The organism is Adonisia turfae CCMR0081 (genome assembly GCF_011009555.1).
Lineage (GTDB): Bacteria > Cyanobacteriota > Cyanobacteriia > Phormidesmidales > Phormidesmidaceae > Leptothoe > Leptothoe turfae.
Window position 1 is genome coordinate 4,930,854 of record NZ_QXHD01000004.1, and the last position, 57,671, is coordinate 4,988,524.

The 57,671-nt window shown below is 46.2% G+C and carries 51 protein-coding genes (1 of these 51 only partly in view); 27 read left to right on the forward strand and 24 right to left on the reverse strand.

The genetic code is table 11. The features are described 5' to 3' along the window. From DXZ20_RS25140 to DXZ20_RS25155, 4 genes are all read right to left on the reverse strand, one after another. Positions 1–602: carotenoid oxygenase family protein (locus tag DXZ20_RS25140; protein WP_250565921.1), on the reverse strand; the 602-nt coding region annotated here is incomplete at its 3' end. 89 nt (positions 603–691) lie between these two features. Beyond that, positions 692–2,080, reverse strand: coding sequence for a folate/biopterin family MFS transporter (locus DXZ20_RS25145; protein WP_163659918.1), 1,389 nt, complete (start codon positions 2,078–2,080; stop codon positions 692–694). 170 nt (positions 2,081–2,250) lie between these two features. Beyond that, positions 2,251–2,544 (reverse strand): hypothetical protein, encoded by a 294-nt coding sequence (locus DXZ20_RS25150; RefSeq protein WP_163659916.1) that lies wholly within the window; start codon positions 2,542–2,544, stop codon positions 2,251–2,253. A gap of 157 nt (positions 2,545–2,701) precedes the next feature. Continuing rightward, complete coding sequence (locus DXZ20_RS25155) at positions 2,702–3,232, reverse strand: DUF4330 domain-containing protein (RefSeq protein ID WP_163659914.1); 531 nt, start codon at positions 3,230–3,232, stop codon at positions 2,702–2,704. 433 nt (positions 3,233–3,665) lie between these two features. Between DXZ20_RS25155 and DXZ20_RS25160 the strand changes: the two genes are divergently transcribed. Further along, positions 3,666–4,514, forward strand: a complete 849-nt coding sequence (locus DXZ20_RS25160) for a M48 family metallopeptidase (protein ID WP_163659912.1) — start codon at positions 3,666–3,668, stop codon at positions 4,512–4,514. Here the strand turns inward: DXZ20_RS25160 and DXZ20_RS25165 are convergent. After that, positions 4,484–5,269, reverse strand: coding sequence for a pantothenate kinase (locus tag DXZ20_RS25165; protein WP_163659910.1), 786 nt, complete (start codon positions 5,267–5,269; stop codon positions 4,484–4,486). The genes DXZ20_RS25160 and DXZ20_RS25165 overlap by 31 nt on opposite strands. Before the next feature lie 770 nt (positions 5,270–6,039). Further along, positions 6,040–7,317: a glucosylglycerol 3-phosphatase gene (gene stpA / locus DXZ20_RS25170; RefSeq protein WP_163659908.1), complete on the reverse strand. Its 1,278-nt coding sequence runs from the start codon at positions 7,315–7,317 to the stop codon at positions 6,040–6,042. A 98-nt stretch (positions 7,318–7,415) separates the two neighbouring features. On the opposite strand from stpA, the gene DXZ20_RS25175 reads away from it, so the two are divergent. Both DXZ20_RS25175 and DXZ20_RS25180 read left to right on the forward strand, forming a co-directional pair. Continuing rightward, the gene (locus DXZ20_RS25175) at positions 7,416–8,060 is read left to right on the forward strand and encodes an L-threonylcarbamoyladenylate synthase (protein WP_163659906.1); all 645 of its coding nucleotides are present in this window, start codon (positions 7,416–7,418) and stop codon (positions 8,058–8,060) included. Between the two features lie 17 nt (positions 8,061–8,077). Beyond that, positions 8,078–8,332 carry a hypothetical protein gene (locus tag DXZ20_RS25180; RefSeq protein ID WP_163659904.1) on the forward strand — a complete coding sequence of 85 codons (255 nt, stop codon included), beginning with the start codon at positions 8,078–8,080 and terminating at the stop codon, positions 8,330–8,332. 502 nt (positions 8,333–8,834) lie between these two features. Here the strand turns inward: DXZ20_RS25180 and DXZ20_RS25185 are convergent. Further along, positions 8,835–11,252, reverse strand: coding sequence for a tetratricopeptide repeat protein (locus tag DXZ20_RS25185; protein ID WP_163659902.1), 2,418 nt, complete (start codon positions 11,250–11,252; stop codon positions 8,835–8,837). Positions 11,253–11,687: 435 nt separating this feature from the next. Between DXZ20_RS25185 and uppS the strand changes: the two genes are divergently transcribed. After that, positions 11,688–12,464, forward strand: coding sequence for a polyprenyl diphosphate synthase (uppS, locus tag DXZ20_RS25190; RefSeq protein WP_163659900.1), 777 nt, complete (start codon positions 11,688–11,690; stop codon positions 12,462–12,464). Positions 12,465–12,541: 77 nt separating this feature from the next. Here the strand turns inward: uppS and DXZ20_RS25195 are convergent, their stop codons facing one another. Further along, on the reverse strand, positions 12,542–13,393 hold the full coding sequence (locus DXZ20_RS25195) for an NAD(P)-dependent oxidoreductase (protein WP_163659898.1): 852 nt from the start codon (positions 13,391–13,393) through the stop codon (positions 12,542–12,544). Between the two features lie 195 nt (positions 13,394–13,588). On the opposite strand from DXZ20_RS25195, the gene DXZ20_RS25200 reads away from it, so the two are divergent. Then, a complete protein-coding gene (locus DXZ20_RS25200) occupies positions 13,589–14,053 on the forward strand; it encodes a hypothetical protein (protein ID WP_163659896.1) in 465 nt (154 codons plus the stop codon). Between the two features lie 63 nt (positions 14,054–14,116). On the opposite strand, the gene DXZ20_RS25205 is transcribed toward DXZ20_RS25200, so the two are convergent. From DXZ20_RS25205 to DXZ20_RS25215, 3 genes are all read right to left on the reverse strand, one after another. After that, positions 14,117–14,764 carry a DUF3386 domain-containing protein gene (locus DXZ20_RS25205; protein WP_163701813.1) on the reverse strand — a complete coding sequence of 216 codons (648 nt, stop codon included), beginning with the start codon at positions 14,762–14,764 and terminating at the stop codon, positions 14,117–14,119. A gap of 132 nt (positions 14,765–14,896) precedes the next feature. Further along, on the reverse strand, positions 14,897–15,529 hold the full coding sequence (gene msrA, locus DXZ20_RS25210) for a peptide-methionine (S)-S-oxide reductase MsrA (protein ID WP_163703612.1): 633 nt from the start codon (positions 15,527–15,529) through the stop codon (positions 14,897–14,899). Between the two features lie 202 nt (positions 15,530–15,731). Continuing rightward, positions 15,732–18,398, reverse strand: coding sequence for an nSTAND1 domain-containing NTPase (locus DXZ20_RS25215; protein WP_163701814.1), 2,667 nt, complete (start codon positions 18,396–18,398; stop codon positions 15,732–15,734). Positions 18,399–20,031: 1,633 nt separating this feature from the next. On the opposite strand from DXZ20_RS25215, the gene DXZ20_RS25220 reads away from it, so the two are divergent. From DXZ20_RS25220 to DXZ20_RS25275, 12 genes are all read left to right on the forward strand, one after another. Further along, positions 20,032–20,328 (forward strand): hypothetical protein, encoded by a 297-nt coding sequence (locus DXZ20_RS25220; RefSeq protein WP_163659889.1) that lies wholly within the window; start codon positions 20,032–20,034, stop codon positions 20,326–20,328. 162 nt (positions 20,329–20,490) lie between these two features. After that, a complete protein-coding gene (locus DXZ20_RS25225; protein ID WP_163701816.1) occupies positions 20,491–23,253 on the forward strand; it encodes an AAA family ATPase in 2,763 nt (920 codons plus the stop codon). A gap of 643 nt (positions 23,254–23,896) precedes the next feature. Further along, the gene (gene bicA, locus DXZ20_RS25230; protein WP_163659885.1) at positions 23,897–25,588 is read left to right on the forward strand and encodes a bicarbonate transporter BicA; all 1,692 of its coding nucleotides are present in this window, start codon (positions 23,897–23,899) and stop codon (positions 25,586–25,588) included. 20 nt (positions 25,589–25,608) lie between these two features. Next, entirely contained in the window at positions 25,609–25,818 is a 210-nt protein-coding gene (locus DXZ20_RS25235; protein ID WP_163659883.1) for a hypothetical protein, read from the forward strand. 184 nt (positions 25,819–26,002) lie between these two features. Next, positions 26,003–27,415 (forward strand): cation:proton antiporter, encoded by a 1,413-nt coding sequence (locus DXZ20_RS25240; RefSeq protein ID WP_163659881.1) that lies wholly within the window; start codon positions 26,003–26,005, stop codon positions 27,413–27,415. Between the two features lie 129 nt (positions 27,416–27,544). Continuing rightward, entirely contained in the window at positions 27,545–27,910 is a 366-nt protein-coding gene (locus tag DXZ20_RS25245) for a cation:proton antiporter subunit C (RefSeq protein ID WP_163701819.1), read from the forward strand. Further along, a complete protein-coding gene (locus tag DXZ20_RS25250) occupies positions 27,907–29,346 on the forward strand; it encodes a cation:proton antiporter (RefSeq protein WP_163659877.1) in 1,440 nt (479 codons plus the stop codon). Before DXZ20_RS25245 ends, DXZ20_RS25250 begins: the two co-directional genes overlap by 4 nt. Then, the gene (locus tag DXZ20_RS25255; RefSeq protein ID WP_163659875.1) at positions 29,346–29,744 is read left to right on the forward strand and encodes a Na+/H+ antiporter subunit E; all 399 of its coding nucleotides are present in this window, start codon (positions 29,346–29,348) and stop codon (positions 29,742–29,744) included. The genes DXZ20_RS25250 and DXZ20_RS25255 overlap by 1 nt, the downstream gene beginning before the upstream one ends. Further along, entirely contained in the window at positions 29,741–29,992 is a 252-nt protein-coding gene (locus DXZ20_RS25260; RefSeq protein WP_163659873.1) for a hypothetical protein, read from the forward strand. The genes DXZ20_RS25255 and DXZ20_RS25260 overlap by 4 nt, the downstream gene beginning before the upstream one ends. Beyond that, entirely contained in the window at positions 29,989–30,276 is a 288-nt protein-coding gene (locus DXZ20_RS25265; protein ID WP_163659871.1) for a monovalent cation/H(+) antiporter subunit G, read from the forward strand. Before DXZ20_RS25260 ends, DXZ20_RS25265 begins: the two co-directional genes overlap by 4 nt. Further along, positions 30,269–30,847, forward strand: coding sequence for a DUF4040 domain-containing protein (locus tag DXZ20_RS25270; RefSeq protein WP_163659869.1), 579 nt, complete (start codon positions 30,269–30,271; stop codon positions 30,845–30,847). Before DXZ20_RS25265 ends, DXZ20_RS25270 begins: the two co-directional genes overlap by 8 nt. Further along, positions 30,844–31,506 (forward strand): Na(+)/H(+) antiporter subunit B, encoded by a 663-nt coding sequence (locus DXZ20_RS25275; RefSeq protein ID WP_163659867.1) that lies wholly within the window; start codon positions 30,844–30,846, stop codon positions 31,504–31,506. Before DXZ20_RS25270 ends, DXZ20_RS25275 begins: the two co-directional genes overlap by 4 nt. Before the next feature lie 179 nt (positions 31,507–31,685). On the opposite strand, the gene DXZ20_RS25280 is transcribed toward DXZ20_RS25275, so the two are convergent. The 4 genes from DXZ20_RS25280 to DXZ20_RS38585 all read right to left on the reverse strand — a co-directional run bounded on the left by DXZ20_RS25280 (position 31,686) and on the right by DXZ20_RS38585 (position 35,050). Beyond that, complete coding sequence (locus DXZ20_RS25280; RefSeq protein ID WP_163659858.1) at positions 31,686–31,913, reverse strand: photosystem II protein, Psb35-related; 228 nt, start codon at positions 31,911–31,913, stop codon at positions 31,686–31,688. Positions 31,914–32,149: 236 nt separating this feature from the next. Further along, positions 32,150–33,490, reverse strand: coding sequence for a leucyl aminopeptidase family protein (locus DXZ20_RS25285; protein WP_163659856.1), 1,341 nt, complete (start codon positions 33,488–33,490; stop codon positions 32,150–32,152). 121 nt (positions 33,491–33,611) lie between these two features. Then, positions 33,612–33,704: a hypothetical protein gene (locus tag DXZ20_RS38580; RefSeq protein WP_348918725.1), complete on the reverse strand. Its 93-nt coding sequence runs from the start codon at positions 33,702–33,704 to the stop codon at positions 33,612–33,614. Positions 33,705–33,916: 212 nt separating this feature from the next. Next, positions 33,917–35,050, reverse strand: a complete 1,134-nt coding sequence (locus tag DXZ20_RS38585; protein WP_163701821.1) for an S-layer homology domain-containing protein — start codon at positions 35,048–35,050, stop codon at positions 33,917–33,919. A gap of 182 nt (positions 35,051–35,232) precedes the next feature. Between DXZ20_RS38585 and DXZ20_RS25300 the strand changes: the two genes are divergently transcribed. Beyond that, complete coding sequence (locus DXZ20_RS25300; RefSeq protein WP_163701823.1) at positions 35,233–35,949, forward strand: hypothetical protein; 717 nt, start codon at positions 35,233–35,235, stop codon at positions 35,947–35,949. Positions 35,950–36,011: 62 nt separating this feature from the next. Next, positions 36,012–38,072 (forward strand): thioredoxin domain-containing protein, encoded by a 2,061-nt coding sequence (locus tag DXZ20_RS25305; RefSeq protein ID WP_163701825.1) that lies wholly within the window; start codon positions 36,012–36,014, stop codon positions 38,070–38,072. A gap of 34 nt (positions 38,073–38,106) precedes the next feature. Here the strand turns inward: DXZ20_RS25305 and nadB are convergent, their stop codons facing one another. The 4 genes from nadB to DXZ20_RS25325 all read right to left on the reverse strand — a co-directional run bounded on the left by nadB (position 38,107) and on the right by DXZ20_RS25325 (position 42,484). Further along, positions 38,107–39,783: an L-aspartate oxidase gene (nadB, locus tag DXZ20_RS25310; protein WP_163703613.1), complete on the reverse strand. Its 1,677-nt coding sequence runs from the start codon at positions 39,781–39,783 to the stop codon at positions 38,107–38,109. Positions 39,784–39,905: 122 nt separating this feature from the next. Further along, positions 39,906–40,322 carry a photosystem II complex extrinsic protein PsbU gene (gene psbU, locus DXZ20_RS25315; protein ID WP_163701827.1) on the reverse strand — a complete coding sequence of 139 codons (417 nt, stop codon included), beginning with the start codon at positions 40,320–40,322 and terminating at the stop codon, positions 39,906–39,908. A 130-nt stretch (positions 40,323–40,452) separates the two neighbouring features. Next, positions 40,453–41,415: an adenylate/guanylate cyclase domain-containing protein gene (locus DXZ20_RS25320; RefSeq protein WP_250564677.1), complete on the reverse strand. Its 963-nt coding sequence runs from the start codon at positions 41,413–41,415 to the stop codon at positions 40,453–40,455. Between the two features lie 367 nt (positions 41,416–41,782). Continuing rightward, positions 41,783–42,484, reverse strand: coding sequence for a DUF3120 domain-containing protein (locus DXZ20_RS25325; RefSeq protein ID WP_163659844.1), 702 nt, complete (start codon positions 42,482–42,484; stop codon positions 41,783–41,785). Between the two features lie 506 nt (positions 42,485–42,990). Between DXZ20_RS25325 and DXZ20_RS25330 the strand changes: the two genes are divergently transcribed. From DXZ20_RS25330 to DXZ20_RS25340, 3 genes are all read left to right on the forward strand, one after another. Continuing rightward, positions 42,991–43,896, forward strand: a complete 906-nt coding sequence (locus tag DXZ20_RS25330; RefSeq protein ID WP_006516893.1) for an undecaprenyl-diphosphate phosphatase — start codon at positions 42,991–42,993, stop codon at positions 43,894–43,896. A 78-nt stretch (positions 43,897–43,974) separates the two neighbouring features. Beyond that, positions 43,975–45,336, forward strand: a complete 1,362-nt coding sequence (locus DXZ20_RS25335; protein ID WP_163701830.1) for a TIGR03279 family radical SAM protein — start codon at positions 43,975–43,977, stop codon at positions 45,334–45,336. Positions 45,337–45,527: 191 nt separating this feature from the next. Next, complete coding sequence (locus DXZ20_RS25340) at positions 45,528–47,396, forward strand: TolC family protein (protein ID WP_163701832.1); 1,869 nt, start codon at positions 45,528–45,530, stop codon at positions 47,394–47,396. Between the two features lie 144 nt (positions 47,397–47,540). On the opposite strand, the gene DXZ20_RS25345 is transcribed toward DXZ20_RS25340, so the two are convergent. Next, on the reverse strand, positions 47,541–47,879 hold the full coding sequence (locus DXZ20_RS25345; RefSeq protein WP_163701834.1) for a hypothetical protein: 339 nt from the start codon (positions 47,877–47,879) through the stop codon (positions 47,541–47,543). A gap of 1,133 nt (positions 47,880–49,012) precedes the next feature. On the opposite strand from DXZ20_RS25345, the gene DXZ20_RS25350 reads away from it, so the two are divergent. Beyond that, positions 49,013–50,074, forward strand: coding sequence for a D-alanine--D-alanine ligase family protein (locus DXZ20_RS25350; RefSeq protein ID WP_163701836.1), 1,062 nt, complete (start codon positions 49,013–49,015; stop codon positions 50,072–50,074). Between the two features lie 12 nt (positions 50,075–50,086). Here DXZ20_RS25350 and DXZ20_RS25355 read toward each other — a convergent pair whose 3' ends face one another. Then, positions 50,087–50,497: a c-type cytochrome gene (locus DXZ20_RS25355; RefSeq protein ID WP_225920325.1), complete on the reverse strand. Its 411-nt coding sequence runs from the start codon at positions 50,495–50,497 to the stop codon at positions 50,087–50,089. A gap of 291 nt (positions 50,498–50,788) precedes the next feature. On the opposite strand from DXZ20_RS25355, the gene petG reads away from it, so the two are divergent. Continuing rightward, on the forward strand, positions 50,789–50,902 hold the full coding sequence (gene petG / locus DXZ20_RS25360) for a cytochrome b6-f complex subunit V (RefSeq protein ID WP_006516887.1): 114 nt from the start codon (positions 50,789–50,791) through the stop codon (positions 50,900–50,902). Between the two features lie 60 nt (positions 50,903–50,962). On the opposite strand, the gene DXZ20_RS25365 is transcribed toward petG, so the two are convergent. Both DXZ20_RS25365 and apcB read right to left on the reverse strand, forming a co-directional pair. Then, positions 50,963–52,207, reverse strand: coding sequence for an FGGY-family carbohydrate kinase (locus tag DXZ20_RS25365; RefSeq protein WP_163701837.1), 1,245 nt, complete (start codon positions 52,205–52,207; stop codon positions 50,963–50,965). A gap of 65 nt (positions 52,208–52,272) precedes the next feature. Continuing rightward, entirely contained in the window at positions 52,273–52,782 is a 510-nt protein-coding gene (gene apcB, locus DXZ20_RS25370; RefSeq protein WP_163701839.1) for an allophycocyanin subunit beta, read from the reverse strand. A 921-nt stretch (positions 52,783–53,703) separates the two neighbouring features. Here apcB and glnA point away from each other — a divergent pair. The 3 genes from glnA (at position 53,704) to DXZ20_RS25385 (ending at position 56,509) form a co-directional block, all read left to right on the forward strand. Then, complete coding sequence (glnA, locus tag DXZ20_RS25375; RefSeq protein WP_163659835.1) at positions 53,704–55,125, forward strand: type I glutamate--ammonia ligase; 1,422 nt, start codon at positions 53,704–53,706, stop codon at positions 55,123–55,125. Between the two features lie 254 nt (positions 55,126–55,379). Next, positions 55,380–55,580: a glutamine synthetase inactivation factor IF7A gene (gene gifA / locus DXZ20_RS25380; RefSeq protein ID WP_163659834.1), complete on the forward strand. Its 201-nt coding sequence runs from the start codon at positions 55,380–55,382 to the stop codon at positions 55,578–55,580. Positions 55,581–55,810: 230 nt separating this feature from the next. Next, a complete protein-coding gene (locus DXZ20_RS25385; protein ID WP_163701841.1) occupies positions 55,811–56,509 on the forward strand; it encodes a GDSL-type esterase/lipase family protein in 699 nt (232 codons plus the stop codon). A gap of 164 nt (positions 56,510–56,673) precedes the next feature. Here the strand turns inward: DXZ20_RS25385 and DXZ20_RS25390 are convergent, their stop codons facing one another. Beyond that, on the reverse strand, positions 56,674–57,671 hold the 3' portion of the coding sequence (locus tag DXZ20_RS25390; protein WP_250564675.1) for an LCP family protein. 349 nt of this gene lie beyond the right edge of the window; only the last 998 of its 1,347 coding nucleotides appear in the window; the start codon falls outside the window, past its right edge; it ends in the stop codon at positions 56,674–56,676.

Below are 57,671 nucleotides of genomic sequence, written 5' to 3' on the forward strand. Positions count from 1 at the left end.
ACGCCGAAGTTGACCAGGCAGGGTTGGTTGTTGGTGCGATCGCAACTTGGATCAATCCGTGGATGGGCAGAAAAAGCTTCCCCCGGTTTGAGCACACCGTCTAAGTAATCCAGACCCAGGGTGTCTAATGTCTCAGGATTGAGTCGATGGGGTTCCGCTGCTTCCCATAGGGCCAGCAATTTTTCGCCCCAATAAATCACATTGGTATTGGCGATGTTCTTGAGGCGTAAATCAAAGGCATTGGCCATGGGACCACCGGGTTTTTGGGTACCAAATACACCGCGATAGAGAGGTTTTCCAGCAGCTCGTTCTTTGACATAACCCTCGGTACGTACAAAGCGATTGCGAAAATAGGCTTTGCCTTGGGCAATAGAGATGGCCGTAATCATGCCATCGCCATCGAAAGGATGGTGTACAGGATAACCGTTAACATCGAGTAATCCTGGGCCATTCCGAAAGAGTGTTCCTTCTAGTTCAGCGGGAATGGTGCCATCAATGTCTTCAATTGCATAGGCATACTCATTGGGCTGTGAACGATAGCCGCTACGCCAATCGTCCATGTCAAAGCTAGTGGAAGCACTGGGAGATGAGAGAGTCTGCATAGGAAGAGGTAATTGATGTGATTCGGGTATGAATTGTGAATGTGTAAGGCCTGCGTGTGATGTTAATCACCACCTAATTGGCTAGCGCGTTATGACGATGTAAGTACCGGTTCTGGAGCCGCTGAATCTTTGTCAGCAGCGTCTTCCCCATCGGCCTCAGATAATTCCATGTCTGACGATGCAGACGTGCTAGGGAGCAAAAATAGTAGTGGCAGTGGTAATAACGTCGTGAGACTGGTAATGGTTACGAGCAGCCACAAATTCTCAAAATCTGTCTCAGTCACATGCAACCAATGGGTTAAGAGGGCACCTAGCTCATGGGAAACAAGACCGGCCAGATTGACAATCGACATTAGCAGCGCAAAGAGGGTGGCTTCTACACCAGCGGGGCATAGTCTTGCTGACAAGACCAGCACAGGCATAAACGCAATTTGGCCCATGATGGTAAGAATTGCGCTATCGCCAAGACTAAACCAGTGATCGTCAATACCGATGCTGCGATTCGCATGGGTCACCAAAAGCAATGTGGTCATGCCCCCCAACGCTGCTAGAACGGTAGACCAAGCAAAAATTGTCCGAAATGGAACGGCTTTGAGAAAGCGCTGAAAAATAGCGATACCTACCAGGGCTGCCAGACTGGTGACTAGGCGGACTCGTCCTAGAAATTCAGGCTCGAACCCTAAATCGTTAGTGGTGAAAAAGAAAAAAGCTGAATCAGCACTGGGGGTGGACTGCCAGAGAAACAGAAATAAAGCAGGCATCCAAATGACCCGTTGGCTAAAGGCTGCCTTTAGCTGTTTGACCTGACTCCATACCGTTTGAAAGTTTGCTTTTTCTTGGGCCGGTTCCTCTGCAATCAGCCAGGCGACGACGGAGACAATTAGGGGAAATGTGGCGGTTACCGCAAAAACTACGCGGGTACTTGTTTGCTCCAATAATAATCCGCCCAGGTAGGCCGTTAGTACCCCCCCTAGGGCAGACGCCCCCCAGCACAGTGACTGGAGGGTGCCAACTTCGCTCTGGGATTCTTGACGGGCACGCTCGACCACTAAGGAATCCACAATCACGTCTGCGATCGCAACAGACAGCGAACTGAGCAAGATCATCGTGGTCGCTAGCCAAGCGGTATTAGCGAGGGTTGCCAAGGTCAGCCAAGCCGCTGTACCCATCACGCCCGATAAGACTAGATAGGGGCGTCTGCGATAGCCAATGATAGGTAAGCCATCAGATAAGAATCCGAATAGGGGCTTAATGGTCCAAGGTAAGCTAGCGATTCCGGTGAGTGCTGCAACTTCTGCAGGGCTCAGACCTAAATCATCCTTAAGAAAAAAACTAATTGCTAACCGAGCCAGACCTAAGATGCCTTGCACAAAGTACACCAGCAAGATAGCGGTTAACTCAGTAGTCAGGGGCCGACCTAGTAAAATGCGTTTTTCCAAAAATTGCTTAATACCCTGCGAGTCGGCAGCTGCAGTCATGGACGACAAAAACCTTTAAGAAATGTCAATTAATTGTAATCATAACGATTCTCCTGCGATTGCCCCAGCTCATTGGCTAATAATCCAAAAATTAGGCAAAAAAATGGGGGCGATGATTTGCCCCCTAAGCCCTGAAATTAATTGAGAAAAAGCGGATCAAATGCTATTGACTATGACTTATCGCGTGTATCTAGAGCGTCGAGACGATATTGCTGGATAGTCGTGTCAGTTAGTGAGCCGCTGCTTTTTGTGCGTAGATTTAGCTCATCTAGGCGACGCTGCTGAAGCGTAGTATTAACCAAAGAATCACTGCTCTTCGTGCGCTGATCCAACGCATCTAACCGACGCTGCTGAAGAGTGGTGTCTACTAAAGAATCATGAGTAGGACTTTTAGCTTCAACAGCAGGTGTAATAGCAGCAGCAGCTAATAGAACTGATAAACCAGAAAGTACGAAGCGTTTCATAGTGTGTCCTCCAAAGAAAGGAAGTTTTTAATGCTTTCTTATCTGTGATTTTGGACAACACATCTGAATAGCCTCTGATAGAAGTCTGAGAGCTTTTAAAAAAAGAATGATAGTTGGCTGAGCAAAGAATGTGATTTAAATCACATTCTTTGCCGGATCACTCAAGGATACGAACAGCTACCGTACTAGCTTTAAACGTGTAGATTTTGCCTTCTAATTCAATGGGGGTGCCAATTTTAATTCTGCTATTGCCTAAGACAGGACCATCCTTGGTAATCTCGGCGGTTCCTGTCAGAGTGATCAACATATCAGCCGTAAATCCTAGTTCAGGTCTTGGATCAGGAAACGATTTCACTGAGCCATCAGGTTGGGGGACGGCAGTGCTACGGGGCAGAGCTTGCACATCTTTGACGGTAACTTGGCCGTAGGGTTGATTGCGAATAATGATTTTGGTAGTGCCTTCAGCCTTCAGGTCGTCTAGAAACTGTTCAGGATTGAGAACAGTCAAACCTCGAGTCATCACATCGACTTCGACCTCCTGATTAACAGCTCCAACTGGGGCCACCGAACCTGAGGCACCAGGGTAGAAAAATATGGCAACTGCCACCATTAGAATAATCAGTCCTGCTCCAATATCTAGGAGACTGATTTTGCCAAATAAGCGGCCTTTAGAATCCAAAATAGCCATAGTTTCTGGCACTCCGAACAATCCCTACTATTTAGACTTAGTGCGTTTGAAAGCGCTGATTAGCCCAAGCGATAATGTAACAGACATGCAACGTCTCTATACAGAATATGCAAAGCAATCGTTAGTATTTAACCATGGGGCATGTCGATTAAATGGGCGTCAGACTATTAAGCAGTGCCTGGGTTGCAGTGTCAAATCGTAGATTGATGGAGTATCCGCCAGTTGACGAATGCTGCCTCCTCATGTGACTGCTTAAGCTGGGTTTAGTGCCCAAATTTACAGTCAATTAACTGTCACAGCCTCCAGATTAAGCCTCGGCAGCTATCGTTATGGTCAAACCATGGACATCAATTGACTGTTGTCGTTGTCCAACTTCAGAGTTGACCGTACCTGTCTTTTGTTTGATTCATCGTTTCACTACAGTAAGCTGACCATGTCTAATGCATTTCTCCGCTGGGGTAATCGCTGGCAACGCCGTTTAGCCTATGGCTTGATGGCTTTTTTCGTGACGTTAAGTTTTGGCGTCTTTACACCAAGACCTGCTACTGCCGGTTTGCTCGACATCATTTTGCCGACGATTCAGGTGTTTCAGATTACCAATATGTCTGATGAGCAGGAAGTTAGTCTGGGTAAGCAGGTTAATCAACAGCTGCTTTCTAGCTCATTTCGACTACATCGAGATTCCTCCCTCACAGCTTATGTAGATCAAATTGGTCAGAGCCTGATTCCCCATAGCGATCGTCCAGATATCCCCTACGTATTTCAGGTGGTTGAAGACGACAGCATTAATGCGTTTGCCACGATGGGGGGGTATGTATACATTACGACTGGTCTGCTCGCCGCGGCTGACAATGAGGCAGAGGTTGCAGGGGTGCTTGGACACGAAATTGGACACATTGCCGAAAAGCATGCCCTTGATCAGATGCGAGATGTTGCCATTGCCCAGGGTGTGGCCGGGGCCTTTGGGCTGAGCCGCAACCAAATGGTGGGGATTGCTGTGGATGTGGCATTGACTCTGCCCAACAGCCGTAGAGATGAGCTTGTAGCTGACGAACATGGCTTTGTCACCATGGGTGAAGCTGGCTATGATCAGACTGGTATGGCAACGCTGATGCAAAAGCTAGATAGTGGCAACAGCCCACCAGCTATCTTTAGCACGCACCCAAATCCTCGTGATCGAGTAGTGCGTCTACAGCAAATGGATAACGAATCAGCAATTCCTTCAGCGACAGCCGGTACTGATACTACAGCCTATAGTTCTCGAGTTTCCTCCTTGCGGTAAGCAGAGATTCCCCAAAACATAAGGTTTGGATCAAACCAGGTTCTATTTACTAGAGCCTGGTTTTGTTGTATCTGATATTGCGCCAGGTAAAGGCGATGGAGATACTCGCCGTCACCGCCTGTGAATAGAATAGATGTGTCAGGATATTGGCTGATCCAGCTGTGAATAAATTCATGGATGCTAGCCAGGATGGTATGAATTACACCGCCTTGAATGGCACTAGGAGTATCCTGAGCCCACCGTGTTGGTAAGTGTGGCGGCGGGCTGAGATGGGGGAGTGCTGCGGTGTAGTGATGTAAGGCAGCTAGATGCGATCTCACGCCCAATAAAATGGCTCCTCCCACAAACGTACCAGCGTCTCCCGCTGTAAATGTCAGTGCGGTACCTCCATCGATGACCAAAGTAGGCCAACTATAGTGCTGACCCGCGCCCCAAAGCGTAACAATGCGATCCAGCCCCATGGTGGGATAAACCTTCTCTAAAGGAAAATGACGGAGCCATCGAATCGTAGATATATGTTCCACCCCCCGTGTTTGGCTGGGCACCACTGAAACAGCCCAAATATTGAGAGATTCAATTGGTAAGAGCCGTATCTGAGAGGGGGCATGGGCTGCCAAAATTGAGGATAAGTCTGGGGTGGGTGTTTGGCTATTGACTAGATGTTCATGGTGCCAAACGTGTTGTAAGTGATCATCCTGAAACCAGGCCCAGTGCCATCGCGTATTCCCAATGACGAGGGCTAGCCAATCAATCATTATTGCTTTAACTATTGGCTTAGTACAGATTTATGCGGTCTAAAATTATTCATTAAAATAGGGACCAGTTATTTCTAACTGGTCCCTTTTAACTTGGCAAAACTCAAAAACAATCGCTAGTCTACTGTTAATTTGGTTGGAGAAATAGATAAGATTAAGTTGCTAGGGTTTACGATTCAAATTTGCTACTTGCCTTATATCGATTGAGATTTGGTTGCTTTTTTCAATTACTTGAAATGATGCTAACCCTACTTAGACACATAGCTAAACCTGAAGAAGATTTGGATTTCAAATGTCAGGAACAATTGGATTTGCCTGACAGCTATTCAGTTGTTTCTATAGGATTAATGTAGCACTAGCGACATGGTCTGATCGATGGCCTTTACTCAAGTTTACAACGGTTTATATAAGTCTTCGATTGATTATCTTTATCAATTTAGAAAATTGGTTAGAGTCAGTTTTGTAACGTTTTAGTCCTACTTTAAGGGTTTCATTTTTTGTTGGCTGACTAATATGATCCTTTGTTCATTTAGCTTCGCCAATCATGCCTGCACCATTGCGCAGCGCGGCTGTTATGAGCATGAGATGCCACCGTATCGAGACTATCTGCTTTCCGATTGCACCTTAGGTAGATAGAGCATTGCGATGACAGTTGCCATCGCAATGCTCTAGTATCGGTCCCGGATATTGTGGTTGAGGCGTCGGTGTCGCGAGCCTGCCCAGCTTGATGGCTATACCGCCCAATGAATTCCGAAGCTGACCCTCTCAGGTTACAATTGTCGCCGCCCGTGGGCACCTGTTTCGAATATCTGGCAATATTGCTGATGACCACCAGGAAAAACCACATTTAGCTTTAGCGGGTCGCTATTATCCCGTGGATCACCAGGGCCTTGGGTTACTTTTGAGATACCATTTTGGGTCTCCACTTGGACGGGACGACGGTTTTTAAGTTCTCCACCACTGCTGTCGACATAGGCGACGAGATTGCCATTATTAAAGACGTGGCCGATATTTTGGATCAGCTGGAGGAAGTTGCGATCGCTCCCACCACGCTGAAACACCAATCCATCTTCTGTCTCCACAGCCTGGCTGGTAACCGTATCACCAACACCAATGATCAGCGGCATGTGCGCCGGGTCAAAGTCTTGCTTGACCAGAGCCAACATATCATCCATCGTTCTAGGGGCTTGCCGCGCATTAAATCCAATCCCTAAGGGGTGTACCCCTATTTTCTTGAAGTAATAGCGATTAAGTAAAGCCAGTACTCCAGCTTCCTTAATGGCTCCGCGCAGCATAAATTGAAAATCTGTGGTGCCTGAAGTGGTCTCATTGGCCCACCATACAGCTTCGTCACCATTGTTGTTGCGCCCTAAGTTAGGGGCATAGTGCACAAAAAATGAGTCCCCCAAGCCTTTTTCTACAGCCTCTGTCAAAAGCTGATCCATTAGCACTTTCATGTGTTCTTGAATTTGTTGATAAAGCGCTGGATTGGCAAGCTTTTCGTAAAACGTGTTGAGGTTGGCTGTAGGGGATGCCACATTGTCTAGTACTGATGCATTGATGCAGTGGTTTAGAACTTCTGAGGATAAACCGTGGTTAAGGTTGTTCAAAAACTCACGCAGGGCTGTTGTAATCCGATTGGGGACAGATTGAAGAAAAATGAGCTCATCATCACTGACGCCAGGGTGGTTTAACTGGCCGTAGCGGTCCTGCCACTGCACACCTCCGGCTGCTAGCCCTGGTAAGTGACAATCGCTCACGTCTTTCCCTAATGCCTTTTCAATAATGCCGTTAATTCCTCGTTTGCCAATGTGTTCACCATTGGTCAGAACAAAAAAATGACCATCATAGGCTGTGACAGCTTCTACATATGATGGATGGATTTCACGGTTGAGGGGATCTTTAACCAGTCCCATGCACACTCCATCCAAATCTTGAATGATCAGTAGGTTTTCGGTGTGGGTAAGTAACTTAGTGAACGCCGCGTGATCTAAGGAAAACGTTTGCTGATGTAGTGGTACACGTGTTTCAAAGCTGGAGGTGACCATAGGACTTTTGTTAAGAGAATTAGCCGTTTTCGTAAAAATACGGTAGCACTCGTTACGATACAGTTTGCAGTAGCGAGTCACGAGTGAGGGCTCGACCCATGGCTACAATTTATACTCTCCATCCAGAGTCGCCTCAATTGTTTAAAGTCGAGAAAATTCGTAAGCAGTTGCAAAGTGGTGCGGTGATGCTCTACGCCACTGATACTGTTTATGCTATTGGCTGTGATTTGCTGTCTAAGAATGCCATTAAGCGGGTACGGCAGCTCAAGAAACTGTCAAATGATAAACCCCTGACATTTCTGTGCTCGTCGCTGTCGAATATTGCTGAGTATGCCTATGTCAGTGATCCGGCCTATCGGACAATGCGTTATCTGGTGCCAGGACCCTATACATTTATTTTGCCTGCGACAAAATTAGTGCCGAAGCTAGTGATGAATCCTAAACGTAAGACGACAGGGATTCGGGTGCCGGATAGTGCAGTGTGTCAGGCACTCTTGAAGAGTCTGGGCAACCCGATTATTTCCACGTCGGCCCATACGGGGGATATGGATGAAGCTTACTTCTCTCGCTATGAGTTGTTTGATGCTTTAGAGAAGCAGGTTGATCTGATTATTGATAGTGAAGCTGAGCCGAGCTATCTGGCATCGACGATTTTGGATATGACTGAAGATGAGCCAGTCATTCTGCGTAAAGGCTTAGGCTTTGATGCCGTCGAACAATTCGCAGCAGCAGCAATTGAGTAGATCCAGCCAAGGTTTTAGTGGCAACAAGTTCCTATGACACCATTGGTAATGTGTTTTTCTCTCCCATGATTCACATTGAGCCTATGGCACTGAAGCACCTCTTAGTGATTATCTCTGCGTTTCACATACTCAGCACAAAGGCTATCTTCGAATGGATTTATTATCTGGAAGGGCTGTCTCAGGATGATCAAGTTGTGTTCGAGGCTGTGAGCGATGACGGTATTGATGCAACAACGTTGCGATCGCGACAACAAAAAGAGAACGCCAATTGATATGATGTGTCAAGAATAGGGCTACACAGGTCTTCATTCGCATACTAATCAATATTAATGATTTCTGTAGCTGTAACAGTTTTTTGTGATTGCTATTTTTTAGGGAAGATAGTGCCTGAAAATGAATAAAACTTCTTGATTAAAGGCAGTATTTTTACCTTTTACAATACGTGGTTTTTGATTGGAAAGTGAGATGCGCAAAAAAAAGACTGCCGGTTTGCACCGCACAGTCTAATCATTGGCTTTCAGAATCAAAGAGACTAGATCGTACTGACAGCTACCTTCTGTCTCGGGGAAGATTGCTGATGTGCTCGTTCGGCACATTTCTAGAATAGTCAGTAACTTCGATAGTTGGATAAATCGCTGATGAAGAAATCAGTATTTCGTATGATCTGCCTATAAAACCCGCCTGTAGATAGCGGCTTATACTGGGACTCACTGATTTTCAAAATGAACAGGCTGTTTTTTTAATATCAATTGATTTGACTCTACAGTCAGTCATTTAACCTAATAGTTTTTCTACTCGGTTAACCTGTTTTTGGGCATGAATATCAGAGTATAAAGCTAGGGCACGATGCCAGTGCTCATGGGCAGTATCTTTTTGATGAAGGCTCATATAGCTATGTCCTAGTTCCACATGGGCATTGGCTAGGTCGCACTTGGCACCAATGCTATGAAATAGGGCAATGGACTGTCTGTGATAGTCCATTGCCCTATCCATATGCTGACGCTGGCGGGCAATGGTGGCTAATCCAGTCAGAGCTTTTGCTTTTACTTGTAGATAATGGCCAACATCAGCAAATGTGAGGGCCTGCTGATGTAATGTTTCAGCTTGTTCCATATCCCCTAGCTGACCATAGGTTTGCCCCAAAAGCTGGATAAAATAGGCGAGTCTGCCTGACTTTGGACTGTGATGGGCAAAGGTGCTGAGGCATTGGCTAGCGAGGGTGTGGGCAGCTTTCGTTTGATTATGATAGGCCAGGGCCAGGGCCAGGGCAACCATTGCCTTATCTGCCCAAGCCTGATGTGGGGTATCTTGCCCAAGTTCTATAACGGTATTAAAGGCTGCTTTGGCTTGGTCTAGTTCCCATAGATCCATGGCATACAGTCCCAGGCTCAACCGTGAATCGATGTTTAACATCTGGAGGTAATAGTGGTTGAGGGAATCTGCTGGATCCGTAATCGCTAGTCGCTGCTGAGTAGTTGAGATCGCACCTTGCTGACATTCAATGGCCTGACTAATTTCCCCCGTAATCCAATAAATATCGCCCAGAATATTACGGAGTTCGCTCACCTGGGGCAATGGGTCAGGTGCCGTTTCCAGATGGGATAACACTTCTAAAATTAATGTGCTGACAGGTTGCAATAAGCCCATGCGATACAGGCTACTGGCCAGGGGTAAGAACTGTTGCCATTGGTTATGACGGCTCTGCAACAGCACCTGTGCTGCTGCCTGATATTCATCGATCGCAACATAGTGATAGTAGGCTTCCAATGCTTTCTGAGCATCTAGCAGTTCTGTTAGTTTCTCTATGCTATTAGTCCAATACTGGGCAGCTACCTGATTAGCCTGATACCAGAGGTCGCTTTGTCGTAGCCGTTCAATCGCGACAGCACGAATGACTGGATGCAGCCAATATTGGCCATTTTCCATCTCAATCAGTGAGCGGTTGCGAAGAGATGAAATCGCCCGCTGACCGTCGGTACTGTTACATTGAGCCAGAACAGCAGGCAGCGATAGTGTAGCAATGGTTTGATAGCGATAACAGCTCAGACGACACAAGAGTTGATACGCTATGAGGTCGAGGCACTGGAGTCGATTGATTTGGCTGATGACCAGGTTATTTAAATCAATCTCTGCTAACGGGTCTGCGCCGTAAGCTTGCCAATAGGCCTCTAGGTCACCATTGAAATCAGTTTGTACTGTACTACATAAAATCTCCATTGCCTTGGCGTTACCACCATAGGCACGGTGTAACCTCTGCAAAATCTTGTCAACCTCAGGTAGGCGCAATTGATGATAGGTAAAACACTGTTGCCAATCTGTAAAGGTGAGACGAGGTAGGCGATAATGATACGCTCGGATGCCTGGCTCACAGAGACGATCGCGGCTAGTTATTAAGGTTGTTGCATTAATGGAAAAATCCGCTAACAACTTTAGGAGTTCTGCATAACAACGAGCCTCAATAACAAATTGTCCATCACCATCTAGAGCGGGCTCAAGGTTGTCAATGAGAATACCAACGCGTTTTTGTTTTAGATGACGTTTTAATCGACTCAGGCTAATACTCAAGTCCTGACCGGGTTCATCATTGAGATCCTGACGCAGCCACTCGTCGAGAATATTTTTAACCGCAGTTAAGCTGGAGGTTTCCTGCGCAATACGCCACTCTAGCACTACATCGAATGTCATTTGCCGTAAATAATGCTGGGCGAGGGTGGTTTTGCCTAGCCCGCCCTCACCTTGAATAACGATGATTTTGTGCCCTTGATGACTAATGGTATTGATTGTTTCAAGCGCTGCGCTCCGACCAATAAAATGTGGATCTAAAATTGGCGATTCGCTGTTTGGGATCGTTTTTTGAGTGGATTGCGAGGTATGCGATGCACTAACGCGGGGCCAGGCTTCCTCAGCAACGTGCACCATTTTGCGTTTGGCACGTTTCAGCCAGTAGACCAGCCGTGAACGGTAATTACCCTTAGTAATGCGCTCCCCTAATACATCGGAAAGCAAGCGCCATAACTGAGACGCGACATCTTTTACATGACCTTCACTATAGCCAGCAATGGTTGCGATCGCACGGTAGGTTTTGCCTCCCCATACCTGCTTCAATATGCAGCATTGCAGGTCACTGAGGTGTTGTCCTGTTTTCTCATAGAGTAGATAATCCGTAAATTCGATAGCAGTATCGACACCCATCGGCCACAGTCAATGGAAAACCATTGATAGACTACCGTTATCTTCCAAGCCATTGCGCATAGGATATTCCGACTTTTTCAGACCTTTAAATTCAAACTCTTACCTACAATCTCAGACAAAGAACCCTATAGGGTGTAAACAAGCAAGGGGGTACACTGGTCTGACCTGTCTTTTAATCAAAGGATTTTGATGCACTTTCTGTAGTCTGCTGTTCATAGATTATAGAGACGTCTAAATTTCAATGATTTAGGGCATCCTTGAATCATGTCACCGTTCTTAGTTAAGGAGCGTTGTGTGGATGATTGTATGAAAGTCAATGGTTTCGTAAGAGCCAATATTTTAATTTTTCCTTGAACTTGACTATATCGGTTGCGTGACAGCACAGACAGGCCATTCACGTTTAAGGCATATTTGGAGCAATACGTATCTGCAATTATGACGATCCAAACTCTGAAAACTCTACCGTCTGACCTTGACCCTCGCGGTCTACCTAACCACGTTGCTGTGATTATGGATGGCAATGGCCGCTGGGCTCAGAGCCAAGGTTTACCCCGGATTGAAGGCCATCGTCGAGGGGCCATTGTGCTCAAAGATTTGCTGCGCTGCTGTAAGGATTGGGGGATTGGAGCTCTAACTGCCTATGCCTTCTCGACTGAGAATTGGCGACGTCCCCACGAAGAAGTCGATTTTCTGATGGTTCTGTTTGAGCGCTTGCTACGCAAAGAGTTAGCGGAAATGCATGCAGAGGGGGTACGTATTCGTTTTATTGGTGATCTAGACGGTTTACATACATCCCTGCGTCGTGAAATGGAACGCTCTATGGAGCAAACCAAACATAACGATGCTGTGGAGTTTAATGTTGCTATCAATTACGGTAGCCGCCATGAAATTACTCAGGCCTGTCGCTCGGTTGCTGAACGTGTTGAGCAGGGTGAGCTGTCTGCTGATGCGATTACTGAAGAGCTGTTGGAACGTCATCTCTATACTTCTGGCTGTAGCGATCCAGATCTGTTAATTCGCACCAGTGGCGAGCAGCGGCTCAGCAATTTTTTACTATGGCAAATGGCCTACGCCGAGATGTACTTTACTAATGTATTTTGGCCCCAGTTTGACCGCCAACAGTTTCACCAGGCACTGCTAGCCTTCCAAAATCGCGATCGCCGATTTGGAGCCCTGTCAGAACCCGTAAAAGCTAAGGCCCTGACCGCCTAGTTTTGGGAGTATTGCGTTCAGAGTGTTGAAGTTTGGTGGGTGGATGTCACTCAAAATTCAACACTCAGCACTCAAAATTATTCATTCACAGCGGCAAACACGGCTGAATAATCTTGGTCAGCTAGTCCTTTGTCTACGGCTTGTTGCACCATATGAGCCACACTTTTGGCGACGTCGGCGTTAAAGGTGTCGGCAGCTTGCACAAACAGGTTCATGTCTTTGAGTAGATGCTTGCTGGGGAAATTGGGATTGGCAAAATTGCGATCGCACATACGTCCTAATTTTTTGTCAAAGGTGGGAGCGTAGAGTGCACTTTGTCGCACGATGGCCATGAATTTCTCAACGTCGATGCTTTCTTGCTGGACCAGTCCTAAACTCATGGAGAAGGCAGTGGTCAGGGTGCCAATCAGCTGGTTCATAGCCAGTTTGACACCACTGCCTGCACCCACTGGACCCATTAACTGAGGTTCTGGCCCAAAACATGCCAAAATGGGTCGCCATTGAGCAAATTGCTCTGGGGTGGCCCCTACCATCACAATTAAAGTGCCTGCTTTGGCTTCGGGGATGCTGCCGAGAACAGGCGCTTCGAAATAATCGCCACCAGCCGCTTGGACGGCTTGGGCAATGGCTTTACTTTCTTGAGGGGCGATGGTTCCCATTTGTAACACTGTTTTGCCCGTTAGCTCTGCCTTAGCTTCTGGACTTAAGAGTGTGGTCTCGATGGCGGCAGCATTGGTCAACATCAGGATAATCAGTTGAGAAGCTGCGATCGCACTAGCAGGAGTCTCTGCCTGTTTAACCCCTGTTGCTAACAGCCCCTCTAACTTATGAGCACTGCGGTTCCACGCATATACTTGATATCCAGCTGATTGGAGCAGCTGTGCCATGGGGGTACCCATCAGCCCTGTACCTAGAAACCCAATGTTCAATTTAATTTCCTCTATGTCAGTATGTTTGAATTCCAGCTGTCCTGGGGTAACCCTAGTAACCTGTAAAACTAAGAAGCGATAATATTGCTGCTTGTCCTGTGGAAGTTGGCTAATGTCTTTTCACTGGAAATCGGGAGACGCATAAAGCCAAAGGGGCCTTCGTCGCAACCCAATCACTGTATGTATAAATCTTATATGTCCACTTTTTATTGTTCTCGTATCGTAGGTCGCTTAGTTTTATCGTTAAGTGTTTCGGCGGCCCTAATTTTGACTAGCTGTACTCCTCGTGAAGACTGTTCCTTAATTAATGGAGCGCTAGCAGAGGGCAACTTACGTATTCAAGAAATCAATGAAGGCAATCTGGGTGGCTCGGACTACAACCAGGGCATTGAGCGTCAGATTGGCCGCATTTACTATGATGTGTCCCAGGTACTTGATAGTCTGCTGATCTCAAATCGCAAGTTGCAAACGATTCAGTTCCAGCTTGTTGAGGTATATCAGCAAGCTTCGGACTATCGCTATCAAGCGGCGGAGTTGATAGCTAGCAACCCTGACCCTAACGATCAGATTAAAACCGATGTGCGTACACTACAGCTAGATTCTGAAGCGCAGGTGGGGGCAGTGACGGAAAATCTACGTAAACAATGCCCGCTCCGTTAGTAAAACTGTAGAGCGGGCAGCGAGTCAAATAATTTGTGACTGATTGTTTTGGCTATTTATTCGTTATTTAGCTGCGGTGGCTAGGAACTGAATATTGGAGAAGTTGAACTCCATGTCGCCCTCATCATCAGATGAGATCGCACGACGAGTCAAGATAAAGTAATCACCTACTTTGTCGTACTCGTCGGTAAATTCGCTACGCCCTTTTTTCTGCTCTCCAGTTTTTGGGTCGTGGTATACCGAATCATAGGTATGGGATAAGTAGCCGGCACCAGTGTCGTGAGTGCTAAAGGTGTTAATAGTAACGACTACGCCGTGAATGTGGCGATGAACTAGCACCACCTCATTATCAAGAACCTTGTACTTATCACCAGTGGATTTTCCTTCGACCAGGATCTCCACAGCTCCACGCTCATCAGTGTCACCCATGGCAAATGTATTTTTTCCATGGGTATCTTCAAACTCACGGCGTACTCGATGAATGGCAACCTCCCAGAGTTGCCCTTTAACCAGCTTCAGCGCTGCCTCATCCTCAATATCAAAAACCTCAGCTGACAGGTCGGGATTAACTCGAGCTTTCCCAATATAGGTTTGCTCACCATGCTTAAATTCGACATCTGTAGTGTAGCCAGGGAAGTTTCCATCCCAGGTGTAGCGGTTTTCGTAGGCGGCACGCATGATATCGCGCGCAGAAAGCTGTACAGCAGTCATGGGCACTTATTGGATTACATCTACCCTTTACTTTAGTCAGTTTTTTATCCCTTGAGCAGATAGATATATATCGGCTGTCAATTGAAGTGATTCTGCCGATGGGAATCATCGTCACAACATATACTCAAAAGATTACTCGTGCACATTACCCCAAAGCTCTCCTAAACGCTGATCACGACCACAACCAAAGCGATATAACCGATAGCGAGCTGGATGAGTCTGATAATAATTCTGGTGGTAATCTTCTGCCGGATAAAACGTGTCTGCTGGTAGCAAGTCAGTGGCAATGGGTTGATCAAATAAATGACTCACTACTTCTTTTGACGTTTCAGCAAGCTGACGCTGAATTTCATTTTTATAAAAGATGATCGATCGATATTGGCTACCTTTGTCGCAAAACTGCCCTTGGCTATCCAGGGGATCTACATTTCGCCAAAAGGTATCTAAAAGTGTTTCATAGCTGATGATGTCGGGGTCATACTGAATCTGTACAACCTCTGCATGGCCTGTTGCCCCTGAGGAGACCTGACGATAGCTAGGGTTTTCAACTGTGCCTCCCATGTAGCCTGAGGTGGTATCTGTTACCCCTTGTAGCTCATCAAAGGGATGCTCCATACACCAAAAACAGCCCCCTGCAAATGTTGCCTGGGCCGTTTCTGCTACGGCTGTAGAGGCTCCTAGACACCATATGCACCCTATTAGCACACTCAGAAATCCTTGTTGTAGCAACCGTCTCAACGGCCATTTCTTGAAAATGCTGTGCATCATTAAAGTGTACCTCTGCCAGTGATTAGATGCTGGGAATAACAATGGCTCCCAGCATAAATGACAATGAAGCCAGTAGCCAATAGTCAACATACCGTTTGCTCATAAGTCTGATTTTTTAGCCCATCATGTCCAGTTTCTATTGCCTCTGTCTAGCCGACATTGATTGTCGCAGGTTGGTGAGACCTTTCAAATATAGACCCTAGGGTTCAATGCCTGCCTCATCATTCCCCAAGACGCTGTTTTCATCCGGTAATGTTGCTGAGTTGGCCATGATCACGCCGGGTGTCATGAGGGTCGTGAGCTGAATAATAGAGAGCTGATTCAATTCAGAGTTTGGATGCCTGCGTCTAAAGTCTAAGATTTGAGAGGTCATTGCCAGCTGATCTGTCCCTTTGATGCCCCAGCGTTGAGGTAGTTGCGGGCTGATTGTGTTGCCTGCTCTACTCCACTGCTGGGTGGATAGCGGTGTCATGATTCCGGGTGCGGTGCGACTCTGCCAGGTCATTGTTAACTGGTGGCGTACCAAGGAAGCCGTCATACCTGCCATTACTGCTAGTGGTAATAGAACAGCTACACTGCGATTTCGCCATTGCTGATAAATGGCAGTACGTTTACTCAGTTGTATAAATTTTTGAGCCAATGTAGAAAGCTCTTGCCCATGTACCAACAAGAACTGACTAATATCGTTTAAGTACTTTTGCCCTAATAGATAGTCAGAGCATTTTAATTCCCCACGGGAGTGCCATATCCATGCACGGGTTTCAAGGTCCCGCTGCTGACGTAACGCAGGACGATCAGCCTGTAGCCACTGTCGTAGTAGATGCCAGTCTGATACCAAAGATTTATGGGCTAGTTCAATCCTTTCGTCGGATGTTATTCCCTGTTCACACCAGTGAGCGATGATGCTCATGTCTGAGCGGTTGGAATGATGATTAGCTTGCCAAGCTGCTGTTGCAATGGTCTGACCGTTTGTTTGTGCTGCTAAGTGTGGTTTATCTGAGACTACGAGCCGGGCAGCTACTAACTTCTGCAACATTCGCTCAACCATCACTGCGGAAAATTGTGGATTGATCAGCTCAGATTTGCGAACGGAACGACCCTGATCCAGGCGACCGTCCCCTAAATCACATAGAGCAATAAAAATACGTTTTGCGATCGCTTGTTCATTTGCTGGTAAGGATTCATAAAAAGTTGTTGCTCTGTTCGTGAGCATTTGCGATAAACGCCCTAACTTCATATAGCTATCTACTGAGAGACAAGGACCGCCTTTGCTATAGGACATAGGGGTCCGATGTTGCCAAAGCTCATATAGAATACTTTGTAGCAAGGCTAGTTCACCGGGAGCTCCAGTGAGATCTAACGTTAAATGATGTACTAAATGAGGGTCTATTTTGAGCCCCAGCTTCTCAGCAGGTTTCTCAATCACACTTCGGATTGCTTGGTAATTCATCGGCTTGATGACAACCTGATTATTTTCGATTAGCGAAAACATCTCGCTATGGCATGTCAGATGGTCGAGAGCATCTGAACGGATGCCAATAACAACGCCTAAGGCTATGGATGAACAACGCAATGCGGTGACTAAAACTTCCATAACCTGAGCACGTTCTTGTTGAACTAGGGGATCAGTCGTTGGCATTAATAGCTCTTCAAACTGATCAATAACGAGCCATAACTTAGTGCCAGTAGGTTGTTTTAGTAATGCAGCAGTAGCTAAGTTAATCAGACCACTGGATTCATGACGCAGAAGTTCTTCTGCTTGCCATAATTGTTTGGCCACATCTATTTCCCGACTGCCGAGTGTGAATGCGGTTGCTAAAGTTTTCAATGGCGTTGTCCCAAGATTGACATAGCGTATAAGCCAATTCTCGCTGCCCAAAATATCATTACCTGCTGACAATCTGGGAATTAGTCCTGCTCGCAGGAGTGATGTTTTTCCACTACCTGATGCTCCTACTACGGCACAGACATTGGTTTGTTGGAGTGACTGAAGAAGTTCTTGTATCAACTCGTCGCGACCAAAATAATACTCAGCATGTTTCTCTTCAAAGGGATGTGGGCCTCGATAGGGACAAAAGTTAAAACTATACTGTTTGAGGCGAGAGATAATTGAGATGTTCTCTGATGTAGATGTTGAGAGCTCTGTGTGTTGGGTAATAACAATTTCACTGCCTCCCTGTTCAAAGAGGGGTTGTTGCAGCTCGCCACTTAGTTGATTAGTGATAGATGCAACTAAGTCAGTACTTGTGACCCGACCACTATTAGAATTTTGAGGCCGTAGGCTAGAGATAACTGCCTGGGTGAGCACACTATAATCGCTACTTAATGACTCATAAGCTTCCTCATACTCACGGGATGCTGCTATAAAGAGGTAACTCTGACCATCACAGCCTTGCCATGCTTCGTCTTTTAGTGAAAGAAACTCACCACTATGACAACAATCTAAAATAATGATGATTTGTCTGATAGGACTATGTTTAATAAGTCGGCGCAGCCAGGACAATGATATGCCACTATTATTTGAATTGTTTGGCTGAGTTTCACTAGTGGCTAGATATCCCTCTCGTATGCCTATTTCACGCTGAAGCCCATGGCCTGAAAAATAAAAAAAGACAGCTTCGGGAATATGGTTGCCTTTGGGCAGTAGAAGTCTAACTAAGCTATTTTCTAATTGTTGTGTAGATACTAATGTTTGTTGGCCTACTTTGGGACGCTGATTTTGTATGATTTCCGGTAACCTACGTACACGGAAATTACCATGATTCTCCAACAAGTTAGCGATGCCTTCTGCATCTTTAGCTGCTGCTGTAAGCCTAGGTAATGTCTGGTATTGATTAATGCCGACAATAAGTGCGTCCCGTGACATGACCGGTACATTCCAATAAATATTTAGGTGGCGTCATGATTTTCTACTGTGCAGAAGACTATGGCTGCCAGATGGATTTTTCATATATCTTGAGAGAAAAACACAAGCAAATGAGTTTTCTGGAGCAAGACATGAAAGCATCAGATCGTTTTGATGCTCGTTTCAGATATAAACAATATTTTCAGAGCTAGCTCGCAGAACACTTGGGTGTTTGAGCAAAAACTGATGCCAGTAGGCTTTGAATATGATTGTTTTCATACTCAACATACTAGAAGTTTTTGCGGACAGTCGAGAGGGGTGAGACCCTCCTGTCGGTAATATCAAAGAGAATTAATGGGTTGTGCTTTATGGGTTATCCATAAAAACTCGTAGGAACTTCATTGAAACACTGATTATGGTTGATATATTGATTATGGTTAGACGTATGTTTACTCAAAGTAACAACAAAATTTGCTAGTAAAAATCAGTGAATTAAAGGTTTACTTTGTCCACAGCAAACAAAAAAAAGGTGCCAATCGGTCATCATTAATTTATATCGGCCAGTCGGCGGATATTTTTGAATAAGACTCCGTAAGACTATGCAAGACTCCGTTTGGGTGTTTCGGTGATGACCGATGTAAACCTTTGTTTAATAGGGGTTCTACTGATCTGTCTGAATGAAGTCTAAAAATATATAGCGTTTTTAATATCATTAACGATGGTGTCACTGCTCATGTCTCACGCACTGACACTATCAAAATCTGTTGATATCAGGGTTAGAAATGTCTATATATTGATTTGCTTGAGCTATAACCTGTGGTGTAATTATCTTTGATTACAAAGAAAAAATCTAAGGTTGTGAATCTGCCCAATATGAAGAGTCTAGATAGAATCGCGTAGAGTTTGGGGGTTTATCTATCAGTAGTAATGATACTTAGGAGTTTTTATACTCAGCAATTTAAGGAGATCTACTAAACTGGTTGTTTGTGCTTTAGCTATTTTGAAAAAATATAGCGTTTCTCTATCTGATAGAGCACGGACTTAAGGCTGAAAAGCTTGCTAATAAAGGATTCTAATGTTCTTTGTTTGCGTGGGAACGTTGTCAAAAGTACTCTCGATGGAGTCTTTATAGGTATAAGCCTTAGCCTAGTTGAGCGATATCAGAACTTAGAAAGATCTTCCTGCAAAGCGTTGCCTTGCCTTTTACTATGGATCAGCAAAATAGCTTAATTCACAATTATAAGGAACAAACTAATGCACCTCAAAATCTAAAGGAACAGCATCAATGAATATGATGAGATTTTGGGGGAAGAACAGTGCAGAATAAGAGAGGGGTCTTGTTTGCTGAATGCTAGCTTGTCAATGGGCGAGACCTTTAATAAGCGCTTGTGTGACTATGCTAAACCGTTGATTTCCCATGAATGTTAAGGTTTGCATTTCAATATTGTTCAACTCTAGGAACTTTGCGTGCCTGCATCCTTCAAGGATAAATAATGGGTGGTTTTGAGAATTATTTATCTTAACAGTTAAAGTCTCGAAAAGTATTAACTCAAACTATTGAAATTGGTCTTAGGGGCTTAACTTAAGCATCAGGGTGCTGCTGAACTACCTTAATCGAAAACTCAATTCATAGGTTTATTTAGGATAGTTTCATATGTCACAAGAGATTCTGGAGGCTGCTATAGATGCGGTTAGGGTCGGACAGTTTCAAGCAGGTATTAGTGGCTTGAGGCATGTTGCGTCTCAAGTGCGTCCACCGGATAAGCTATATTATTCGGCAAATATTTGGTTGGTCAGAGCCTATAAAGAGAGTGGTCAACTGCCACAGGCCATTAAACTCTGCCGTCAGTTGGCGACGAGTTCTCATCCCAGAGTTCAAGTTTGGGCTCAGCAGGCTTTGCCGGTTTTGCGACAACCGTCAAACATTTCTAGTCGTCTAGATATTTTCTAGAAACTCTAAAGAAATTGGCAATCCTTAACTCGAATCTTTGATTTAATATCTCTATTGCGGCTATGCCATGCTAGAAAACGTCGTGGCAATCGCTGTCCAGGTAAACTAGGCTAGCGCATGCATACTTTAGAAGATCGTTTAGGGATGTAATCAGGGGTTGCCATGTATCTGCTGTCGGTTACCCTTACTAATTTTAAGACTCATCGCGATCGCAACTTTGAGTTCCAGCTAGGGACCAATGCCATCTGTGGGGTCAACGGTGCGGGTAAGACTAGTATTTTAGAAGCGATTGCTTGGACCCTATTTAACTATCGAGGGAACTATAAGCAAGAGGACTTGATTCGGAATGGCAGTGGTAGTGCGCAGGTTAGAGTCGCGTTTGTTTCTGGCCATGATGGCCGTACCTACGAAGTAGAGCGTTGTACTAGCCGAGGCTATACCCTATACGATCCCCAGCTTGGGGAACGCTTAAATTATAGTCGCATTAAAGATGAGGTAGAACCCTGGCTCAAGCAGCATTTAGGCGTACCGATCGGAACAGAGTTGGGGCAACTTTTTGCTAATACGGTTGGGGTCCCCCAAGGGACTTTTACCGCTGATTTTTTGCTGAGTACTGAGAAGCGTAAACCTATTTTTGATAATGTTCTCAAGGTAGAGGAATACCGCCGGGTTCATAAAGATTCTAACGCTCTGCGGCGGTATGCTGAGGCTCAAGTAGATTTGCTTAAACATCAGCTACAACAGTATGAGGAGCAACTCCAGTCTTTGGATACGCTACAGACTCGCTATGATGGTGTTGCCGAAGAGATTGCTCTTGATGAGCAACAGCTGGTTAATTTACAGCAGGATCTGACGAAACTCCAGGCAAAGAAAGAGGCCTTAACTAGGCAAGCTCAAAAAGTGCAGACTTTACAGCAACAGCAACAGCAACTAGTGTTGCAGCTAGAGGCAAAGCAGCAAGCCCAGCAAGTGATGGAGCAGGCTCAGCTAAGAGCACAACAGGCAACAGAACTATGTCAAGCCCATGCTGAAGCTTATCGATGTTATCTGGCGGTAGAAAATATTCTTAAGACGTTAACCCAGAGAAATAAGCAGTATCAGCAATTATTACAGCAACAGCAGTCCCAACAACGTAGCTTAGATCAGCAAGCAGCTACCATGGCAGGACTTAAAGTGAAACTGGAACAACGTAGTCAGCTTCAAACTCAGGCAGCTAATGTAGCCCAACCATGTCAGCAACAAGATGAGCTAGAGGCTGAACGCCAGGGGGTGATTCAGCAACAACAAGTTTTGGGTAAGTTGCAGCTGCGTTGTCACAGTTTGAAAGAGCGTTTGTCTAGAAACCAGCGGGATGTTCAACAGGTGCAATATGAACGTAAGGCTCTTGATGCACTACAAGACAGTGTAGAGACAATTTCTAGTTTGGAGCAACAGCAACAACGTTGGCAGCAACAGCTGAGCCGAGTTGAGGCCGCTCAACAGTTTGAAGCAGAGCTTCAACAACTGGTTGTTACCCATCGTTCTCAAGCTATAGACTATGGTCAACAAACGATGGCTGCCTTGGCGTCCTTAGAACAGTTGCAACAAAGTTTACCCCTGCTGTCTAATGATGTATTTGAGCAGTTAGAAGCTGCGATCTCAACTGGACAATCTCTTAGTCAGACTACTCTGTCAACCCTAGAGAATATTCTCAATGATCTCTCGGGACAAGTGGACACTGAACAGCTGACTCGTAAATTAATGTCTGTACAGACACAGTTAAACAAAGCTTATGGCCATAAAGCGCAGCTGAGTCATCGCCCACGTCTACAACAAAAATATGCAGAACTGCTCGAGCAACAAAGCCAACTTCAAAACGATATTCTCCAGCTTGAACAACAGCTGACACAAACGGAGCAGCTTGAGCAGCAGTTAAGTGAGATAGATAAAACTTTGGATGCTCTCGGTGATCCGAAAGGACGGCGGCGGCTTTTACAAGAACAGCTTCAGGCAATGGAAAATGTTGAGGCTGACTATGGGCGTCTCACCGCCCAGCATCAAATTTGGGAAAAGCAGCTTGCTGAACTGACTACTCAGCTTTCTGACTTTACTGACCTCGATCAAGAAATTGCCCAGCAGCAGCAGTTGCGCCAGGAGTATCAACCGGGCTATCTGATCTATATTCAAAATGAAAAAGATGCCCAATTGTTAGAACAGCGGACCGCTGATGTAGCAGCCACTCATCAGTTGGTTGTGGAATTAAGCCAGCACCGTGAACGTCTTGTTGATCAGCTGAGTCGTCTCTTGGATGAGTTAGACCCAGCAACATTACAACTGGTAGACCAACGGTATGGGGAGGTGAAGTCTCAGTGCGATCGCATCACGGGCAGTCTGCCTCAGCAACGCAAGCTCCAGGCTGAACTGACCGATCAACTTGAGAGTTTGCAAAAAGTAAAAGAAAAGCGAGATCAGACTCAGCTCGACCTGAAACAAAAGGAGCGTACCAAACGCTTTATTAACTTCGCTCGAAAAGCATATAAAGAAGCCGGACCCCGCATCACTGAACGTTATGTAAAGGGCATCTCCCAGGAGGCAGATCGGCTATTTCGCGATCTGCTCAATCGACCCAACGTCTCATTAGAATGGACACGGGACTATGAAATTGTGGTTCAGGAAGGTAGCAATACGCGTCGGTTTATTAATCTGTCTGGTGGAGAGCAAATGTGTGCCGCTCTCGCTGTGCGTTTAGCCTTGCTAAAGGTCCTTGCTGATATTGATATTGCCTTTTTTGATGAACCGACTACTAATATGGATCGCTCCCGACGTGAGAGCCTGGCTGAGGCGATTGCGCGGTTGAAGGCATTCAAGCAGTTATTCGTGATCAGCCATGACGATACCTTTGAAAAGGTAACCGAGAATGTCATTGTTGTTGAACGAGAAGATTAGCCCGAACGGTTGGTCAAACGTTTTACCACGGTGTCTTTAAGGGTTGAGGGGAGGGGCAGCCACTCAACCAAGATAACCCAAAGGTTTCCCATGCCAACCCTCCATATCTAGGATCTAGATCTAAGGCCGGGTTCCAATCACTGCTCCCTAGATATAAGCTTTTATCAATCTAATTCATTGATTTATTAAGCATTCCGAAAGGTAGAGCTGCAAGGGCAATTTGCCTGAATATCAGCATTTAAGCAACGTGAGATTTTACTGGACTTGATGTGTAATCAGTGGGTGAAAACAGCAAATGAAAACCTCTGTATTGCCTTGCATGTAAATCTTCCACAGGAATTTTATCCAAAAGGTAAATCCGTCTTGGATTTGTAGGCTTATAAGTTAAGCTTTTCACTCCAATTCAAATTAATAAACGAAACAAATAGTGGAGTCATTTCAATTTATTGGTAGACTTTAATCAATGAAAATTAGGAGTTTCATTTATCAGAGTCAATTCTCCCTTGGTAGCCTAACCATTGAGTCTGATTTTCTGAGGCAGTGCAAACAATAGCTTTCTTTGGGAGGCATCAGGCAAGCTTGCTGATTTCAGAACCAATGGTAGGCAACTGGTAGTCTTGGTTGGACTAATAGGTGCTTCAAAATGCAAATTACAAATAAGATACATTTCCGAAATTTACGCGGTGACCTCTTTGGGGGTGTCACCGCTGCTGTGATTGCGTTACCCATGGCCCTAGCCTTTGGTGTTGCCTCAGGTGCTGGTGCGGCATCAGGTTTATGGGGGGCTGTATTAGTAGGTTTTTTTGCGGCTTTATTTGGTGGTACACCCACGCTGATTTCTGAGCCCACTGGCCCTATGACAGTTGTTATGACAGCTGTGATTGCCCATCTAGTGGCTGCTGATCCTGACAACGGTATGGCGATGGCCTTTACCGTCGTCATGATGGCCGGCGTATTCCAAATTATTTTTGGCGCTTTGCGGCTTGGTAAATATGTCACGATGATGCCTTACACAGTGATATCGGGCTTTATGTCTGGTATCGGCATCATTCTGGTGATTTTGCAGCTAGCGCCATTTTTGGGCCAAGCGAGTCCTAGTGGCGGTGTTGTCGGTACGCTACAGGCGATTCCGGAACTGTTAGTCAATATTCAACCGGAAGAGACAATGCTGGCGGCTGTCTCTGTTGCCATTATTTTGTTCATGCCTGCTCGCCTTAAACGGTTGGTCCCCCCTCAACTAGTTGCATTAATAGGTGGCACAATTCTCTCATTAGTCTTATTTCCTGACTTAGACATTCGTCGCATTGGCGAGATTCCTATGGGTTTCCCGCAAATGCAGGTGCCTACCTTCAGTGCTGATCAGCTGCAACTCATGTTTGTTGATGCAGCTGTGCTTGGTATGTTGGGCTGTATTGATGCACTTTTGACTTCTGTCGTTGCTGATAGTCTTACTCGGACTGACCACAACTCTAATAAGGAATTGATTGGTCAAGGTATCGGGAACCTGATGTCGGGACTGTTCGGTGGTATTGCTGGTGCAGGGGCTACCATGGGAACCGTTGTGAATATCCAAACGGGTGGTCGTACAGCCCTTTCTGGCTTGACTCGTGCGTTTGTTCTGCTGGTTGTTATTCTGGGGGCTGCTAATTTAGCTGCAACAATTCCCCTGGCGGTGCTTGCAGGTATTGCTCTCAAAGTCGGTATTGACATTATTGACTGGGGTTTTCTCAAACGAGCGCATCAAATTTCTGTCAAAGGTGCGCTGATTATGTATGGCGTTATTCTGCTGACGGTTTTGGTGGACTTGATTGCAGCTGTTGGTATTGGCGTGTTTGTTGCCAATATTCTCACTATTGATCGCATGAGTCAGCTCCGTTCTGAATCAGTTCGAGCAATTACTGATGCGGATGATGCGATTCGGTTAAATTCTGAGGAAAAACGTTGGTTAGATGAGGGCAATGGTCGCGTGCTGTTATTCCAGCTCAGTGGCCCTATGATCTTTGGGGTTGCAAAAGCGATTTCCCGAGAACATAACGCCATTGGTGAGTATGATGCAGTTGTCTTTGATGTAAACGATGTGCCTCATTTAGGCGTTACAGCATCTCTAGCCTTAGAAAGTGCTATCGAAGAAGCTGTTGAAAAGGGTCGCTCTGTTTATATTGTAGGGGCTGCTGGCCAAACTAAGCGTCGTTTAGCGTCACTGAAGGTTTTTAATCTAATGCCTGCTAACAATCTGTATACAGATCGTACTGAAGCTTTAAGACAAGCTGTTCTTCAAATCTATCCAACGTCCCCAGAAGTGACTGTGTCTGTGGACGCCTCTTCCAAAACCTGAAACCAAATCATATAAGGGCTATGCAACCTGTTTTGTGGCTGTTACTTGCTCTCGGCATGACTGCTTTAGGTTACCGCTTACGCCATCGTGATGAAGTTTATGCGCTCGCGCTCTATATCGTTGCCTTGCTGAGTGGGCTTTGGGGATTTTCCTTAGTGCCTAGTACGGTGCAACTGACAATGGGGGCTATTGCCATTGGTTGGTTACAAATGAGTAGTCGGCGTAATTAGAGGCTTGTTGTCGGCGAGTAATCCAGCTGTGTTGCTGGGTATTGAATTCAAGCTTTTGGTGAATACCCAGCAACCAACACCTTCAACTTACTATTTTTGCTATTTATCTTGGGAGAGTGCATATTTTTCATACTGAATTTAAGACAAAAACACTTTAAAACTATGAAGCAAAGAGGATTTACTCATGTTGTTCAATAACGTGTCAGCGTTATCCCTGGATCAGTTGATAGACACGTGGCCATCAACCCCATGGACATTTGCAGAAGTCTTGCCAGCTGAGTTCAGCCCTTTTATTTTGATGGGTGTGCTGCTGAGTTTGATAACAGTCTATGCCACTAGTAAGATTGGTGGTGAGCTATCAAAGCGCCTTGATTTACCTCCCGTATTAGGTGAATTAGTAGGGGGTGTTGTTGTTGGTATCTCTGCTCTACATCTGTTGATGTTTCCTGAAAACACCGCAACGATTACAGATTCATTGATTGCTCAATTAGTGCAATGGATGGGGCATCTGGATGCGGATGCAGCAATGCGTGTCTTTGAGGGGCAGAGTGAAGTAATCTCAGTATTGGCAGAATTAGGTGTTATCGTTCTGCTATTTGAAATTGGCTTAGAGTCTGACTTACGTGAATTGAGTAAGGTCGGCTTTCAAGCTGCTGTGGTAGCTGTTGTCGGGGTAGTTGTTCCTTTTACCTTAGGCACCGTAGGCTTGGTATCGATTTTCCATGTTCCTGTTATTCCTGCCATTTTTGCGGGAGCAGCGCTAACTGCGACTAGCATTGGTATTACCTCTAAGGTTTTATCGGAGTTAGGCCACTTAAAGTCTAAAGAAGGTCAAATTATTGTTGGAGCTGCTGTCATTGATGATGTTTTAGGCATTATCGTCTTAGCGGTTGTGGCTAGTTTGGCTAAGACAGGTGAGGTAGATCTGCTAAATGTGGTTTATCTCATCATCAGTGCCAGTGGCTTTTTGCTAGGAGCTATTCTCCTCGGTAAGTTTTTCAATACAGGATTTGTTGCGATTGCTGATAAGTTGCAAACTCGTGGTGCATTGCTGATCCCTGCGTTTACGTTTGCTTTGGTAATGTCTTGTTTTGCTAGCGCTATACATCTAGAAGCCATCTTAGGTGCATTCGCAGCAGGTCTTGTGCTAGATGAAACTGACAAGCGCAAAGAACTCGATCAGCAAATTATGCCGATTGCCGATATCCTGGTACCAATCTTTTTTGTTACTGTAGGTGCGAAAGCAGACCTGGGAGTTTTGAATCCTATGGTTGCTGAAAATCGGGCTGGTTTAATTATTGCCGCTTTCTTAATTGCGGTAGCTGTGGTAGGTAAGTTAGTCACCGGTTGGGCTGTGTTTGGTCAGCCTGGAATTAACCGTATGGCCATTGGTGTTGGCATGATTCCTCGTGGTGAAGTGGGTCTTGTCTTTGCTGGAATTGGATCTGCTAGCGGGGTATTGGATCGACCTTTGGAAGCGGCGATTATCGTGATGGTAATCCTGACCACATTCTTAGCGCCTCCACTACTTCAGCTGACGCTGAAAGGATCTAATGTGGAGATGTCGTCTAGTGACGTGTTGCCAGCGACAGATTAAAGTCGCTAGTCCAATCCTCTGTTGCCGGGGACAGATTAAATATCCTGCCACTTCTGTTGTGCTCAATTGAAGTGACAGGATATTCCTCATAATCTGAATCAACCAGCTGTTTGTTTGATATTTAAATCAATGATTGCTGTACTCGAAGCCTGTATTTTTGCCACAGTCATGGGTGGTTTCTTTGGAATTATTTTGAAGAAAAACCTCATGATGAAAATTCTCTCTATGGATGTGATGAGCACTGGTGTCATTTCCTGTTATGTGCTTGTGGCATCGCATCGCGGTTTGTTTACGCCCATCTTAGGATCTGGGGCTGGGATCGAATTGGGAGCAGACTCTGGGGCCTATGCGGATCCGGTGCCTCAAGCTGTGATTTTGACGGCTATTGTGATTGGCTTTTCGATTCAAGCATTGATGCTGGTCGGGGTGATGAAGCTGTCACGGGATAACCCGACTCTGGAGATTTCCGAGATTGAAAAGAGTAATACGCCATGATGATTTTAACGATTGCTTGGATTGCATTACCGCTCTTAATTGGATTTAGCATCTATCTTTTGCCCAAGTTAGATCGTTATCTGGCCATGGGTGTTGCGCTGGTTTCAATAGGCTATGGTTTGGCCTTATTCCAAATGCCAGATGCCCTCGATATAAGTCTATTAGACAACTTTGGTGTAACTCTTTTAGCGGATTCACTGAGTGGTTACTTTATTTTAGGAAATGCCCTGGTAACAGTTGCGGTGCTGCTCTATTGTTGGGAGCAAGAGAAATCGGCTTTCTTTTTTACGCAGATGATAATTTTGCACGGTAGTGTCAATGCCGTTTTCATCTGTGCTGATTTCATTAGTTTGTATGTAGCCTTAGAAGTCGTTGGTATTGCTGCTTTTTTGCTGATTGCCTATCCACGAACGGATCGTTCTATTTGGGTGGGCTTGCGCTACTTATTTGTCAGCAATACGGCCATGCTGTTTTATCTAATTGGAGCAGTGCTAGTGTATCAGGCGAATGGATCGTTTGCCTACACAGGTTTACAGACGTCTCCTGCAGATGCGATCGCACTTATCATGTTGGGCCTTTTAACTAAGGGCGGCATGTTTGTATCGGGTTTATGGCTGCCGTTAACCCATTCCGAAGCCGCAACACCTGTCTCAGCAATACTATCTGGTGTAGTGGTCAATACAGGTGTTTATCCCTTGGCACGGTGTGCGCTGTTAGTTGATGATATTCAGCCGATTCTTCAATTATTTAGTATAGCCACAGCGCTTTTCGGTGTGGGCTACGCAATCTTTGAAAAAGACACAAAGCGAATGCTGGCATCCAGCACGATTTCTCAGCTAGGATTTGTTGTGGCTGCGCCAGCGGCATCAGGTTTTTATGCACTAAGTCATGGTTTAGCCAAGGCATTGCTTTTTTTAGTCGCAGGCAATTTACAAAGTCGCAGTTTTCAAGAATTGCGTCAGATGCCTATACAGTTTCCTGTGTGGGGTGTACTGACAGCCGCTAGTCTGTCTATTTCAGGTTTTCCGTTAATGGCTGGTTTCGGTGCTAAAGCGCTCACCTTAAAATTAATGGCACCTTGGCAATCCACAGTACTTACCCTTGCAGCCATTGGTACAGCAGTTGCATTTGCCCGATTTATCTTTTTACCATTTGAAAAACTCGCCATCTCAGATAAGAAACCGTCCCGTGGATTTTGGTCAGCGACGATAGTGTTGTTGGGCGGCCTTATTGCAGCCAATAGTTTCTTTTTAGGGGGGTATACACTTCCTAATATTGTCAAAGCATTGCTGGTCATTATTGCAGGCTGGTTGATTTACTTCATAGGTGTTAGAAGACTTAAGTTTGAACTGCCCCGTGCTGCTGAACAATTTGAACATTTGATTGGTGCAATGAGCCTGATTTTAGTGTTGCTGTTTAGTATGGTGTTGGTGTAATGAGTATTCCAGATTTATTACTGCGACTGACGATTTGGTTTTTACTCACAGCTGATTTAAGTCCAGCAAACATTGCGATTGGACTCTTTGTTGCCTGGTTCATTCCTCACCGGTATACTGTTCCCGCTTCTTGGAAGCGCTGGTTAAAAGAGTTGTTGCGAGTCTGCTGGGAAATTGTCTTAGCTATTCCCAAGGCTTATTTTGAAGCGTTTGAGATTATATTGCGTCCCCATGCAAAGGAGGTAATAACGCGAGAGCGTGTACGCCCTTTTCGAACACCTGGCTTGATTTTTCTCGATATCTTTTTAATCACGTTTACACCTAAAACAATTGTCCTTAAATGTCGTGAGGATGGCTGGTATGAGGTCCATCAAGTTGAGCGGAGGAAACGCCCATGAACGGTATTTTATTAGCCATGATCGGTGCTTTGTTGATACCAATCTATGAAGCTTGGCAAGATGACGATATCTGGCAAAAAATGTTGGCATTTGCCAGCATTGCCACCAAAACATCAGTCATGATTCTGATGCTTTCTATCCTACGTGATGACTGGATGATTGGTGTTGTTGGAGTCCTAATTTTAAGTGTTGGCAATGCTGCATTAATGTTGTTAGCTCATGTGCTGAGACGGGTGAATGAATCATGATAGATACTGTTATTAATGTCATCAGCTATAGCTGTATTGTAATTGGTCTAATCTTTTGGTTTTGGGGCACATTACCGTTGCTGGGGCATCGCTCCGTCCTCTTTAAACTACATAGTTTGTCTGTTTCTGACACCCTTGGTTCAATGAGCATTATTGTGGGTCTCTTGCTCAAAATTCCGAGAGAATGGCCCTTGCTTTTGCTAGCACTGATTTCTCTGTCTCTTTGGAATACGGTGTTGGGTTATGTTCTGGCTTACTGCTCAAATGAGGGACGTTATGACTGAAGATATTTATACGGTTGCAATACTTCTCCTGCTACCCATGACAGCCAGTATGTTGGTGTCACAAGTAAATCCATACAATGCGCTAGTGATTCGTGGCATCCTTGGTGCTGTTGCAGCCTTAGTCTATGCAATGTTTGGTGCGGCTGATGTTGCTCTGACCGAGGCTTTGGTTGGCACAATGTTATCAATTACCCTCTATGCAGTAGCGGTACGCTCCTCGATGAGTATGCGGCTAGGGGTGGTTGAAACCGCGAGTAGTGAATGTCCAGGCTATGAGGCCTTGTTATCTTCTTTACGCACTCATCTTCAAGAAAAGCATCTGAGATTGGAAGTGATTCCATTCACTCAGACTTCTACCCTGCAGACAGCATTAGCCAATAAAGAAATTCATGCGGTTTTCATGGTGCCAAATTCCGAGAACTCTGATCAGCTAACGGCTCCTACTGGTGACTTGCAAATTCGTGTGCGTCGTCTATATGAGATCTTGCAGGCTAAATTGTCTCATGAGTTAGTGAACCTCAGATTTGCTGATGTAGAAACCGCTAATTTATCCAGAGGGAAAGGACTATGAAGTGGATTTATGTGATTGCTGGAGTTGCTCTCTACATTAAGATGCTGGTTTTTCCTAATCCATCTACTGATATGGCTGAGGTTTCTATTGTTGACGTGATCGTGCAAGATACGGGTGTGTCGAATGCGGTGTCAGGCATTATTTTTAGAAACCGCCTCTATGACACCATTTTTGAAGTTGTTGTTTTTACCCTAGCAATTATGGGGGCACGCTTTTTGCTTGCTAATGAACAGCCTTCCTGCACGATTTACCAATTTACCGATCACCCATCTGTAGTATTGGCACGGTTAGGCGCAACGATTGCAGCCTTAGTGGGTATTGAGTTGGCAATTCGGGGGCATTTGAGCCCCGGTGGCGGTTTTGCTGCTGGTGTTGCGGGCGGTACAGCGATTGGCCTTGTGGCGATTACCTCGTCACCAAAATGGATGGAGGATATTTATCAACGTTGGGGGGCTGCTATTTGGGAAAAGATAGCAGTGCTGGTTTTTATTGTTTTAGCAGTGCTTTCGTTAGTCGGCATTGCTTTACCCAACGGCCAAGTCGGCACGTTAGTCAGTGGTGGCTGGATTCCACTGCTCAATATTTTAGTGGCGGTTAAAGTAGCTTTGGGATCTTGGGCGGCTATTCTGACATTTATTCGTTATCGAGGATTGTTGTAGCTGGTGATGCTACGTCTTAAGTTTGAGTGATAGAACTGCTTGCCATACAAGTTATCGCTTAGTCCTAGATACATCCATGCCTCTCAAACCGCAGTTCAAGAGGCATGGAGTTGGAATGAATTGGAGACAGTGAATGTAGATTCACTATGAGTACCAGCTCTACAGCTGATACGAGAGGGTTAACCCTCTAAGCTTCGACTTGAGAATGCGTCATAGCTATAGGCAGGAGTACGAGTGCTGAAGCTAGTCTCACGTCCAGTGATAGTTTGAGATAGGGCGTCGAAGGAATCAGAACGCCAGTTACGCTCATGAATGGGTTTAGATTGCTCGCCTAGGAAGTATGCTTGAGAGCCAATCAGTACAGCGGCTAGCCAACCTACGATCAAAAGTGCCAATACGATAGCCATATTTAATCTCCTATTTAAAGTGCTGATGATATTGCGATGTAGGGCAACACCAGCCGGTCAATAAGTGCAAGCGTTGTCTTATGTAATTAACAGTAACGAAAATTATTAAGAAACGTCAACTGCGATTGACTAAATTGTTGGTGTGGCTATCAACAATTTGCTTTATGACTATCACCCTTGATGCCAACGTTGTGTGCTCTAAGTAGAGACACTGAGTGTGGGGAGTAGAGTGCATTTTAAGTTACACGCTGTTTGATCAATTCAAACAGTGCTCTCATGCCCATGGCGTCCCCTCCCTCAGGGCGTCCGGGCAAGCTCCGGAGGTTGTAACCCATAAAATCTACATGGATCCAGGAGATGTCTGGCTGAACGAATTCTTGTAAAAAGAGAGCTGCTGTAATGGAACCACCATAGGAGCCGCTGGCAATATTATTCATGTCAGCTACTGGACTATCTAGCATGGAGCGATAGGCCGTATGTAAAGGCAGATTCCAGAGTGGGTCGTCTATATTTAGACCTGCATCAAGTAATGTTTTAGTGACCCCATTGTCGTTGCAGAAAAAGGCTGGCAGTTCAGTGCCAAGGGCAACACGGGCAGCACCGGTAAGGGTGGCACAGTCAATCAGTAAGTCTGGGTCTTCGCTGCTAGCTTCCCATAAGGCATCGGCTAATATTAAGCGTCCTTCAGCATCTGTATTGCCTACTTCGATGGTTGTTCCTTTGCGGGATGTCAAAATATCTAAGGGGCGTAGGGCATTGCCCGCAATGCTATTTTCAACGGCTGCCACCAATACTCTGAGGTTGACCGGTAAGCCGATTTCCATAATCATCTGTGCTATCCCTAGCACCTGGGCTGCTCCCCCCATGTCTTTTTTCATGAGGCGCATGCCAGTGGCGGATTTAACGTCTAAGCCGCCACTGTCAAAGCAAACTCCTTTGCCTACCAGGGTGACTTTGGGGGCGTCTGGATTGCCCCAGCGCAGATCAATCAGGCGAGGCGCACGGGTGCTGGCTTTTCCAACGGCATAGATCATCGGGTAATTTTCGATGACTAAATCGCCACCTGCAATGACTTCCACTTTGGCTTCGTAGCGCTCAGCTAAGCTGCGGGTTGTTTCCTCAAGCTGATCAGGCCCCATATTGTTGGAGGGTGTGGTGATCAGATCGCGTACTAGATAGGTGGCTTCTGTGGCGGCTTTAACGTAGGTTACATCTACATGATCAGGGGGGTGTAGTTTTGCAAGAATGCTGGTTTTGGTCAGTTTGTAGCGATCAAAGCTATAGCTGCCCAACTGCCAACCCAAATACAGTTTGGTCGCGTTAGCGATAGCTAACGCATTGCCCAAGGTGTATGTCCCTGCTGGCAATGTTTTGGGTAGACTTGCCAGGGTCCAGGTATCTATGGTGTCGGGACGCCCCACTAAGACTTTGCCAATTTTGCCAGTGGCATCGGGAATTAAGCATACTTTGCCAGTTTGACCAGAAAATCCGGCTGCCTGGCACCAGGCAGCACTATCAGGATGATCGGTCTGGAGCTCCTCTTCATTGACTAGGTAAATTGCGATCGCATCTGCCAAGGGGGAACCTCCACACGTTCAAACATAGTTATTCAGACGAGTTTAGTTTGCCTTATGGCTACTAGCAACGGTGTAGCACCTGAGCTTTATTTCAAGAAATACACCTTAAAATTATTTGTCTTCATGGCCACTCAAATAAAGCTGGCTTTTCTTCGACGCTCTGACGAACACAGCAACTTTCCAGATGATCGTTCACGGAACCCATGGCCTGCATAAAGGCATAGACGGTAGTTGGTCCAATAAATAACTAGCCCCGGTTCTTTTAAACCTTGCTTAACGCTAGAGATTCTGGCGTTTTATTCAGCTGGAGATAGAGTTGCGTAGTCACACTCAAGCGGGCGTTGAGTGGGCTCATATTGCCAAAAGTTACGCGGCTAGTGAACCCCATTCATCAACACCAATAATGAGGCCCTCAATCATATACGCCTAAGGTTGAACTACGTATTCTCCATCAATGGAGTCAACTCTCCCTTGGTTCGCTAACGTTTGATAAATCATCGCTGCAACTTCGGCACGGGTAGCAGGCTGATTGGGATTGAGCATATCCAAGTTGGGGTAGTTAACGACAATATTGGCTTGGGTAGCCGCCGCCATTTTGTCAATTGCCCAACTAGGGATCTCTGCGGCATCGCTGTAGAGATTAACTATGGTTTGAGTGTCTGTGGGGATAGTGCTATTCAGCCCTGTAACTAAGGCCGTGAGGACCTGGGCACGGGGTACCGGTAGTGTAGGTTGGAAGCTTTCATCAGGGAAACCACTCATAAAGCCACCTTTTACGGCTTTGTCGATGGCTTCGGTTGCCCAATAGCCTTCCTCAACATCCAAGAATGCGATCGCGGCCTCTTGATCTTCTAGGGGAAATGCTTGAGCAATTGCACTCGCTAACTGTGCCCGTGTCACTGGTTGCTCAGGAGCAAACGTACCCTCAGAAATACCATCCAAGACCAATCGCTCACTGAGAGCATCAATGTAGGGCTTAGCCCAATAATCGTCAGGCACATCCTGAAATTGAAGCGCCTCACGGCTTGACTCCAAAGGCTCCTGGTTCGTTGGGGCAGCAGCCGTATCCGTTTGTGCAGGCTGCGCCGATTGTTGAGGCAGCTCCGTTGAGGCAGATGTCTGAATGTCAGAACGCGACGGTACCGTTGTTGTCTGACTAGTAACCCTATTGTTCAGAGAGGGACCCTTCAGAAAGGGATCCTCAGCTGCTCTTTCTAGCGCCTGATTGCTATTCCTAAGGACGCCAGCACTACCTGAACCAATATCCTCTACAGTGCCAAAGCCAATACCATCTCCATCAGTTTCAGCTTCCAGGCTACTATCAGTGTCTTCAGCTCGACCCAGTCGCTCTCCTGCGTCGAACGCACCCGCTACAGAAGGTGCACTATCGGCATTAAAGAGTCCCGCTTGCCCCAACAAGTTCACCCCGGATCGGGTCAACCCCCAAAATAATACGCTGCCCAAGGTTAGAAATGCTACAAATAAAGCAATCAGTTCATCATAGTCAACTGAGCGACGACGATTATTATCAGTACCTGGGTCAGACGGAATTTGTGACACAGCAGACTCCTAATCCCTTAATAGAGGATTAATCAAAATATATTCCCGATATAAAGATAAATCAGAAAAGGATCGACTTAAGCGTTATTACTTACATTTCTAAATTATTCTTTCTATTAAGCTTTTGCGTAAGTGGTTATTTCTTGACAGTGAGCTACCATAGCTTGCTACTTTCTTGACTGATGATTTTACGATTTAGAAAGTCCAAATTAAAATCTACAGTGGGTCGTGCCAAGCGTTTACTGGTCATCGCTTTACCTGCTCTTGGTATGAGTGGCTGTGTAATGATGACTGGGCAAATCTCCACATTGCGCCCTGTGTCCGCCTTGGTGACTCACATCATGGCTAGAGCTACGGCGGTTGGCGCTCTGATTAGTAAGGTTCATCAACGCTTGGATATCCTACAGCCGTTAGAAAAAGAAGCCGTATCCATTGGCGGTTTAGGCCCAGTAAGACTGGGAATGTCTATTCAAGAGGCAGCCAATGCTGCCCAGGTTAGTTTTGTCGTGGCTCCGATGACCCAGTCAGAATTGTGCCAGTACTACTTACCAGAAGTTTATGATCCTGAAAAGGCAACCCGTGTCGCGTCGATTGATGGCATTGGCCTCATGGTGGTGAATGATCAAGTAATTCGAATTGATATTTGGTCGGAGAGTCCAATTAAAACCCTGAGTGGTCTTGGCATTGGTTCCACCATTGAAGAGATTGATGCCGTTTATGACGGACAGATAGACGTGACGCCCCATCCATACACCGACGGCAGTTATGTCACACTAACCTCGGAGGCTGCTGGCAGTAACCTGTATAGCCTCGTCTTTGAAACCGATAAAGAAGGCCGAGTCACCCAGTTTCGCACTGGACAATTCCCTGCCGTCACATGGGCTGAAGGCTGTTCTTAAGCACATCATTATGGCTAATCTTGATAGACTCAGGGGGCAACAGTTCTTTGTTTCCCTGACCTATGGTGAATCGTCTTGCCCAAAGTCAAAGTCTCTACTTGCGTAAACACGCCGAAAATCCAATTGACTGGTGGCCTTGGTGTGATGACGCATTAGAGGCAGCAAGACGTGACAATAAGCCAATTTTTCTGTCGGTGGGCTATTCTAGCTGCCATTGGTGCACGGTAATGGAAGGGGAAGCTTTTTCGGATAGTGAAATAGCTACCTATCTCAATGCCAACTTTTTGCCTATCAAGGTTGATCGTGAGGAGCGTCCCGATCTTGATAGCATTTATATGCAAGCCCTTCAGATGCTTGTAGGACAAGGAGGCTGGCCGCTCAATATTTTTCTATCTCCTGATGATTTAGTGCCCTTTTATGGAGGCACTTACTTCCCCGTTGAGCCTCGCTATGGTCGTCCTGGTTTTTTGAAACTGTTAGAGATTTTGCGCAATCTCTACGATACAGATCAGCCTAAAGTGGGTGCAGTCAAAGCTCAGATTTTAGAAACGCTACAGCAGTCAACGTTGTTGCCCGCAGACGACAACCTCAGTACAGAGTTGCTAGTCCGTGGATTGGCCACCAGTGTGAAAATCCTGCTTCCATCGGGTCAAGGCACCAGTTTTCCCATGATTCCCTATGGGCTCAGTGCTTTACGTTCTATTCGTTGGGTGGAGCCCACAGACGAGCTGAATCCTGAGGAAATTTGTCTGCGTCGAGGAGTGGATATGGCCCTTGGGGGGATATATGACCATGTAGCTGGCGGTTTCCATCGCTACACCGTCGATCCAAATTGGACGGTGCCTCATTTTGAAAAAATGCTCTATGACAATGGTTTGATCATGGAGTACTTGGCAGATTTATGGAGTCAGGGACATCAGGAACCTGCCTTTGAGAGAGCGGTTGCTGGAACTGTTCAATGGCTAAAGCGTGAGATGTGGGCGGGGTATTTCTATGCCGCCCAAGATGCCGACAGTTTTGTCACCCCTAATGACGTTGAACCTGAAGAGGGGGCGTTTTATGTGTGGCGTGAGACCGAGCTGCGAGAACTTTTAACAGATGCGGAATTTGCTGACCTGAACGCCGACTTTTTTATTTCGGCTGAAGGCAATTTTGAGGGTAATATCGTGCTCCAACGGCAGCAGCCTGGAGCGCTTAAGCCAGGGACAGAGTCTGCCTTGCAAAAACTGTTTGCTGTGCGCTACGGTCAACCTGCCTTGGCAACCTTTGCACCAGCAATCGATGCTCATGCTGCCAAAAACTCGGCGTGGCCAGGTCGCATTCCCCCTGTCACTGATACCAAAATGATCGTCGCATGGAATAGCCTGATGATTTCTGGTTTAGCTCGTGCGGCGGCTGTCTTTAACCAGATGGAGTATCTAGATTTAGCGGTTGAAGCAGCTCAGTTTATTTTAGAAAACCAATGGATAAATGGACGCTTTCATCGGTTGAATTACGATGGGGCCCCTGCTGTATTAGCTCAGGCCGAAGACTATGCCTTATTTATCAAGGCTCTGTTGGATATTCAGCAAGCTAGTCTTGGGTTGTCGAAGGGTATAGCAGCAGACTGGTTAGCCCATGCCAAGAACATTCAAGCTGAGTTTGACCAATGGCTTTGGAGTGATGTAGCCAATGGGTATTACAACACGGCTAGCGATGTCAGTGAGAGTTTATTGATCAGAGAACGAAGCTATCAAGATAATGCAACGCCAGCAGCTAATGGTGTGGCTATTGCCAGCCTGATACGATTATTCTTACTCACTGAAGATTTAACCTATTTAGATCATGCTGAAAAGGCTCTAAAGTCTTTTAGCATCGTTATGGAGCAGGCGACTAGGGCTTGTCCAACCCTGTTTCAGGCCCTCGACTGGTATCGTCATCACACCCTGGTCAGAACGCATGCAGAGAATGTCACTAAACTATCGCGTAGTTACTTACCTACCGTTGTTTTAGTGCATCAAAATTTATCGGATGGAGAGGCCGGGTTAGTATGTCGCGGTCTGTCATGTCGTAAGTCAGCAATGAGTGTTGAAGAAATGATGGAGCAGATTGTTATGAGTCAGCAAAGGGACAAAATTCGCTAGAGAGAACTATCTGCTGACTAAGGGAAGAAGTGCTTTATTGCTGGATGGGCTGCGATCGCAAACAAATTCCATCTTGAACTAGGGTATGCACCTGCCAGGTAGCATCTGTTTCAGGATAATCACTGCGGTAATGCCCACCGCGACTTTCAGTGCGAAACAGGGCGCTTTCAAGCACTAATTTGGCCACGGTTAATAGATTGCGAGTTTCTGCCCAAAGACGGAGTATTGTGAAATCTAGCGTTGCAGGGAGCGTATGATTTTTCTGTTCGTTCACCCTGTTTACTATCTGTGTCAGCGGTAATGCGTCGAACTCGGTTTTCCATTGTTCTAGCTGATCCAGTGCCGCATTCATTTGGTTGGCTTCACGGGCAATGCCTGCACTTTGCCACACCAATTGCCCAATGGCTGTTCGATGTTGCTGGAGCCAACTAGCAACCTCATCTAAATCCGGGGGCGTGGTTAATTCATCACTAGCAGCACTATCGCTTTGAGATAAATCTGCTAGTGGTTGTGGTGTAATGTCCTTCAGCTGTGCTCCAAATACCAAACATTCCAGTAATGAATTACTAGCTAATCGATTAGCACCATGTACACCCGTGCTGGCATTTTCACCAACGGCATAGAGGCGAGGTATGGTCGTTTGACTACCAAGGTTAGTGATTATTCCGCCCATCCAGTAGTGGGCTGCAGGTGAGACGGGAATCGGCGTTTCAAAGACGTTAATACCTGCCCATTTTTGACATTTGCGAATGATATTGGGAAACCGATGGTTCACTCGCTCTGGGGCAATCACCCTCAGATCCAGATACACCACAGACTCATCTGGATGTCTCTGAAGATGATTAAAAATAGCTCGACTGACCACATCTCTGGGGGCTAATTCGCCGTCAGGATGATAGTCAAAGGCAAACCGACGGCCATGAATATCAATCAAATGTGCGCCTTCTCCCCTGACAGCCTCACTAATGAGAAAGCGAGGAGCCCCTGCTTGGGTTAAGGCTGTGGGATGAAATTGCATAAATTCCAAATCCCGTAGGGTGGCTCCCGCTCGCCAGGCCATGGCCACACCATCCCCTGTGCTGGCAGTGGGATTGGTCGTTTGTGAATAGATTTGGCCACCGCCACCTGTGGCTAGAACGACGGCGTTAGCCTTTACCAACTTTAGTTGTTGACTGTGGACCAGCTGTACACCAAGGCATTCTCCCTGATGCATCCATAGGTCTAATGCTAGGGCTTGGTTAAAGACGTGGATATTTGGGCGTTGGAGTACTTGATCTGCCAGTGTGGTGACTACGGCTCGTCCAGTGGTATCGGCGGCATGTAACACTCGACGCCGAGAATGGGCCGCCTCTAGGGTCATTGCTAGCTGCTCGCCTTTGCGATCAAATGCCACACCCATTTGGGTCAGGTGCTGAATACATTCCCCTGCCTGTCTAACTAGCACGTCTACGGCTTGGCGCTCGCATAGACCAACGCCAGCTTTGAGAGTATCGGCAATGTGGAGTTCTGGGGCATCGTCAGGTGCGATCGCAGCGGCAATTCCTCCCTGTGCCCAGTCGCTGGCGGAGATAGACAGCGTATCTTTTGTGATTAAGCCTACTTGGAGCGTTGCGGGTAAACAAAGGGCTGAATACAGGCCAGCAGCTCCACCACCGACGACTAAAACATCAAACTGTGATGGCAACGCAGCATAGGACGAAGAGGAGTGCACCAATAAAAATTGCTCCTGACAGAGGGATTAAACCACTCTATCAAGAGCAATGATAGATAAAGACAATACCAGGGAATTGAAATTTTGAGATTTACCCAATATTCAAGTCTGGGAATGCTTGCTTACTTGTAAGCACCATTGTTGTAACGGTCGTCACCTTCCACTAGCGCAGGGTTAGGTGGAGAGATAGTAAATATGTCCATGTTCTCTTGAATCCGTGATTTCTCAACATCACTAAGTCCAGGGATTTCTAAGATATCCTCCAGGTTCTCGTAGGGAGCATTCCGAATGATTTTGCCTGCAATCGTCGGAAATAGGCCCCGATACTTCCTAAACGCTGCAACGTTAGTGTTATTCACATCAAGCTTATAGCCATACTCTGTAGCCAGCTTGTCATCCACTGCGTTGCGAGGTAAGTTAGCTTCTGCCAGAAACACCGTACCGCCATTCAACATATTGGCTACTGCGGGCTGAGCATCGCTCACCAAAGTACCAAATACCAGTCCAAGCGCCATTAATAGGCCAAAGAATTGTTTCATCTCTCCGCCGGATTTATTTAAATCTCATACACAGCATTAATGAGCAGCCTATCACTTTCGCTGTGCCAATGTTGAGTAATGGTGATAATCCTTTGCGGACCGTTACGCAAATGCTCACCTGAGCCCTAATTTAGGATGACTGCACAGACGAGGATTTTATTGGAACTGAGGATTTGCGATCGTAACTGATCAAAAATCTATCCAAGTCTGAAAACGTGCATGCATAGGTCGTTAACGGTTTGTCATAACCCTTTAACAAAGCTGAATAGCGCTTAAATGTTTGTTCGTTGGCTCCCAGCTTACTCAAGTACTTATAAGTTTCTGCCCCCAGCGCTACATCTAGGCCTAGCTGTTTGGTGGAGCTTTCAAAGCGGAAGGCCGCATTGACGGTGTCACCTAGGGCCGTGTAGTCAGGACGGTCTCCTGTACCTGTATTACCTACGACTGCATAGCCAGTGTTCACACCAGCTCCCACCCGTAACGGGAAAGGGAGGGGAAATTGCTTATGAAGCTGACGCGTCATCTCATTCAGTGCACTAATGGCGCGGCTGATTTTCAACATTTCCTCAGCTTCTACCGCCTGGGTGCCATGAATCCAAACGGCCATCACAGCATCACCAATGTATTTATCGACCCAACTACCGTACTCGCCAATGATGTTGCCAGCATGACGGAACCAGGTGCCGATGACTTCTGATAAAATCTTTTCATCGATCTGCCGGGTCATGACTGTGAAGTCTCGGATGTCGACCACCATGACCGAAATCAAACGACGCACGTGCAGTGTAGCGGTTGCGGTAGAGTCGTGTGAGCTCAGTGAGTTATTACTATTGGTGTTAACGGGTTCTGGTGCAGGACAATAGAATTGCAATTCAGTCTGCCCAAAGGTTAGAGCATCCCCATTCCGTAGGGTAACTGGCACACTGACTCGACGGCCATTCACAAATGAGCCATTGCGGCTACCTAAGTCGATCAAATAGAATTCTCCGCTTTCCATAAATTGCAGCATTGCATGGTTGCGGGAAATCCAGCGATCGGGCAGAACAAAATTATTATCGTCGCTGCGGCCAATAGTCCAACAACTATTACCCATCAACGATAAGTGACGTTGACCTGAGTCTGTTTTTAGGACCAGGTAAGGTCCAACTTGAGGGGTCTTTTCAGGGAATAACACTATACCTCGACGCTTCGAGTCAGCTATGTCCTATACCTTAACGCTACTGCTCCTAACAGCACTATAGCCTTTGTGCTTATTTATTATGCATTACATACACAATACTGCTGATCCTAAGGATTCATGGTCAAAGCTTCATACGTTATCTAGATCTTCAACGCTAAGGCTAATTTTTCTAAGTCCCCACCAGGTGCCTAGATTCGAATAATCTTGCTTATTTGTCAAGAAAGTCACGCCGTTTAGCGGTAAGGCTCTTGCAGACAAGCTTATGGGGCCTCTTACTTATTTATGCCAGGATTGCCGCAAGTAGGAATAGCGCATCTACCAGAATTGTGCTTAGCACTGCCCCAGCGAATGCCCACCAATGGGTTTGGTTAGATTTGAGTGCTAGGGTGCCAACACAGATAAGTGCTATGAGCAATGCCAACGCCCTGGCGACAGCAATAGGGTTTTCAATCTGTAGTAGAGCTGCCTGCAAAACATTACCTGCCTCTGTGGGTTCCACGGTCATGGCTTGTCGCCAATAGGGAATTAGATTGACCCAGTAGAAATAAAGATCCGTAATAGCAGTACCCAGTAAAGACCCTACATAAAAATAACTGCCAATCTTAAGGCGAGTCTGGCTGATTAAAATAATGACGATGGGTAACCCAATGGCTTCAACGGGTAAGTGGACATAGGGATTTTCCCTCAGCCATCCCCAGTAAAGGCTGCCAGCGAGCCATGTCCAGGAAAACCCAATTGCCAAGTCTCCCCAGAGTTTGTATGTGTGCTGACGCAGGGCATAGATCCCACCGAATAGCCAAATAAAGGTCATTAATAAGCTCACCCAAGGCTGAAACCGCACAAGGGGGGCTTGAAAAAAAACGGGCACACTGACCAAGAAAGCAGATGCTAGGAATGCAGGTAACCGATGAGCTGCATGCTCATCAGAACGTAGCGTTAGTTGTTCAGTGAGTTGGGTTTGAGGTGAAGTTTCGGATAGCAATACTTCCTGATGAATTCAATTGAATTCTGAGAGAGGTTAATTATTGTTAACATAACATGTCAATTGAGCCACTCAGGAACCGTAGCCTCGTAAATGGCGACCTAGATAATATTGCAGTATGTAAATTTTTAGGGAGAACCCAATTAAAAATTGCTGATAAGGAATTTTCAGTTCTGATTTGTCTTGCCAGCATGTACCTTAGCGAGCATTGGATATATCTTTGCTAAACTTCAGATTTTCTTTGGGTTGCTGCTTAGCTGAGGATCATGCTTCAGTCTATGAGCGGTTTGTCTGTTGATACATACTTGCGACTGCCTGCCGAGGGTTTTGTGGTGCACCCATACCGACATTCTTAATTTCAGTGCAGTTGGATTCCAAAGTGCTGATATGGCGCATCAGTAAAAGCTTGTCGAGGTAGTCCGGATGTAGTTGTGAATGGTTCGTGTCCTATAGGAGTGGTCTGCGCTAGACCTAATTGATAAAGTTCGAGCTTTGGAGCATTTTTCATGTTTGTTTGCCAATTATTTGAGCTTTTGGCCCAAGCACCTACGAGTCAAGCAGCGCAAATTAACCTGTTTCAAGCCATTGTGATTGGCATTGTGCAGGGACTGACGGAGTTTTTGCCTATTAGTAGTACCGCTCACGTCAAAATTGTGCCTGTAACGCTAGGTTGGGGCGATCCTGGTGTGGCATTTACGGCTGTGATTCAGCTTGGTAGTTTAGCTGCAATCTTGTGGTACTTCTGGGATGATTTGACCAAAGTGACTCGCAATACGATCAAGGCGGCCATTGCAAAGCGCTATCAGTCTTCAGATTTTCGTTTGGGGTTAGGTATAATTCTGGGCTCGATTCCGATCGTATTGTGTGGCCTAATCATCAAGCTGTTTTTTGAAACGCAGTACGAGACGTCAGTGATTCGGAGTACCCAAGCGATCGCAATTACATCTATTGTGATGGCCGTCCTTTTGGGCATTGCTGAAAAGGTAGGCTCTCGTAAGCGCAAGTTTGAGAAGTTAGACCTCTGGGATGGCGTTGGCGTTGGCATCGGTCAGGCCCTGGCCCTGGTTCCTGGTGTATCTCGTTCAGGTTCAACGCTAACAGCCGGTTTGTTTTTAGGTCTGGAGCGAGATACGGCAGCACGCTTTTCGTTTTTGCTAGGGACACCAGCTATTTTGCTGTCTGGTCTAGTAGAACTTAAGGGGTTGCTGGATGAGATGGCGACAGTGGGCGATGCAAGTTTGGTGCCCCTGGTCGGTGGCTTGATTGCGGCGGTGATTTCTTCGTATCTTGCGATCGCATGGCTAATTCAATTTCTAAGGCGCAATAGTACCTGGGTTTTTGTTTGGTATCGCCTGGCCTTTGGCGTCGCTATTTTAATTGGATTAGCTACTAAGACTATTCAAAACGTTTAGGGCGTTTTTGCTTTTATTTATTCCCACAATAGGTGGTTTCCCTAAGTATTATGGATTAATTGTCTAGCCCGATGGTTTATGCGTAGTGCGTCTATCCAACCGGCTGTCGTTACCAGTGTTCTCAGTGATTCTATTGCTGAAGCTATTGGCTTTGAGCCTGGCGATCGGTTGGTTTCGATCAATGGTGATCGTCCCCGTGATTTAATTGACTATCGATTTCTTTGCTCGGATGAATGGTTGACCCTGGAAGTATTAGACGCCGCCGGGGATAGCCACACCGTTGAGATTGAAAAGGAGTATGACGAAGATCTGGGCCTGGAATTTGAAAGTGCTCTCTTTGACAACCTGATCCAGTGCAATAATCGTTGCCCTTTTTGTTTTATTGACCAGCAACCTCCTGGTAAGCGAGACACTTTATACCTGAAAGATGATGATTATCGCCTTAGTTTTCTGTACGGTAGTTATCTGACACTGACCAATCTGCCTCCCTCAGAATGGGAACGGATTGCACGTTTGCGTTTGTCTCCGTTGTACGTTTCGGTCCATGCCACCGAACCAGAACTGCGTCAGCGCTTACTGAAGAATTCTCGTGCTGGCTTACTTTTAGAGCAGCTCAAATGGTTTCAAGAGAACCGTCTACAAATCCACGCACAGGTGGTTGTTTGTCCTGGCATTAATGATGGTCCACATTTAGAGCGCACGTTGCGTGATTTAGCTCAATTTCATGTTGGTGATACCCCTGCTGTTGCTTCAGCCGCTGTTGTTCCAGTTGGGCTTACTCAGTTTCGTCCAACAGAAGACGAGCTCATCCCTGTCAACACCGCTAAAGCTAATGAGGTGATTGAGCAGGTCACACAGCTACAGTCTGAATTCAAAGACACCTTGGGCTCTACATTTGCCTGGCTGGCAGACGAATGGTTTTTAATTGCACGACGTAGCTTGCCACCAGAGTCTCACTATGAGGCCTATCCCCAAATTGGCAACGGTGTAGGGTCTATTCGTTTATTTCTGAAGCAGTTTGAGGCAGCAGCTCAGAAATTGCCTGAATCTATCAATACCTCTAAACATCTAACCTGGGTGGTTGGTAACGCTGTTGAAAAGGCGTTTGAGCCCATTTTGGAACGAATCAACCAGGTAAGGGGGCTAACAGTTACTATGGCGGCTCTAAACAGTGAGTATTGGGGACAGGAGATTACTGTTACTGGCTTACTGACGGGTTACGATATTTTAGAAAAGCTAAAGGAACGCAACTTAGGGGATGGAGTGTTACTGCCGTCTTTGATGTTGAAGCGGGGACAGCATGCTACACCTGAGAACACATATTTCCTAGATGATCTGTCCTTATCGGAGCTAAGTCATCATCTTCAGTGTCCTGTCTGGCCAGTGGACGATATTACCGAGTTATTAGCGGCCTGTGCCACTCCAGATTGCACCGATTAGCTCTAAGCTTTAATTCTCTCAATTATGACGATTGTCAGCTTGTAAGTCTGATTCAATTGCTATTGAATGAGAATTTCTTAATGAATGGGCGGCCTTGGGCTCGATTGCTTGTATATCTGTGTAAGCTGCTTGAAAAACGAGCTTGTGTACGAATTTACTAAATTTATTAGCTACCAACTGACGCAAACACTATGGGATACATCAACCACTCGCTTTTGATCCGCATAGCTGTGCTTGGAGGCGCATTGTCCCTACTGCCTCTTCCAGCGCACGCTAAGGTCTTAATTGATGATGATCCAAGTGGTACCTCGCTGCCTTTGATCACAGCTCAGTTAGATGTGCAGGAGACTGAAGTAAGTAGCGGTAATCATGCCGATTCTTTCCCAGATATGCTGGCTCCTGCTGTGATGGCAAGTGCGGCATCACCGACGTTTTCAGTAAAGTCGTCAAGGGCTCATGGAATTGCTTTACCGCCAGAGCTAACCCAAATGTCTCAACTGCCTGAGTTGTCTGAGCAGGACGAATCTGAGGAAGAGGTTGCTCCGGATACGATTCCGTCTACTGATGAGGCAGATCCCGCAGAACCCGCAGCTTTAGATGAAGAACAAGACCCCGCAGCTGTAGATAGTGATGGAGCTGAGCAGCCATCTGCGGTCGATAGTGAAGAAATTGTGCCAGCAACTGGTCAGGCCGAATCTACATCTAGTGATGACTTGCTAGATGAAAGTAATTTGCCACCTACAGAATTGCTTGCAGACCCTAATCCGTTAACTGTACCTACGTTAGAGTCGGAAGTATTGCTGCAAGAAGGTGACGAGCAAACAATTTCGCTGGAAGAAGCGATTGAGCTTGCTTACTTTAATAATCAAGATTTGCAAGCGTCTTTGCTAGAGCTGGAGCAGGCTGAGGCCACCCTGGCGGAAGCGCGGGCTGCTTTTTCTCCCACCGTGAGCACGTCGGCAGATGTGACGGCCCAAGAGTCGGATTCGCAAACAATCTTTGGGACTACGGTGGGGGAGGATGAGCTTGATACCACCCTCAATGCATCAGTGCAGGTGAACTATGATCTATTCACATCAGGCCAGCGAGTTGCTTCAGTCCGAGCCGCAAAAGAGCAAGTCCGTTTGAATGAGCTGGAAGTTGATCGTCGTCGCGAAGAGCTTCGTCTTCAAACTACCAGTCTTTACTATGATTTGCAGGAAAGTGGTGAACAGATTCGCATTAACAGGTCCTTTGAGGAAGAAGCACAGCGGAACCAGCGGGATAATGAATTGCGTCGCCAAGCTGGTGTAGGTACCCGCTTTGATGTGCTGCGGGCAGATGTGCAGTTAGCCAATGCTCAACAGGCACTGATTCAATCCCAAGCAGATCAGCGCATTGCTCGGCGTAACCTGGCGCGTCTGCTGAATATCCCCTCTACGGTGAATATTAATGCTACGCCGGTACCTGCCCCAGATAACTGGGAAGAAACCTATGAGCGCTGGAGTTTAACGCTAGAGGATAGTATTCTGCTTGCGTTCCAAGGCCGTGTGGAATTAGAGCAGCAGTTAGCGCAACGGGAAATTAGCACTCAGCAAGCTCGCGCAGCTCGCGCAGCGATTCGCCCACAGGTGAGTTTGTTTGCTAACTATAGTTGGAGCGATCTGTTGGACGACTCGTCGGATAACTATAGCTTTGGGGCGCAGTTAAACTGGCTACTGGTGGATGGCGGTGCCGCTCGAGCCCGAGCTCGTCAACAAGAAGCCAATGCTGATATTGCTGAAGAACGGTTTTCAGAACAGCTGGATCAAATCCGTTTTGAAGTGGAGCAGGCCTATTTCACGCTACGTTCTAATGAAGAAAATGTGAGAACGGCTAGAACGGCGATCACTCAGGCTACGACCGCCCTGGAATTGGCTAATTTACGTCTTGATGCGGGTGTGGGGACACAGTTAGATGTGCTGACAGCCCAGTCTGAATTGACTGAAGCTGAAGGTAACTGGGTCAGTGCAGCCTTAGGATATAACCGAGCGCTCGCCTCATTACAGAGAGCTGTTAGCAACTTGCGTTCTACGCTATAGCGGTTAGAGGTGTTTTAACAGCTCCAAGATATAGCAAGCTGCTGAAATGCATATCTCCAAAGGATAAGTGCACTGAGCTATATTTAACCAAGCACCAGTGCAGCAAACTCCTTCACTTTGAACGGACATTCCTAAGCTATTCAACTAAGTTGGATAGCTTAGCTGTTCGGACATTGAGAGTTTGGAGTTGTCTGTGGTTGATATCTCACCGCCACATAATTTCTCAATGACTTGATCAGCGGTCATGAGCCGTTTCAGAACAACTTGGCCAATTGGGTTGCCAGTCTCATCTTCAGGCAAGACTTCAACCATTAGTACATCCTCTTCGACTTGATATAACCATAGCTTTTCTGTGGCTTCTTCGATGTAAAGCCCTAGCTTGTTGATAATTGGTTTGCGCTGCCAGGCAATTTCATTCCAAAGGCCGCCAAACTCCCATACTCTGCCAGTTGTCCAGCCGTCGGACAGAAAAAAATATTTCACAGATCCTGAGTAAGGTCAAAGGTTTAATCGCATTATCTCTGGTCATGTTGTTTTTGACACGGGGTCGCTAAAATCTTGATGCTTTCTTATGGTAAGGACGGAAAAAGAAGCTGATTTTGAGTTCTGTCCGGACGTCAGGGGGGATGACATGGACAATTAGCTGGTAGATGCACCCTGATGTCTAACTCCTGAGCCCTTCTGGGACTTGGGAGCTTTTTTTTGCTAATTAATGCTGCTACTTCTTACCAAATAATGAGGGCCAGGTTGCTAGTAAAACTTGATTCTATTGTGTCCGGTAGCGGGGAAGAATAGTATTGACAGTTCGCTGGTAGATGTATCCTGATGCCTAACCTATGAATCCTTGTGGGGCTTAGGAGTTTATTTTTGATCAACTCAATTACTTAATTAGATATGACGTTTAAAAAGAAGATTCAGTTGTAAATGCAATTTGATTTTGTTCTGTCCGGAAGTAGGGAGTAATGGCATGGACAGTTAGCTGGTAGATGCACCCTGATGTCTGACTCCTGAGCCCTTCTGGGGTTTGGGAGTTTTTTTATTGCCTGAAATCTAGATTTTAGTGCTATCAATTGATCAAAGATGGATCCAAATTTCTACTACTTAAGTTGTAAATAAAAATTGATCTTTATTCTGTCCGGAAGTAGGGAGTAATGGCATGGACAGTTAGCTGGTAGATGCACCCTGATGTCTGACTCCTAAGCCCTTTTTGGGCCTGGGAGTTTTTTTTGCTAATTTTTTAGCAGCGAGATGTTAGCACCATTATTTGTGCTCAAATTGTGAGGTCTCACTGGTAAATAAAACTGATGTTTTATTCTGTCCGGAAGTCGGTAGGAGTTGTGTGGACAGTTAGTTGGTAGATGCACCCTGATGTCTGACTCCTGAGCCCTTTTGGGGCTTGGGAGTTTTTTGTAATTGGCTGATAGCCACGGAGTATCGAGATTGCCTAATGGGTAGGTTGAGTCTGTGATAGGCTAACCCCTTAATAGGATTTTGGCGTTTCTGATCCTCGGGCACAGCAACTTTTTATTTAGCCTTACGTAAATAGCGTTCGTTGTAGCTCGGTTTATTGATAAATCAGAATAACGTCCTTTTGAGATAAAAAGGAGCCTCACTTAATGGCAAAGATGCGCGTAGGCTTATTGTTTGGTGGATGCTCAGGTGAGCACGAGGTGTCTATTTTCTCAGCCCAAGCAATTGCTCGAGGGCTAGAGTTGAAAAGTAATGCTGAGAAGTATGACGTGGTGCCGGTTTACATTCGTAAGGATGGCGCTTGGGTGATGGATGCCTACGATGTTCTGAAGTCGGGTAGTCCACTACTAGTAGCTGATGATCAAGAAGTTTTAGCAACGGAGCGTATACCGACACAGGTAGCCAATATTGATATTTGGTTTCCTGTACTCCATGGGCCCAGTGGTGAAGATGGCACGATTCAGGGCCTATTTGAATTGATGCAAATGCCCTATGTCGGTTGTGGCGTCTTAGCGTCAGCTGTGGGTATGGACAAACTCGCCATGAAGTCTGCGTTTGCTCAGGTAGGGTTGCCTCAGGTGAAGTATATGGAAGTTTTGCGATCGCAAGTCTATTCCAACCCCTGTGTTTTCCCAAAGCTGTGCGACGATATCGAGCTTACTCTGGGGTATCCATGTTTTGTTAAGCCTGCCAACTTGGGGTCGTCCGTTGGTATTGCTAAAGTAAAAGATCGCCAAGATCTAGAAGCGGCTCTGGATAATGCGGCCAGCTATGACCGTCGCATCATTGTTGAGGCGGGTGTTGTAGCCCGTGAAGTTGAATGTGCCATTTTGGGAAATGACAATCCGAAAGCCTCGGTCATTGGTGAAATTAGCTTTGATGCAGATTTCTACGACTATGAAACAAAATACACGAGTGGCCAGGCTGATTTAGCCATTCCTGCATCACTGCCAGCCGATATTGTGACAGCGATTCAAGAACAGGCCATGAAAGCGTTCCAGGCAATTGATGGTGCCGGTCTATCACGGGTAGATTTTTTCTATCTTGAAGACACAGGCGAAGTCTTGATCAATGAAATCAACACATTCCCAGGGTTTACAGCTACCAGCATGTACCCCATGTTATGGAAAGCTGCCGGTGTGGAGTTTGATCAGTTGGTTGATCGATTAATTCAGTTGGGTTTAGAGCGCACAGCGCGTAAATCCTAGAGCGACCCCGTCCTATAAGCTTTCTAAAAATACGAGTAGGTCGGCCATATCCTGAGTATTTGGTTGAAACTGTGGCATAGGTGGAGTTTTACCACTAATAACCTGCTGGATGAGTGCTACCTGTGATTTACGCTCAGAGACATGCTGTAAATCTGGTCCAACTTCTCCAGTTCCTTCTAATCCATGGCAGGTGGCACAATTTTGCCAAAATAACTGTTGCCCACGTTCGAGATCTCCTGTGGAGGCTAAGACGTCATGTACGTACGGATCGGATACTTGTACCCTATGAATTCCCCAAATAATCAAAATGACGCACAATAAAATTGTTGTTGCCGCCAATACAAACTGGACCAACAGCCGATTGTCCGAGTTGGCTACGGTTGTCTGGGGAAGAGATGGGCTATCGACTGTTTTTTGGGTCACAAGCAGAACGTAACACTTTGTCATTACGCATATGATACATAGTTTAAAGTTTTCTCAGGAGCCAGTGCAAGTTGTTTTGGCTGGAAAATGAAGATCAAATCTATAGCTTTGATTAAGCTATAGATTTATCAAGCTTAATCTTGCGCATTTACCAGCAGACATCGTCACGGGATCTGGCTAGGCCTGACCAAGGGACTAGGATCAATTAAGGGAATGTCTTAATATAAAGGTAGAAGAAGTAATGTGTAGTGCTGCTTCTATGAGCTCTGTAAGTCATTGAGGAAATACGGCGTGATTGAACCTTTGCTGTTAGGAATTGTTTTGGGCCTAATTCCGGTAACATTGGCCGGTTTGTTTGTAGCGGCTTACATGCAGTATCGCCGGGGTGATCAGCTCAACTTTTAGATTTTGATTGGTAAGAACTTTTGCGAAGCCAGCGTTTCTAAAAACGCTGGCTTTTTTCGTTCAGGCTTTTGCGACTAGGTTAGCGGCGAGGCGTGCAGTTCCATAGGCGGCTTCACTGTGTAGCGAAGAAACCAGGGGAATGCCTAAGGCTTTTGCCCTTAATGTTTGCCAGGTCAGGTTTTGTGCTCCTCCTCCCGCTGTATAAATGCGGTGTACTGGACCTCCACCCAGGGTAATCAGCTTTTGATAGCCTAAGGCTTCGATGTGAGCTATGCCTTCTAATAATCCGTGGAGAAACCGTACCGGATCGCTGGGACGGGGAGTCAAGCGAGGTGGCAGGTGAGGATCGCTGATGGGGAATCGTTCCCCAGCGGTGAGTAATGGATAGTAGTCAAGTCCGCTAGGGATTTCGGTGTGAATACGTTGGCTGATTGAGCCAAGTTCGTCATCACTAAAGTGGTGACGTAATACAGCTCCCCCTGTATTGGATGCACCTCCCACTAACCATTGTTGACCGAGCCGATGGCTGTATACACCACTTTGGGTGTCATTAATGGCAACGGGGCTTAACAGTTTAATCACCAGCGTAGAGCCAAGGGAGGTTACAGCGTCTCCTGGGGTGCTGGCACCACTGGCTAAAAAGGCGGCAATACTGTCAGTAGTGCCCGCTTTGATCATGCAGTTTTTCGGCAGGTTAAACCGCTGAGTCAGTTGAGGCTGAATGGGTGCGATCGCATCCCCAGGCGCTAAAACGTTGGGTAACCATGGACTGATCTCTACGCTCAGTAGCCAGTCGGGATAACTGAGAGTCTGTGGGTCATAGCCTAGCTTGAGGGCATTGTTATAGTCGCTGATACCCGGTTGACCATGGAGCAGACTACTGAGCCAATCTGCTTGATGCACCAGGTAACGAGCATTGGCCAAAATATTAGCCGGTAAATTATTTTTCCACCATAGGGCTTTGGCCAGGCTGGAGGTGGTGCTGTGGGCTGGGCTATGGGTAGGTGCAATGGCAGGAGTACCACCACGAGTATCGTTGTAGAGCAATGGCGGCACTAGGGGGATATGGTTGCGATCGCACAGGAGAACGGTGGCCGAGGTGCCATCAATTGAGATCGCGCTCGTGTGTTGGCGAATAGCCTGGGGGATTTGGTCAATCAACGCCCATAGTGTTTGCTCCCATCCCTTCGCATTTGGCTCTGGAGTAGGATACTGACAGCGACCTTCGCCGACAATCTGCCCATCGGCATCGATTGCGATCGCCCGTGCGCCCGAAGTGCCAAAGTCAATTCCTAGGTAGTTCATAAGCACGCAAAAAAAGAGGTACCCGAATGAGCACCTCTTTTCAAAACTATTGATCTTAGGTGGAATTAAACGCTCACTTCACCCAACTCACGGCTTAAATGCTCAAAGGGAGCATCCACAAATGAAGTGTCACTAATGCCCTGGGCCGTTAGTTGCTCCTTCAGGACATCTTTCATGATTTGAATACCAATGACCGTTGGGCCAACGGGCACTTCCAAAGAGTTGTAAGTTTCACGCAGACCGTTGAGAACGCGCTCAGTGAGGACATCACAGTTGCCTGCTACCAGCGCATAGCTGCTGTAGCGCAGGTAATAGTCCAAGTCGCGTAAGCAAGCGGCATAGCGCCTAGTGGTGTAAGCATTGCCGCCGGGGCGAATCAATTCAGGTATCCGCTCAAACAGTTCAGCTCCTGTCGCCTTTACCAGGCCAGATGCATTTGCACTGATATAAGCAGCGGCTTTAACCCGATCAGAGCCACTGTCAAAATAACTCTTTAGAGAATCGAGGGCGTCGCGATCGAGGTACCGACCTGTGATGTCGTAGGTGCTGATTAAACCCGTCACCGTATCCCGCATGAAACCTTTCTCCCAGTGCGATTAATGTGCGACTCAAAAACTAGAGCAAGAATTTGTAACCAAGCTTGGAGTGAAAGTCCTCATACAGACCATGGTATGACCCAAATATGAGAACAAGCGCAAGGGCTATCCAACCGCTTGTTAAGGTAGTTACAAGTGCCTTGCCGCTGCCATGTAAATCCTGAAACCCGTTCAGCGACAACGATTACCGACACTTGAGTACCAAAACTTAGTCTACCACGGTGGATTAAACCCCAGGCAATCGACTCAATGGAGAAGGGGATTGACCTGCGTATTTTTTACAATCCGCAATCTTTCGCAACATTTTATGGCATGCTTAGACACCATTTTAGGGGCATCTGAATAACTCTGATGTCAGTTCACCTCTCAAAAATGAGACGGAAACATCCCAATCTTCCATGGGTTTGCTTGAGAAAACTTGAATTTGTAACAAAAGATACAATTGCTCGGTATTACAGTTCTTAGGATTATCCATGCCTGGTTAAAGTAGGCACTAATGCATGCTTTAACCCAGTAGATCTGTTTATGGGTGTTACTAAACCTTTGGATCATAGCCAGGTTCAGAGGTTGTATGGGGATGAGTGAGCGTCTCTGGGTGACATAGTCGTATGGCCCGAGTGCAAATAATATGCTTGCCACTGTTAAGGGATATAGAAAACTTCTAACAGGCATACATTTTTCGTTACACTCATTTTTTAATGTTTTGGTCGTTACACAGGTTGGCCTGTCCGTGCTGCAAAGCGCCTACATTACCCTCAGATTTTCCTGGTGTTGCTGGCTTGGTTTGAGTCGAGCTTGGGGATATTACTAATCTCTGGATATTCTCAGCAAGGCATACCTCCGCTTAGCGACGATATTTGTGAAAACGGCTCTAGTTGAATGCATAGAAAGGAGTGATCCATGGCTCAAACCGCCGCAGAAGTTTTGCAGATGATCAATGATCAGGACATTCAGATGATTGATCTGAAGTTCATTGATTTGCCTGGTATCTGGCAACACCTTACGGTGCATCGTAGCCAGATTGATGAGAGTAGCTTTACCGACGGAGTGGCTTTTGACGGATCCAGTATCCGGGGGTGGAAGGCAATTAATGAGTCGGACATGTCTATGGTTCCAGATCCTGCAACAGCCTGGATCGACCCTTTTATGAAAGAGCCTACCCTCAGTCTTGTGTGTTCTATTAAAGAGCCTCGTACTGGTGAATGGTATGATCGTTGCCCCCGCGTTATCGCTCAGAAAGCTTTGGACTATCTGAATGCAACTGGTATTGGCGATACCGCATACTTTGGCCCTGAAGCAGAATTTTTCATCTTTGATGATGTGCGTTTCGATACCACATCTAACTCTAGCTACTATCACGTAGACACCGTTGAGGGCCGTTGGAATACTGGTCGCGAAGAGGAAGGTGGCAACCTGGGGTATAAGCCCAACTACAAGGGTGGTTATTTCCCCGTGTCTCCCACTGATACATCTCAGGATATGCGTACTGAGATGCTGTTAACCATGGCTGATTGTGGTGTGCCCATTGAGAAGCATCACCATGAAGTGGCCACTGGTGGTCAGTGCGAACTAGGTTTCCGTTTTGGTGAGATGATCCAAGCGGCTGACTGGTTGATGACCTATAAATATTGCATTAAGAACGTTGCCAAGAAGTACGGTAAGACCGTTACCTTTATGCCCAAGCCTCTCTTTGAGGACAATGGTTCTGGTATGCACACGCACCAGTCCATCTGGAAAGATGGACAGCCTTTGATGGCAGGCGATAAGTACGCTGGCTTGAGCGAACTCGCTACCTATTACATTGGCGGTATTCTTAAGCATGCCCCTGCACTACTGGCATTTACTAACCCCAGTACTAACTCTTACAAGCGCCTGGTTCCTGGTTTTGAGGCCCCTGTAAACTTGGTTTACTCAAACGGTAATCGTTCCGCTGCTGTTCGGATTCCGTTGTCTGGTGATAATCCTAAGGCTAAGCGTTTGGAGTTCCGCTGTCCTGACCCCACTGCGAATCCTTATCTTGCCTTTGCTGCAATGCTGTGTGCTGGTATTGATGGTATTAAGAACAAGATTGAGCCTCCTGAGCCTATCGATCAGGATATTTATGAGCTCAGCCCTGAGGAGTTGGCTAAGATTGCATCCACTCCTGCTTCCCTAAAAGAAGCCCTATCTGCCTTAGAGAGCGATCATGCTTTCTTGACTCAAGGTGGCGTGTTCACCGAGGACTTTATCCAAAACTGGATCTCTTACAAATTGGATACTGAAGTAATTCCAATGGATATTCGTCCTCACCCCTATGAGTTAGCCCTCTACTATGATTGCTAATCTGTTTTGAATGACTTTTGATTAGCGATCGCTTTTGGTCTGACGCCAGTCTCTGGACTGGCGTTTTTTTATGGCAGTAGCCAATAGATTATTGAGTAAAACCAATCTTTATTTGAAATAAGATTAGCATTTGTTTAAAAATAAATTTAAAACCGTATCAATTGATACGGTTTTTTTGGCTATAATTAAAACTGAAAAGAGTCCATGGCACTACAACGGTGCCTTTGCTGTACTTTTGTAGGAGTTCAATAGATATGTCTATTCAAGAATCTGCTAGGCTGCGCATCGTTAGCAACCGCCATGCTGTTACTAATCGTCAACGTTCTTTGCTGAGTCGTGCTGCCGTGGATGTTGGTATGCCAATGGATTCAATTGGTGGGGGCAGTCGCATTCAAGGTAAGCCTAGGTATGATGTGCAGCATACCTATGGTCGTAGTAATGCTGCTATGAGTTAAACACTGAGCTAATTGCCATAAGACATCAGTGGGCGGGGGATGCGATCGCATCCCCCGCCCACTGATGTCTTATGGCATCACAAAAAACTATTAAACTTAGATCTAGGCGTAAAGATTTGAAACTAAGCGGTACAAAATGTTAATTTGCAGGGAGCTAGATGTATTGACTTAGTCTTTAGGGTTAGTGTCACAAGTTTTGTTATTCCGTTGCTTCTTCGGTTAAAAGGTTTATGGCTGCTCTTACTTCTCGTGCTGCCGAGTCCCGCAATGGTCAGGCTAAGTCCGCTCATCCTAAAAAAGTAGTTGTTATCGGCGATAGCCTGATTTACGGTTACGGTGATATCGAAGGTGGCGGTTGGGTTGAGCGCTTGCGTCGTCAATGGATGGATCCATCACAGCCAGGACCCATTATCTATAACCTGGGCGTGCGAGGCGATGGTGTACAGCGTGTAGCTAGACGGTTAGACGGGGAGTTTAAGCTGCGCGGTGAGCTGCGCCGTCGAGTGCCTGATATTTTGGTGCTCTCCGTAGGCTTAAATGATAGTGCACGCATAGGACGGTCTATAGGACGCCCCATCATGGATCGGGTTGCCTTTACTCAAGAACTTTACGGATTACTTGATCAAGCTACGCAGTTATGCCCCACATTTTTTGTGGGCATGATTCCTGTGAATGAGGCTGCGATGCCCTATGCAGATATCCTTCACTTTTCAAATAGTGACCAAATCCATTACAACCAAATCACTCGTCATGCTTGCGCAGCACGACAGATTCCCTATCTAGATCTTTTTCAACGGTGGCAATCCCAGGGCCAAGCTTGGTGTAACGAACGCCTGTGTGAAGATGGCTTGCATCCTAACGTATTGGGATATCGTACGCTTATGCAGGAAATTTCAGTATGGGAGCCATTGATGCAAGCCTTAGTCTAAGATTTGAGGCTTAACCTGGCATCACTGAGCTGGTGTTGCTGCTAAAAGTACCCAAAGACAAGCCAGCACAGTTGCTAATACAAGTGTGGTGAGCATTGTGTGAAGAACGGTGCTTGAAAATACTGTTCTGGAAGACTTATGGGTAACCATGGGCAGTGCTCATATCACTGAATCAGCTGCTCTGTCCAGTCATCGCCAACGCGGATGGTGATATCGGAGTCTAGATCACCTGTGGAGTCAGCAACGACTTTACCAGCTCCCAGGACGGCCTCTAAAAAGCCAGCACCGTCAATGTCACCCCGTTGGGCAATCACCGTTGTTTGATGCTGGAAATCAGGCCAATCTGCAATCAGGTAAACATTTCGGAAGCCTTCATTGCGTAGATGATCGGCCACGGCTTGACCCATATATGGCTCCCTTGATGCATTTTGAACAGCGATGCGGAGGCGACTAATAGAACGGCGAGGTGTATCGGTAGCTAGAAGGGCATCGGGTTCTGCATCGAAGAACTTCTGCATGACCTCATTCGTATTATTGGTGTCAGCAATCCAATAGCTTGCCCTATATTCAGTTGGGCTGCTAAAGCGACCTGGCAGCATCACCATGTTGAGATTTTCTCGGTCAAGCTGTAGTCCAAAACCTGCTAACGCCAGAATTTCTTCGGTAGATAGATTTGTATCGATATGGCTTTGCAGAATGCGAACAATTTGTGGCAATTGGGTAATGACCTTGGGATTGATCATGCGATCGCGCAAAGCCTTTAGCAAAATTTGCTGCCGTTGTACCCGCCCAATATCCCCCAAGTTATCCTGACGAAATCGAGCAAATTGTTCAGCCTCATCGCCATTAAGGGTTTGCCAACCAGGTTCTAAATCAATTACTAGCCCTTGAGTTTTATCCTCATATTGCATTCGTTTGGGGACAAAGACTTCGACGCCACCGATTAAATCGACAATTTCACGAAAGGCAGCCGTGCTGACCCTGACATAGCGGTCAATCTCAACCTCGTTGAAGTTATAGCTGACGGTTTGAGCAGCGAGTTCTGCTCCACCTTCCACATTGGCTTGATTAATTTTGTCAATGCCATAGCCTGGAATTTCCACACGGGTGTCCCGTGGAATTGACATGACATTAATGGTTTCTGCCTCTGGGTTGATCCGGG

Excerpts from the sequence above, each read along its gene's own strand:
- DXZ20_RS25330 (WP_006516893.1), top strand. The coding sequence starts at position 42,991 with ATGTTTGTTTGCCAATTATTTGAGCTTTTGGCCCAAGCACCTACGAGT.
- DXZ20_RS25225 (WP_163701816.1), top strand. The coding sequence starts at position 20,491 with ATGTATCTGCTGTCGGTTACCCTTACTAATTTTAAGACTCATCGCGAT.
- DXZ20_RS25280 (WP_163659858.1), bottom strand. The coding sequence starts at position 31,913 with ATGGCTATCGTATTGGCACTTTTGATCGTAGGTTGGCTAGCCGCTGTA.
- apcB (WP_163701839.1), bottom strand. The coding sequence starts at position 52,782 with ATGCGGGATACGGTGACGGGTTTAATCAGCACCTACGACATCACAGGT.
- DXZ20_RS25335 (WP_163701830.1), top strand. The coding sequence starts at position 43,975 with ATGCGTAGTGCGTCTATCCAACCGGCTGTCGTTACCAGTGTTCTCAGT.
- DXZ20_RS25235 (WP_163659883.1), top strand. The coding sequence starts at position 25,609 with ATGCAACCTGTTTTGTGGCTGTTACTTGCTCTCGGCATGACTGCTTTA.
- psbU (WP_163701827.1), bottom strand. The coding sequence starts at position 40,322 with ATGAAACAATTCTTTGGCCTATTAATGGCGCTTGGACTGGTATTTGGT.
- msrA (WP_163703612.1), bottom strand. The coding sequence starts at position 15,529 with ATGCACAGCATTTTCAAGAAATGGCCGTTGAGACGGTTGCTACAACAA.
- DXZ20_RS25270 (WP_163659869.1), top strand. The coding sequence starts at position 30,269 with ATGACTGAAGATATTTATACGGTTGCAATACTTCTCCTGCTACCCATG.
- DXZ20_RS25340 (WP_163701832.1), top strand. The coding sequence starts at position 45,528 with ATGGGATACATCAACCACTCGCTTTTGATCCGCATAGCTGTGCTTGGA.
- DXZ20_RS25165 (WP_163659910.1), bottom strand. The coding sequence starts at position 5,269 with ATGATTGATTGGCTAGCCCTCGTCATTGGGAATACGCGATGGCACTGG.
- DXZ20_RS25205 (WP_163701813.1), bottom strand. The coding sequence starts at position 14,764 with ATGACTGCTGTACAGCTTTCTGCGCGCGATATCATGCGTGCCGCCTAC.
- DXZ20_RS25265 (WP_163659871.1), top strand. The coding sequence starts at position 29,989 with ATGATAGATACTGTTATTAATGTCATCAGCTATAGCTGTATTGTAATT.
- glnA (WP_163659835.1), top strand. The coding sequence starts at position 53,704 with ATGGCTCAAACCGCCGCAGAAGTTTTGCAGATGATCAATGATCAGGAC.
- DXZ20_RS25155 (WP_163659914.1), bottom strand. The coding sequence starts at position 3,232 with ATGGCTATTTTGGATTCTAAAGGCCGCTTATTTGGCAAAATCAGTCTC.
- DXZ20_RS25255 (WP_163659875.1), top strand. The coding sequence starts at position 29,346 with ATGAGTATTCCAGATTTATTACTGCGACTGACGATTTGGTTTTTACTC.
- uppS (WP_163659900.1), top strand. The coding sequence starts at position 11,688 with ATGACGATCCAAACTCTGAAAACTCTACCGTCTGACCTTGACCCTCGC.
- DXZ20_RS25300 (WP_163701823.1), top strand. The coding sequence starts at position 35,233 with ATGATTTTACGATTTAGAAAGTCCAAATTAAAATCTACAGTGGGTCGT.
- DXZ20_RS38580 (WP_348918725.1), bottom strand. The coding sequence starts at position 33,704 with ATGCAGGCCATGGGTTCCGTGAACGATCATCTGGAAAGTTGCTGTGTT.
- DXZ20_RS25305 (WP_163701825.1), top strand. The coding sequence starts at position 36,012 with ATGGTGAATCGTCTTGCCCAAAGTCAAAGTCTCTACTTGCGTAAACAC.
- DXZ20_RS25200 (WP_163659896.1), top strand. The coding sequence starts at position 13,589 with ATGTCCACTTTTTATTGTTCTCGTATCGTAGGTCGCTTAGTTTTATCG.
- DXZ20_RS25215 (WP_163701814.1), bottom strand. The coding sequence starts at position 18,398 with ATGTCACGGGACGCACTTATTGTCGGCATTAATCAATACCAGACATTA.
- DXZ20_RS25245 (WP_163701819.1), top strand. The coding sequence starts at position 27,545 with ATGATTGCTGTACTCGAAGCCTGTATTTTTGCCACAGTCATGGGTGGT.
- DXZ20_RS25185 (WP_163659902.1), bottom strand. The coding sequence starts at position 11,252 with ATGGGTGTCGATACTGCTATCGAATTTACGGATTATCTACTCTATGAG.
- bicA (WP_163659885.1), top strand. The coding sequence starts at position 23,897 with ATGCAAATTACAAATAAGATACATTTCCGAAATTTACGCGGTGACCTC.
- DXZ20_RS25250 (WP_163659877.1), top strand. The coding sequence starts at position 27,907 with ATGATGATTTTAACGATTGCTTGGATTGCATTACCGCTCTTAATTGGA.
- DXZ20_RS25220 (WP_163659889.1), top strand. The coding sequence starts at position 20,032 with ATGTCACAAGAGATTCTGGAGGCTGCTATAGATGCGGTTAGGGTCGGA.
- DXZ20_RS25240 (WP_163659881.1), top strand. The coding sequence starts at position 26,003 with ATGTTGTTCAATAACGTGTCAGCGTTATCCCTGGATCAGTTGATAGAC.
- DXZ20_RS25175 (WP_163659906.1), top strand. The coding sequence starts at position 7,416 with ATGGCTACAATTTATACTCTCCATCCAGAGTCGCCTCAATTGTTTAAA.
- DXZ20_RS25260 (WP_163659873.1), top strand. The coding sequence starts at position 29,741 with ATGAACGGTATTTTATTAGCCATGATCGGTGCTTTGTTGATACCAATC.
- DXZ20_RS25160 (WP_163659912.1), top strand. The coding sequence starts at position 3,666 with ATGTCTAATGCATTTCTCCGCTGGGGTAATCGCTGGCAACGCCGTTTA.
- DXZ20_RS25320 (WP_250564677.1), bottom strand. The coding sequence starts at position 41,415 with ATGGGTAATAGTTGTTGGACTATTGGCCGCAGCGACGATAATAATTTT.
- gifA (WP_163659834.1), top strand. The coding sequence starts at position 55,380 with ATGTCTATTCAAGAATCTGCTAGGCTGCGCATCGTTAGCAACCGCCAT.
- DXZ20_RS25385 (WP_163701841.1), top strand. The coding sequence starts at position 55,811 with ATGGCTGCTCTTACTTCTCGTGCTGCCGAGTCCCGCAATGGTCAGGCT.
- DXZ20_RS25275 (WP_163659867.1), top strand. The coding sequence starts at position 30,844 with ATGAAGTGGATTTATGTGATTGCTGGAGTTGCTCTCTACATTAAGATG.
- DXZ20_RS25150 (WP_163659916.1), bottom strand. The coding sequence starts at position 2,544 with ATGAAACGCTTCGTACTTTCTGGTTTATCAGTTCTATTAGCTGCTGCT.
- stpA (WP_163659908.1), bottom strand. The coding sequence starts at position 7,317 with ATGGTCACCTCCAGCTTTGAAACACGTGTACCACTACATCAGCAAACG.
- DXZ20_RS25350 (WP_163701836.1), top strand. The coding sequence starts at position 49,013 with ATGGCAAAGATGCGCGTAGGCTTATTGTTTGGTGGATGCTCAGGTGAG.
- DXZ20_RS25145 (WP_163659918.1), bottom strand. The coding sequence starts at position 2,080 with ATGACTGCAGCTGCCGACTCGCAGGGTATTAAGCAATTTTTGGAAAAA.
- DXZ20_RS25365 (WP_163701837.1), bottom strand. The coding sequence starts at position 52,207 with ATGAACTACCTAGGAATTGACTTTGGCACTTCGGGCGCACGGGCGATC.